This is a genomic window from Pseudomonas khorasanensis (assembly GCF_014268505.2).
Lineage (GTDB): Bacteria > Pseudomonadota > Gammaproteobacteria > Pseudomonadales > Pseudomonadaceae > Aquipseudomonas > Aquipseudomonas khorasanensis.
On sequence record NZ_JABWQP020000001.1, the window covers coordinates 165132 to 222802 of the forward strand.

Here is a 57671-nt window from a genome sequence, read left to right on the forward strand (position 1 = left end):
GTGGATGTTGCCGGGCAAGCTCGGTGACACCGGTCAGTTCTGCGACTTCGAGCATGCGCGAGTCGCTGATATAGCGCGCGCCCAACGTCAGGTTGTCACGCAGGCTGCCGGCGAGCAGGGGGAGGTCGTGGGCGACATAGCCGATCTGCTGGCGCAGGTCAGCGACGTCCAGTTGCCGCAGATCGAGACCGTCGAGCAGCAACTGGCCTTCCTCTGCTTCATAAAAGCCCATGACCAATCGCGCCAGCGTGCTTTTGCCTGAACCGCTGCGCCCGATGATCCCCACGCGCTCGCCGGCTTTCAGGCTGAACGTGACATCGCTCAGCGCCGGAGCATTCTGGCCGTTGTAATGGAAAGTCACGCCGCTGACATCCAGCGCACCTTGCAGTTGGGTGCGTTCCAATGGCCGCTGTTTGCCGTCACGTTCCTGCGGCAGGGCCATCAGCGCGTCGGTGCTTTTCATGGTCAGTTGCGCTTGCTGATAACGCGTGATCAGCCCGGCGATCTGCCCCAGCGGAGCGAGTACGCGGCTGCCAAGCATGTAGGTGGCGACCAGCGCGCCGACGCTGAGGTTGCCGGCGATGATGCTGTAGACGCCGGCGACAATCGTCGCCATTCCGGAAAACTGCTGGATGAACAAGGTGCCGTTGGTGGCCAGCGCCGACAGGTTGCGCGCGTGGCTGTCGAGGCGGGTGAGGGCGCCGTGGGTGCTTTCCCATTTGTGCTGGCGCTCGCTTTCGGCGCCGCACGCCTTGAGGGTTTCCAGGCCACCTAGGGTTTCGATCAGCACCGCCTGACGTTCGGCGCCCAGGCTCAGGCTCTTCTGCACGGTGTCGCGCAGGCGCACCTGAATCGCCATGGCAAAAATGATTGTGATCGGAAAGGCCAGCAACGGAATCACCACCAGCCAGCCGCCGAGCAGGCCGATCACCACCAGCATCAGCACCACGAAAGGCAAATCGATGAGGCTGGTCAGCGTCACGGCGGTGAGAAATTCGCGCAGGCCCTGGAAGTCATGAATGCTTTGGGCAAAACCGCCGATGGTCGCCGGGCGCGCTTTCATCGACATGCCGGTGATGCGCTCGAACAATGTGGCGGAAAGGATCACATCGGTTTTCTTGCCGGCGGTGTCGAGCAGGTGCGCCCGCACCAAGCGCAGCACCAGCTCGAAACCGGTGCCGATCAACAAGCCGATCGACAGCACCCACAGCGTTGATGTCGCCTGATTCGGTACGACGCGATCGTAAGTTTGCATCACGAACAGCGGCACCATCAGGCCCAGCAGGTTGATCAGAAAACTGGCGAGGATCGCATCGCTGTACAGCCATTTCGACAGCTTGAGGGTGTCGCGAAACCACGCATGCACCCGTGGTACCAGCGGCGAGCGCAGGTCTTCGAGTTCGTGGCGCGGACGGGCGAACAAGGCCTGACCGCTGTAGTGCTCGCTGAGCTCTTCACGGCTGACCCATTGCTCGCCGCCATCGGCCTCACTGGGCAACAGCAGGGCTTTTCCGTCATCGCCAAAACGCCGCAATACCGCCGTGCGGCCGTCGTTGAGCAGCAACAGGATCGGCAGGTTCAGCGGCGAAATGTCTTTCAGGTCACGACGCAACAGCCGCGCCTGCAACCCGGCCCGGGCCGCAGCACGGGGCAGCAGATCCAGGCTCAGGCGTTGTTTGTCCAGAGGCAGCCCGGCGCTCAGGCTGGCGCGACTGACCGTCGCGCCATGCAGCTTGCAGAGAATCAACAGACCGTCGAGTAACGGATCATCGAAGCTTGCGCGCGGATCGACTCCCGTCGCGCCGGGTTCCATGCTGGTCATATTGATTGCCTCTGTTCTGAACGGGCTCGGTTATCGGATCGTTCCCACGCTCCCGCGTGGGAATGCAGCCCGTGACGCTCCGCGTCACTGGACGCGGAGCGTCCCTAGAGACATTCCCACGCAGAGCGTGGGAACGATCAGGGCAAAGTCAGTTCCTGCACCGTTTATTTCAGCTCGGGGAGACGCGCCTGGCTCTTCACTTCCGTCGTGGCGATCGCATCAGCAGGCAGCACCACCCGTTGCTTGCTCAACAACTGGCCCATGTTCGCCAGCACGCGGTACATCGAGTATTCCTCGGTGTAACGGATTTCGGTGTAACGACGGTTGGCGTTGTAGAGCTCGTTTTCACTGTCGAGCAAGTCGAGCAGGGTGCGTTGGCCGAGGCCGAACTGGTCCTGATACGCGGCGCGTACGCGCTTGGTGGTTTCGGCGTATTCGCGGGCGGTCGGGGTCTGTTTCCTGGCGTTTTCCATGGCGTTCCACGCCAGACGGATGTTCTCGTTGAGCTGACGCAGGGCGTTGTTACGAATGTCCATCGCCTGGTTGATGTCGTGGGCATTGGCGGCCAGGCGCGCCTTGTCGCTGCCGCCACGGAACAGGTTGTAGTTCATCACCACACCGACACGCCATTCGTTGTCGTGGCCTTCATCGCCCTGCACGTTGTTGTTCGCGCCCACCGCCGCTTCAGCGTCGAAGCGCGGGTAAAACGGCGACTTCGCCACTTCGTACTGGCTCTCGGCGGATTGCACGTCGGCCTGAGCCGATTTCAGATACGGGTTGTTGTCGACCATGCTCTGCTGCGCTTCACGCAGATCCGGGGGCAACTCGCCGCGCGTCGAGGCCGGGGTTTCCAGTTCATCAGGCATGCGCCCGACCACGCTGTAGAAATTCGATTCGGCGTCGGCCAGGTCCACTTCGGCGGTGTCGAGGTTGTTTTGCGCCAGCGCTCGACGGGCAACCGACTGGTCAGAGTCCGCCGTGCTGCCGATGCCGCGCTCGGTGCGCAGGCCGATCTGATCGTTGACGCGCAAGTGCGCCTGCAGGTTGTTCTTGGCCAGCGTCACCAGTTCGCGGCGCTTGAGCACTTCGAGGTAGACCTCGATGGTGCGCAGGGCCAGATCCTGAGCGGTGCCTTGCGCGTAGTAGGCGCGCGAATTGGACACGCCTTTGGTGCGCTCGACCTCGTTGGCGGTGTTGAAGCCGTCAAAGATCATCTGCCGCATGCGCAGCTCGGATTGGGTGTAAGTAAGAATCTCGGTGTTGTGATTGCCGAAGGCGCGGGTGTTGGTGTTGTCGCTATAGCCGCGACCGTAAGCGGCATTCAGGTCGACGGAGGGGTAGAAACCGCCCTTGGCCACTTTGACTTGTTCATCGGCCGACAGCCGAGCGTCCACGCGCGAAGCCAGTTCCGGGTGAGTGGCGATAGTGCTTTGAATTGCCTCGGTGAGGTTCATGGCCTGGGCTTGGGAAGTGCAAGCCATGGCCAGCAAAACCGCGCTGCAGAGGGGGGTTAGAACGCGCATGGGTGCATCTCCCTGGATCTCAATGTTGTGTTACTGTCGCCAAATATTTGACGTAATTTTAGGGTGTAAGCGTTTCACTCTTGTAACAACAGAGCTAAGAACATCCTGAAGCGTAGCTAAGAAAAAATTTTCATAACGCTTATGCCAAAAAAAACTTATGCGGTTTGTAAAAAGCAGCACATTGTTCAGCTCGAAAGCCTTTGTTTTACGCGCTTTAGGGAGCTCAAAAAGGCTTGAGGAAAGTTCCATTCACTTTGCAACACGTTGCGAAGTACTGCTGAAGGGGAGGGACGCGTAACGGCTAGCAAGCGACAGATTTTTGTCACTTGGGTGATTCGCCACCGTTACGTAGCGCTAGCGGGTTGATGCATTGAACGGGATTGGCAAGTGCTTGATGGCACTGGCAATTCTCTTCAGGCCAGACCCGCGAAACGAACTGCCGAGGGTGCGAGCGTCGCCCACGGCAACCCGATTGAGCCATGGGCTACTTCGCGAACCAGTGCCGACGGTGGTCGGCAGCGGAGGATTTCACATGGCAACGCTCATCGGTACGGTCTCTAAAGTCATTGGTCAGGTGTTCGCACAGGCGGGCGATGGCATCAAGCGTCCCTTGTTCGAAGGCGACCGTTTGTATGCTGGCGATCAACTGATCACTGGCGCGGAAGGCGCGGTGGCGGTGAAGCTGCAAAATGGCCAGGAACTGACCCTCGGTCGCGGCAGCAGCATGACCATGACGGGGCAATTGCTGGCCGAACAGGCTGTCCCGGTGAACGTGGACGAAGCCCAGACCCCGAGCCAGGCGCAGCTGACTGACGTAGAGCAGATTCAGAAAGCCATCGCTGCCGGTGATGACCCCAGCAAATCCGCCGAAGCCACCGCCGCAGGCCCCAACGCGCCCACCGGCAATACGGGTGAACTGGGCGGCGGACACAGTTTTGTCCTGCTGACTGAAGTCGGCGGCCGGGTCGATCCGACCATTGGCTTCCCCACTGCCGGGTTCAATGGCATTCCCGAATTCCCTGAAGAACGCCGCGAAGCGGTGATCGACAACGGCGACGACACCCCGGCGCCAATCGTGGTGCCACCACCGGTTAACAATCCGGTCATCCTCAACGGTCTTGACGCGGCGGGCGGCGAGCTGAACCTCAATGAAGCGAATCTGCCTGACGGTTCGGCGGCCAATTCCGGTGCGCTGACGCAAAGCGGCAGTTTCACCGTGTCGGCCCCGGACGGCTTGAGCAGCCTGAGCATCGGCGGGATCAACGTGATCGTTGGCGGTGTGCCGATCGGTTTCCCGCAATCGATCACCACACAACTGGGCAACACCCTGACCATCACTGGCTACAACCCTACGACCGGCGCCGTGAGCTACAGCTACACGCTCAACGGCAACGAAACCCATGCGGCCGGCGACGGGGTAAACAACCTCAGCGAACAATTCACCGTGATCGCCGGCGACAGCAATGGCGACACCGCCACCGGCACCCTGGACGTGAATATCACCGATGACGTGCCCAAAGCCTTTGACGACGCGAACGGCACCGCCTCGGAAACCCTGCTGACCCTGACCGGCAACGTCCTGACCAACGATGTGCAAGGCGCCGACCGCGTCCCCACCGGCCCCGTCACGCCCGGCACATTCACCGGCACTTACGGCACGCTGGTGCTGAACGCCGACGGCACCTACACCTACACCCTCAACACCAGCGACGCCGATTTCAAAGCCTTGACCGGCGGCGGCAACGGCAGCGAAACCTTCGCCTACACGATCACCGATGCCGACGGCGATACCAGCACCGCCAACCTGGTCCTGCAGATTCACAACAACGACGATCCGGTGATCATCGACGGCCTCAACGTCAATGGCGGCGAACTCACCGTTTACGAAAAAAACCTCAGCGACGGCAGCGCGCCGGATGCTGGTGCGCTGACCCAAAACGGCACTTTCACCATCACCGCACTGGACGGCGTCACCACGCTGACCGTGGGCGGTATCGCCGTGGTCACCAACGGATTGACCGCAGGCTTCCCGCAGTCGATCACCACGCCACTGGGCAGCACGCTGACGATCACCGGTTTCAACGCCACCACCGGCGTGGTCAGTTACAGCTACACCCTGGCCGACAACGAAGCGCATCCAACCGCCAACGGCGCCAACAATCTACCTGAGCAATTCGCCGTCACGGTGGTGGACGATAACGGCACGACCGCCAACGGCACGCTGGACGTGAACATCGTCGACGACCTGCCGAAAGCCGTCGATGACAGCAACGGAACAGCGTCAGAAGCCCAACTCACGCTGACCGGCAACGTCCTGACCAACGATGTGCAAGGCGCTGACCGCGTGCCCGGCGGCCCGGTTACGCCCGGCACTTTCACCGGCACTTACGGCAGTCTGGTGCTGAATGCTGATGGCACCTACACCTACACCCTCAACACCAGCGACGCCGATTTCAAAGCCTTGACCGGCGGTGGCAACGGCACGGAAACCTTCGCCTACACGATCACCGATGCCGACGGCGACACCAGCACCGCCAACCTGGTCCTGCAGATTCACAACAACGACGATCCAGTGATCATCGACGGCCTCAACGTCAATGGCGGCGAACTCACCGTTTACGAAAAAAACCTCAGCGACGGCACCAGCCCCAACACGCCCGCGCTGACCCAGAGCGGCACTTTTACCGTCAGCGCCCTTGATGGTCTGCAGACTCTCACGGTCGGTGGTATCGCCGTGATCACTAACGGCGTGGCCGCAGGCTTTCCGCAATCTACGATCACACCGCTGGGCAGCACGTTGACCATTACCGGTTACGACGCGGCGACCGGTGTGGTCAGTTACAGCTACACCCTGGCCGACAACGAAGCCCACCCAACCGCCAACGGCGCCAACAGCCTCACCGAGAACTTCGATGTCGTCGCGACTGACACCGATGGCAGCACGGCCAGCGGCCAGATCAACGTCAACATCGTCGACGATTTGCCTACCGCGCACCCGGACGCCGCGTCAGTGGCGGAGGGCGGCACCGTCAGCGGCAACGTGTTGAACAACGACATCGGCGGCGCCGACGGCCCGGCGGTCACAGGCGCAGTGGTCGGCGTGCGCGCCGGTGCCGACACCTCCACGTCGGTGATCGGCGGGCTCAATACGCAGATCAATGGCACTTACGGCTACCTGACCCTGGATGCCAACGGCAACGCGGTCTATCAGAGCAATCCCAACGCCGTGAGCGGCCCGGGTGCAGTGGATGTGTTCACCTACACCGTGCGCGATGCCGACGGCGACGAAAGCACGACCACGATCACCATCGATGTCTACAACAGCGAACTGTGCGCAGTCAGCGACACTGACGTCACCGTGTACGAAAAAGCCCTCGACCTTAACAAGGACGGCCAGGACCTGGCGGCGGGCAGCGTGGTCGGCAGCGACCCGACCAGCACTGGCGAAACCGCTTCCGGCACATTGGTTGGTTCGGTCACCGGCGCGATCGGTGCAATCAGCTATGCGCTGGTCGGCAGCGCCACCGGCAACTACGGTCAGATCGTCCTCAATCCCAACGGCACTTACACCTACACCCTGACTTCGCCGGCCACTACCACGCCGCATGCCGACGACGGCGCCAATAGCCTGACCGAAACCTTCACCTATCAGGCCACCGATTCACTGGGCAACGTCGTCACCAGCAACATCGTTGTGAGCATTGTCGATGACGTGCCCAAAGCGCTGAACGACAGCAATGCCAACAACGCGACAGAGACGCAGCTGACCCTGACCGGCAACGTTCTCGACAACGACGTGCAAGGCGCCGACCGCGTCGCGAGCGGACCGGTGACCGCCGGCACGTTCACCGGCACATACGGCACGCTGGTGCTAAACGCCAACGGCACGTACACCTACACGCTGGACGCCAACGATGCCGACTTCAAAAATCTGCACGGCGGGGGCAATGGTACTGAAACGTTCGCCTATACAATCACTGACGCGGATGGCGATACCAGCACCGCCAACCTGGTGCTGAACATTCAAAACAACGATGACCCAGTGTGCCTTGAAGGCCTGAACGTGAAGGGCGGCGAACTCACCGTCCACGAGAAAAACCTCAGCGACGGCAGCAGCCCCGATACCTCGAAGCTGACCCAAAGCGGCAGCTTCACCGTCACCGCGCTCGATGGGCTGCAAACCCTCACGGTCGGCGGCATCGCCGTGGTCAGCAATGGCGTGGCCGCCGGCTTGCCACAATCCGTCGTCTCGCCGCTGGGCAGCACGTTCACCGTCACGGGTTACGACCCGGCCACCGGCGTGGTCAGTTACAGCTACACCCTGACTGACAACGAAGCCCATCCAACCGCCAACGGCGCCAACAGCCTCACCGAGAACTTCGATGTGGTGGCGACCGACACCGATGGCAGCACCGCCAGCGGACAGATCAACGTCAACATCGTCGACGATTTGCCGACCGCCTACGCCGACACCGGTTCGGTGGCCGAGGGTGGCACTGTCAACGTCAGCGTGCTCGGCAATGACAGCAGCGGTGCCGATGGCGCCGCCACGGTGGTCGGCGTGCGCGCCGGCAGCAACACCGCGACGCCGGCCAGCGGCGGTCTCAACAGCAACATCAATGGCAATTACGGCTACCTGACTCTCGACGCGGCCGGCAACGCCGTCTACCACAGCAACCCCAACTCGGTGAGCCCGCCGGGTGCCACCGATACGTTCACTTACACCCTGCGCGACAGTGATGGCGATGAAAGCACTACGACGATCACCATCAATGTTGCTGACAGCAAACTGCTCGCCTCGGTCGATCAGGATGTGACGGTCTATGAAAAAGCCCTCGACCTGACCCAGGGCGGCCAGGACCTTGCCCCCGGCACGGTCACCGGCAGCGAACCGGGCAACCCGGGCGAAACCGCAAGCGGCACGCTGGTCGGTTCGGTCAGCGGTGGCAGCGGCGCGATCACTTACACCCTGGTCGGCAGCGCCACTGGCAGCTATGGACAGATTCAGCTCAACGTTGACGGCACCTACACTTACACGTTGACCTCGGCGCCGAAAACCGCGCCAAGTGCCAACGACGGGCCGAACACTCTGAGCGAAAGTTTCACCTACAAAGCCACGGACTCGCTGGGCAACAGCACCACCAGCACGCTTGTGGTCAACATCGTCGATGACGTACCCAAAGCCGTGGCGTCCGATCGTTCGGTGACGGCGGTGGAGATCGATTCCAACCTGCTGATCGTCCTCGACGTCTCCGGCAGCATGGCCGACCCCTCCGGTGTGCCGGGCCTGTCGCGGCTGGCGCTGGCCAAGCAGGCGATCAGCGCGTTGCTCGACAAATACGACGACCTGGGCGATGTGAAAGTGCAACTCGTCACCTTCAGCAGCGGCGCCACTGATCGCACCGCAGTGTGGGTCGATGTGGCGACGGCCAAGACCATTCTGGCCGGCCTGACGGCGGGCGGCGGCACCAACTACGACGCAGCCGTGGCGGTGATGCAAACCGCGTTCAACACCTCGGGCAAACTCACCGGGGCGCAGAACGTCGGCTATTTCTTCTCTGACGGCAAGCCCAACGAAGGCGACATTGGCACCGCCGACGAAGCCGCGCTGAAAAACTTCCTCGATGCGAACAGCATCAAGAACTACGCGATCGGCCTGGGCAGCGGCGTGAGCAACGCCAACCTCGATCCGCTTGCATACGATGGCATCAATCACACCAACACCAACGCGGTGGTGGTCACCGATCTCAACCAGCTCAACTCGGTGCTGTCCGGCACCGTGCAGGGTGCGCCGGTCACCGGTTCGCTGCTGGGCGAGGGCGGTTCATTCGGCGCCGATGGCGGTTTCATCAAGTCCATCGTGGTTGACGGCACCACCTACACCTACGATCCCAAGGCCCTCAGTGGCCAGGGCTCGCTGACCGCAACGGGCGGCGCCAACCACGGCACGTTCAACACCGCGAACAACACCGTCAGCATCGCCACCAACAACAGCGGCACGTTGGTGGTCAACCTCGACACCGGCGAATACAGCTACACCTCGCAGAAAACCACCGCCGTGGTCATCACCGAAAACATCGGTTTCACCGTCAGCGACAACGACGGTGATCTGGCCAGTTCGACGCTGACCGTCAAAGTGATTCCCAACGCGCCGCCGGTGGCGATGGACGACCACGTCATCACCAACGTGCTGTCGGGCAACATCGTGGTGCCGGGCGAATTGTTGCTGGCAAACGACACCGACCCCAACGGCGACACGCTCAACGCCACGCCGACCAGTTTCAACACCGGGTGGATCTCTAAATCCGCGGACTTCACCGGTACCGGGGTGGTCACGTTCAACGGCCAGAATAACAATGCCGCCAACCAGTCTTTGGCCAACGTGCGCAGCGCCTTCAGCGCCAATGCCGCGACCATGACCGCAGTGCTGGTGGTCAGCGGTTACCTCGGCATGGTGAGCAACGGTAACGCCAATGATGAAGATCGCATCACCGTCCACCTGCGCCAAGGCGAAACCCTCAACCTGGATCACAACCTGGGCGGCGGTCGGATCAGCATGGAGTATTCGCTCAACGGCGGCGCCTACCTGCCGCTGACCGATGGGCAAACCCTCACCGCCTCGGCGGCTGGCATCTACCAGATCCACATCACCAACATTGGTAACGGCGGTGGCAACCCCAACGCGGCGGAAAACTACGAGCTGACCATGACCCTTAACTACGCCGGGGCCAATAACGTCGCTCCGGATTTCAACGGCACCTACACCGCCAACGACAACCACGGCGGCAGCGACACGGCCAACGTCAGCATCAGCTATCAGGACGGCCACACCCTCACCGGAACTGCCGGCGATGACATTCTGGTAGCGGGCGCAGGCAACAACATCATCAATGCTGGCGACGGCAATGACGTACTCACTGCAGGCTCCGGCAACAACGAAATGCACGGCGGCGCTGGCAACGATTTGCTCTACAGCGGCGCCGGCAATGACCTGCTCGATGGCGGCACCGGCAGCGACACCGCCAGCTATGCCCACGCGACCGCCGGGGTCACGGTCAACCTGGGCCTGCTCGCGGCACAAAATACCCTCGGCGCCGGTACCGACACATTGACGGGAATCGAAAACCTGATCGGCTCCAACTTCAACGACAGCCTCACTGGCGACGGCAACAGCAACGTGATCAACGGCGGCCTCGGCAATGACTTCCTTAACGGCGGCGGTGGCGACGACGTGTTGATCGGTGGCCCGGGCAACAACACGCTGACCGGCGGGGCAGGGGCCGACACCTTCCAGTGGCTCAAAGGCAATAGCGGCCATGACCTGATCACCGACTTCACCCCCGGCGCCGACAAGCTCGACCTGTCGCAACTGCTGCAAGGCGAAAACGGCAGCACCGCGTCGCTGGACGACTACCTGCACTTCACCGTCAGCGGCAGCGGCGCTTCGGTGATGACCAGCATCGACGTCAGCGCCATGGCCGGTGCCACGCCGAACCAGACCATCGACCTGGCCGGCGTCAACCTCGCCAGCCACTACGGCGTGACACCGGGCGCAGGCGGCATGATTGCCAGCGGGCATGACACGGCGACGATCATCAGCGGCATGCTCAATGATCACTCGCTGAAGGTGGATACGGTTTGATCTGAAGTCTGAAACGACAAAACCCGCCGCCCCGGTTGATTTAGGGACGGCGGGTTTTTCATGACTAAAACAGATATCCCTGGAGCTGCCGAAGGCTGCGATCTTTTGACTCGGATCGTTCCCACGCTCCGCGTGGGAATGCAGCCAGGGACGCTCCAGAGCTGGAAGGCGGAGCGTCCCTTGAGGCATTCCCACGCAGAGCGTGGGAACGATCATCACTTTTGACTCGGAGCGTGGGAACGAACAGCAAGGATGCGTAGCCTGGGAGGGGGGCTTGGAGACTGTTTTAACGCTTCTGTTTGAAGACAGCGAGTGATCAGGATTTGCGCAAAGTTTTCTGCCGCACGATATAAACCGTCACCAGCACCGCACTTATCAACATGAACCCCCGCGCCCACACTATCGGCACCAGATAGCACGAAAACACAATGCTCACCCACATCAGCCCGATCGCGTAGACCTTGCCCATGAGTGGAATGCCGCTGCCGTCGAGATAATCGCGGATCCATGGCCCCAGCCGTGGGTGCTCGACCAGCCATTGATAGAAACGTGGGGAACTGCGGGCGAAGCAAGCCGCCGCGAGTAACAGGAAGGGAGTGGTGGGCAGAACAGGCAAGAATATCCCGATCACCCCCAGCGTCACGCTGAGCCAGCCGATGATCAGCAGGACGTAGCGCAACATCAGGGGGCGGTTGCCTATGGGGTTGTCCATAGGCCGGGTCTTAGTGGTGGCGAGGCTTGAGGATCGCCGGTTTTTCGTCGGGTGCCTGGCACAGCAGGTACAGCGCGGTCAGGGCTTCGGGGATCTGGACGATCATATCGTCCATCAGGTTGGCGTCCTTGGCTATGTCTTCGAACTCAGGCTGCTCATCGAACAGGCCGGAACCGACCATGATCGGCAGGAGCATTTCGCTGACTTCTTCTTCGGCGGTCTCGAACCAGGCCGCTTCGCGCAGGAACACGCCTTCCATGAAACCGATGCACCAGCCACGCAGGTCGGAATCGTCCGGCTCTTCGCCCAGATCCAGTTCGCAGGGCAATTCGAATTCTTCATCCGAAGCCAGTTGACGCGCGATGTGCGCTTTAAGGCCGATCAACGTGGCTTCGATTTCGGCACGCTGGGCTTCGTCGCTGTAATGCGGCTCTTCAGCGAACAGGGCGTCGATCCACTCGCGCTCTGGCACGTCTTCGGAACAGATCGACAGCGCGGTCAGGTAACCGTGGGCGGCGACGTAATCCAGTGCCTCGTCGTGCAGCTCGTCGGCGTCGAGAAAGACTTGCAGGCGGGTCAGTTGCTCAGCGAAGGACATTACGGGGCTACCTTGGGAATAAACAATGCGGGAATTCTAGGCCTTCTTGCGCGCTCTAGCCAGCCGCCTGGCAGATTTGCCGTAATTGCCGGACTTCATGCAAACCCTGTGGCGGGTTTAGCAGTGTCTTATCAGCGGCACCCTGTGCAGGGAAGGCCTCGGGTATACTGCCGCGTTTTGCGATCCCTGCCCGCGTTGCGCTGGTCGTGCAATGTGTTCTTACGTTTTGTTTAAGCGGCCGTGGCTGCTCTGAACCAGCCTGAGCAGGGATGTATCGGTAGATTTTTGGAGTTTTTATGCTCGAACAGGCTCAACGCGTCCTCAAGGACATCTTCGGCTACGACAGTTTCCGTGGCCGTCAGGGTGCAATCATTGAGCGCGTGGCCAGCGGCGGTGATGCGCTGGTGCTGATGCCTACCGGTGGCGGCAAGTCCCTGTGCTTCCAGGTCCCGGCGCTGTTGCGCGAGGGGCTGGCCGTGGTGGTATCGCCGCTGATCGCCTTGATGGACGATCAGGTCGCCACCCTCGAAGAGCTGGGTGTCGCCGCCGCCGCATTGAACTCCACGCTGAGCGCCGAGCAGCAACGCGACCTCGCCGTGCGGATCAAGCGCGGCGAAGTGAAAATGCTTTATCTGGCGCCCGAGCGCCTGGTTCAGCCGCGCATGCTGGCGTTCCTGCAAAGTCTGGACATTGCCCTGTTCGCCATCGACGAAGCGCATTGCGTGTCGCAATGGGGCCACGACTTCCGCCGCGAATACTTGCAACTGGGCCAATTGGCCGAGCTTTTCCCCAACGTCCCGCGCATCGCCCTCACCGCGACCGCCGACAAGCGCACCCGCGAAGAGATCGTCGATCGCCTGCATCTTCATGATGCCGAGCGCTTCCTGTCGAGTTTCGACCGGCCGAACATTTTCTATCGCATCGTGCCCAAGGAGCAGCCGCGCAAGCAGTTGCTGGCGTTCCTTGCCGAGCGGCGCAGCGACGCCGGCATCGTCTATTGCCTGTCACGCAAAAAGGTTGATGAAGTGGCGGTGTTCCTCAGCGAACAGGGCTTCCCGGCGCTGCCGTACCATGCCGGCCTGCCCAACGAAACACGCGCGCTGCACCAGAAGCGCTTCCTCAACGAGGAAGGCCTGATCATGGTGGCCACGGTGGCGTTCGGCATGGGCATCGACAAGCCCAACGTGCGGTTTGTCGCGCACCTCGATCTGCCGAAATCCCTTGAAGCGTACTACCAGGAAACCGGGCGCGGCGGCCGTGACGGTCTGCCGGCGGATGCGTGGATGGCCTACGGTCTGCAAGACGTGGTGATGCTCAAGCAAATGCTGCAGAACTCCGAAGGCGACGAGCGGCACAAGCGTCTCGAGCAGCACAAGCTCGACGCGATGCTCTCGCTGTGTGAAGAGACCCGCTGCCGGCGTCAGGCGCTGCTGGCCTATTTCGACGAAGACATGCCCGAGCCGTGCGGCCATTGCGACAACTGTGTCGACGGTGTTCAGACCTGGGATGCGACTGAACCTGCGCGACAGGCCTTGTCGGCAATCTTCCGCACCGGTCAGCGTTATGGCGTCGGTCATCTGGTCGATGTGCTGCTGGGTAAGGACAACGAAAAAATCCGCAGTTTTGGCCATCAGCATCTGTCGGTATACGGCGTCGGCAAGGCGTTGAACGAGAGCGAATGGCGCTCGCTCTTCCGCCAGTTGGTCGCGCGCGGCCTGGCCGATGTAGATCATGAAGGTTATGGCGGCCTGCGGCTCAACGACAGTTGCCGCCCGCTGCTCAAAGGTGAAGTGACCCTTGAGCTTCGTCGCGATCTGAAACCGCAAGTCACGGCCAAAAGCGGCAGCAAGAGCCAGGCCAGCCAATTGGTGCGCGGTGAAGAGCGCGAGCAGTGGGAAGCCCTGCGCGCGCTGCGACGCAAGCTGGCAGAAGAACATGGCGTGCCGCCGTACGTTATTTTCCCCGACTCGACGTTGCTGGAAATGCTGCGCAGCCAACCGACCTCGCTGGCGGAAATGGCCCGCGTCAGCGGTGTCGGTGCGCGCAAGCTGGAACGTTACGGCGAGGCCTTCCTCGAAGTGCTCGGCGGCGAAGCCGAAGCGCCGAAAGTGGTGGCCGACGTGCGCCACGAACTGATCACTCTGGCCCGTGCCGGCATGACACCGATGCAGATTGCCGGGCAGTTGCAGTGCTCGGAAAAGAACGTCTACGCCATGCTCGCGGAAGCCATCGGCAAGCAGCAGTTGTCGCTGGAACAGGCACTGGACTTGCCCGAGGAGCTGATGGGCGAGGTGCAAGACGCGTTTCTCGACGGGGAGGGCGAACTGCCCTCGGTCGCCGAGATCGCCGAGCTGTTTGCCGGACGTGTGCCGGAGGGCGTGCTTTATTGCGTGCGGGCAGCGCTGCAATCGGAATTCGAAATGTGAAGCGATGGTTGTAACGATTCAGTACAGAGCCACCCTTGCCTATAACTGCCGCTCATGCTTAGCTGACTAATAATTAGAATTTCCGTATTTTCAGTCTAACCGTGAGTGTTTTATGCCGTTAACCGATCAACACCGCTTTGGTATGCAATTGGCCCAGATGTCCCGTGGCTGGCGTGCCGAACTGGATCGTCGCCTCGCCGGGCTGGGGCTGTCGCAGGCGCGCTGGCTGGTGCTGTTGCATCTGGCGCGCTTTGAAGAAGCGCCGACCCAACGTGAGTTGGCGCAGAGCGTCGGCGTCGAAGGACCGACCCTGGCGCGCTTGCTCGATAGTCTGGAAACCCAGGGCCTGGTGCAACGCCAGTCAGTGGTTGAAGACCGCCGGGCGAAAAAAATCGTTCTCTGCGCGCCAGCCCTGCCGTTGATCGAACAAATCGAAACCATTGCCACGCAACTGCGTCACGAATTGTTCGATGGCGTTGATGAGGCGGATTTGAAGGTGTGCATGCGTGTTCACGGGCACATTCTCGCCAACCTGGAAAAATCTTGAGGCACATCCCTTCGCTGATTTTTTGAGAGATCGCGCTGGGCCTACTATAAGAACTACTGGGCAATATCGTGTTCGTACCGGATGTGCGAACGCATAGAAACCGGTTTTGCTTATTTTAAGGGATGCTCATGCTCGCAAGTCGGCACGTGCTGCGTGGTCGCGCCAAAGGGCTGCTGGCCGCTGGCGTATTCAGCTATTCGACCTGGTCGATGGCGTTGGGGTTGGGCGACATCACGGTTCACTCAGCCCTCAATCAGCCGTTCAAGGCCGACATCGCGCTCGTCGATGTTGGCACTTTGACGCAAAACGATCTCTCGGCAAGCCTGGCCTCGGCGGATGAGTTCGGCCGGGCGGGCGTCGAGCGGGTGTTCTTCCTCAATGACCTCAAGTTCACCCCGATCCTGCGTGGCAATCGCCAGATGATCCGGGTGTCGTCCACCAAACCGGTCAACGAACCTTTTCTCAATTTCCTCGTGCAGCTTGAGCAGCCCAACGGTCGATTGTTGCGCGAATACATGGTGCTGATCGACCCGCCGGGCTCGCCCGGCATCGTGGCCTCAACCGACGAGCCGGATCCGCGCCCGCAGTCCTCTGAATTTCCCACCGTCGAACCCGTCAGTGCACCGCCCCAGGCAGCGCAGGGCAAGCGCAATGCCGCGCCCGTGCCTCCGCCGTCAGCGGCGCCAGCCAACGAGGCGCAGGCCGAGCAATTGGCCGCGAGCGTGCTGTTGACTCAGCAATTGCAGAAGACCCTCGACGAACGGAACGCAAGGCTGCAGGCGCAGGACGTCCTGATCGCCGACGGCAAGAAACAGATTGAAGACTTGCAGACCCGGTTGGCCGAATTGCAGCAAGCACCGCCACCACCGGTCGTTGCGCCTGCGCCGACACCCGTCGCAGCCCCGGTCGAGCCGGCCGGCGATGGCCTGAACTGGCCGCTGTTCGCCGGCCTGTTATTGCTGCTGGGTGCATTGGCCGCGTTGTTCGTTCGTCGTCGTCAGCAACGCTCGACAGCGGGCACAGCGATGCCCCTGTTGCCGGTTGATGCCGAGGACGACGTCGATAGGCCTGATACCCAGAATTCCGTCAGTGTACCTTCGGCCGCTGATCATCGCGACGAACCTGGCGCCGGCGATGTGATGGAGGCCGTGGGGATTTATCTGGCTTACGGACGGCTCGGCGAAGCAGTCGGCCTGTTACGCGATGCTTTGAAGAAGGAACCCGAGCGCACCGATCTCGGTTTGCAGCTTTTGGAAGTGCTGGGGCGGCAGGGTGACAACGACGCTTACCAACAGCAGGAAGATCATCTGCGTGCGCTCGGCGTTGATGCCTCCCAGCTGGCCGATGCCCGGGCTCGGCATCCGAAGCTGTCGGGCGTTGCACCGGCGCAATTCGCTGCGCCGGTCGCCCCCGTGTTGCCTGTCGTCACTGCGGCAGCTGTTGCAGCGCCGGTCGCGTCCACAGCCATCGCCCCCGAGGATGATTTCGAACTGAATCTGGGCGAACTGTCGATGGATTCAAACTGGGATCTGAACGACAGCCGCGCTGAATCCGCCGGGCCGCCGATCGATGATCCGGAGCTGGGCACAAGCCTGTCCGTGCTGCCCGCCGATTTCGAGCTGCCACAGGTTGCGTCTGGCGAAGAAGCCGAGCTTGTGTGGATTCCCGAACCCGATGCGCAACCGCTCGATGATGACTTTCTCAATGAGTTTGGCGATCCCGGGCCCTCGCTTGTGTTGGAGCCTCTGGATCTTCAATTACCGCAGTCCACCGAGACAGAGGCTGCCGGTAAGCTCGAACAGGCGCAGACCTGCATCGATGACGGCGACATTGACAGCGCGATTGCCTTGCTCAGTGAGCTGCTCAAAGAGGGGGATGAGCCGTTGAAGCAAACGGCAAGGACGTTATTGGCCGGGATTCGCTGAGCGCCGACAAATTATGGGTTCATCCGGGCCGCTTTCGCGAGCAGGCTCGCTCCCACAATGAAACGCGGTCTACCTTGTGGGAGCGAGCCTGCTCGCGAAGGCGTCAGACCGGTCAACACCTGTTTCAGGCTCGATCAGAACGTCTGCCCCAAATTCAGATACACCGCCTGCTCATCCGCATCATTCAAGCCGTAACTGAAATTCAACGGCCCCAGCGGCGTATCGAAGCCGATAAATACGCTCGCTGCGTTGATGTAGTCACTGTCGAACTCATTGTCGTTATTCCATGCCCGGCCTCGTTCCAGCGAGGCACCGGCGTACAGCGGAAAGTCCAGCGGCAGATACGAACGCGGCGTCAGACGCCGGTAATACACGGCGCGCATCAGGCTGACGTTCTGACCGGAAAGCGCATCTTCACGAAATCCCGACAACTGCCTTGCGCCGCCGAGCAGGAAGCTGGAGGTGACCACATTGGCATCGTCCAGCGTGCGCCCGTAGCGCCCGCCGAAGATCAGGGTGTCCGGCCCGTGGCTCATGGCCTTGTCGAACTTCAATTCCCACTGGCGATAGCGGGTGTCCGAACCCAGGCCGGGTTCAAACTGTGCGAATGTCAGGCTGACGTCCTTGCCCTCGTGCGGAAAGTACACGTTGTCCAGCGAGTCGTACGAATACTTCACCGTATAGAAGCCTTCGTTGAAGCTCTCGCTGGGCAGGTCCTGGTCGCCGATGCGCACGTCGGCCTCGCCCCACGCCTGACCGACGCCAAAACGCACTTCACCGTTGTTGCCGATCTGCCGACCGAGATTAAGGCCGAAACCGTATCGTTCGACGCGATACTGGGCGATCGGATCGTTATCGAGTACCGAATCAACATTCTGTGCCTCGAACGACGCATACGGCGCTACGAAGTAGCGCGAACCGACGTCCAGCGGTTGGTAGAACTCGCTGTACAGCTCCTGCTTGTCACCGATCTGGGCCCGTGTCAGCCATTCCGCGCCGAGACGGTTGATGCCATTGACGCGATAACTGGCGCCGAGATTGAAGGCACTGTCGCCGCGCATGTCGTCCGACAGATTGAGGCCAACCCGCAAGTAATCGGTGCCGCTGCGTTTGCCGCTGGCACTGATGACCAGCGTGTGGTCCTGGCCCTTGTGCACGACGCGATAGCGCACTTGGTCGAAGTAATCGAGGCCGTAAAGGGTGCCCATGTCCGAGTGCAACCGCCCCAGATCCAGCGGCTCGCCAATGGGCTGGCGGATGTAATAGCGGATCACGTCATCGTCGACCTTCGAATCGTTCTCGACGCGGATGCCCGTGATGATCGGCGTGCGCTGTCCCGGCTGGCGGGCGGCGTTGAGTTCGGCGTCCTGAGTCTGGTCGGGCTTGAGGCTCGCCAGCCGCGCATCGAGAATCTGCGTGGCGCGGTAACCGGCATCGATCATCTCCTGAGCCTTGCCGAAATCTGTCGCGCCGAAGGCTGCCAGCGCAGGCTGGATCAGGACGTCATCGGCATGCAGGGTCGCCAGTTGTTCTTCGGAGTTGCGCCGGGTCATCAGGGTGATCGATTGATTCAGTACGTCCACCACCGTGGTGAGTTGTTTGCGGTTGCGCAGCGGCGTGCCGATATCGACGACAATTGCCACGTCTACGCCCATTTCCCGCGCAACATCCAGCGGAATGTTGTCAGTCATGCCGCCGTCCACCAACAAGCGCCCGTTGAGTTCGACGGGGGCGAACACTGCCGGGATTGACATGCTAGCGCGGATCACTTGCGGTAAATGGCCTTTGCGGAACACCACTTTTTCGCCATTGGCGATGTCAGTGGTCACGGCGCGAAACGGAATCGGCAGTTTGTCGAAGTCGCGGGTATCGCTGGTGTGGGCCAGTAAACTTTCCAGCAGCAATGCCAGGTTCTGGCCTTGAATGACGCCCAGGGGCAGCCCGAGGCTACCGTCGTCGCGAAAGCTGAGTTTCTGCTTCACCAGAAAATCGCGGTCGTCCTGTTTGCGCCGGAACGGCACGTCTTCGCGCGGCGGGGCGTCGGACAGGGCAGCTTGCCAGTCAATGGTCAGCGCGAGTTTTTCCAGCTCGTCGATCTTGTAACCCGAGGCGTACAGGCCACCGACCACCGCGCCCATGCTGGTGCCGGCGATCGCATCGATCTTGATGCCTTGTTCTTCCAGAGCCTTGAGCACGCCGATGTGGGCCAGCCCGCGCGCGGCACCGCCCGACAGCACCAGACCGACTTTGGGTCGTGACGCTTCGCTGGCGTGTACAAGCAGGGGGAGTAAACCAAGCAGCAGGCAGAACAGCAGACGGCGCATTGTGATTCTCGGGGCAAGCGATAAAGCGGGCTATTATAGCGGCGCGCCCTTTGTCTCAGGAGTTTCAGCGAACATGACTGTCGCAAAAGCCGAAGTCGTCATTACGTATTGCACCCAATGCCAGTGGCTGTTGCGCGCGGCATGGCTGGCGCAGGAGTTGCTCAGCACCTTCGCCGAGGATTTGGGCAAAGTGTCATTGGTACCGGGTACCGGCGGGGTATTTCACATCACCTGCGCTGGCGTGCAGATCTGGGAACGAAAGGCCGACGGCGGCTTTCCCGAAGCCAAGGTGCTGAAACAACGGGTGCGCGATCAGATCGATCCTGACCGCGACCTTGGCCATAACGACCGGACTCAGTGAGAGGCGGCCTCGGCGGCGACGGTTTTTTTATCGCCTGCGCCTGACATCCGCGCCGACACCACGATGGCGATGATGATCAGCGCACCTCCGATCAACATGCGCAGCGTCGGGTTTTCATTGAACAACAGCCACGCCACGGTGATGCCGTAGACCGGCTCCATGGCGAACACCACCGCTGCCGTGCGCGCCTTGATCACCGCCAGACTTGCGACGAACAGGCTGTGAGCGACGCCGGTGCAGAACACGCCGAGCAGGGCAATCCACAGCCAGTCCAGCGGGCGGACTTCGCTCAGTTGCGGTGCCGCGAACGGCAGCAGACACAACGCCACCACAACGTTCTGACACAGCGCCGCCTGCACCGCCGGGATGCGTCCGGAGCTGGCCCTGTTGGTCAGTGACAGCAGGGAAAACAGCAGGCCGGACAGCACCGACCAGAGCAAACCGATGGTGTCGCCACTGCCCAGATCGAACGCCGGGGTCACCAGCACCAGCCCAATGCTCACCAGCACCACCAAAACGATTTCATTGGCACGGATGCGCTCGCGAAATACCAGCCCTTCGAGAATCACGGTGAACGCCGGAAAACTCGCAAAGCCCAACGTGGCAATCGCCACGCCGGCGATTTTCACGGAGACGAAAAAACTCACCCAGTGCCCGGCCAGCAGCACGCCGCTCAGCGCCAGTCGCCGCCAGTCCATGGCTTTGAGCGTTTGCCAGGGACTCTGGCTGGCGAAACGGGCGAAGAAGGCCAGAGCGAGCACGGCGAAAGCGGCGCGTCCGAAGACAATCACCGCCGGCGAAGCAGCGGCGAGTTTGCCGAACACGCCAGTCAGGCCGAACATTAAAGCGCCGATGTGCAGGGCGCCGAGGGCGGTACGCGGAGTCATTGCAATCCCTGGAAGACAGAATCAGTTGGCGCCAGTCTAAAGGGCTGTCCTCGTCGCGTCTGTCATCCGAATCCTCAATTTGTGAATGAGCGGCGCTGTCACGCGACTGACTCGCGCCTGTCATGGTCGATTAACCGGACGCGCGCAAGCTGGCGAAAACATAGCAGAGGGTTGCCCATGACCAGCGCCGAGCTCGCCAGACCCAGTCGCAAACAACGCGTGCGAACCCTGTGGATCTCCGACGTGCACTTGGGCACGCGCGATTGTCAGGCCGAGCATTTGTCGCGGTTCCTCAAGGGCTACCACGCCGACAAGGTCTATCTGGTCGGCGACATCATCGACGGCTGGAAACTGCGCGGCGGCATGTATTGGCCACAAGCGCACACCAATGTCATCCGCCGCCTGCTGACCATGAGCAAGCGCGGCACTGAAGTGATTTATGTCACCGGCAACCACGATGAATTCCTGCGGCGTTATTCAAAGCTGATTCTGGGCAATATCCAGTTGGTTGACGAAGCGGTGCATGTCACGGCGGACGGACGGCACTTGCTGGTGATTCACGGGGATCAGTTCGACGTGATCACCCGTTATCACCGCTGGCTCGCCTTTCTGGGTGACTCGGCCTACGAGTTCACGCTGACGCTCAATCGCTGGCTCAACCACTGGCGGGCGCGTTACGGTTACGGTTACTGGTCCCTGTCGGCCTATCTGAAGCACAAGGTGAAAACCGCGGTCAGCTTCATCAGCGATTTCGAAGAAGCCATCGCCCACGAATGCGTAAAGCGCGAACTGCACGGTGTGGTCTGCGGGCATATTCACCACGCCGAGATTCGTAAGGTGGGGGAGGTGGATTACCTCAATTGCGGGGATTGGGTGGAGTCGTGCACGGCATTGATTGAGCACTGGGATGGCACCATCGAGCTGTATCGGCTGGCGGACGCGCAGGCGCGGGAGGCCGAATTGAAGGCTGCCAAGGTTGCCGAGATTGCCTGAGCGAAAGAGCACCCTGTGGGAGCGAGCCTGCTCGCGAAGGCGTAGTGTCAGACGAAACTTTTGTGCCTGATGCAGCGCTTTCGCGAGCAGGCTCGCTCCCACATGTGTTCTCAGGCGGGGCTGTGTTCTTCCATCGCGGCCTTGTAAATGGAGTTCTTGGGCTGTGCAAACAGCCTCTCCATCATCGGCTCGAAGAAACTCAGCGGCAGCGTGTCATACGCCGGATCAAACGCCGCCGCGTCGTACTTGGCGCAGAATTCGGCAGTGGACTGAAACTGCGGATGCTCCTTGAATTGCTCGCGCAGGTGCCGGTCCATGCCCAAGTGATGAAAGAAGTAATAACCCTGGAAAATCCCGTGTTTTTCAACCATCCACAGATTCTCGGCGCTGACAAAAGGCTTGAGTATCGCCGCCGCAATGTCCGGATGGTTGTACGAACCCAGGGTGTCGCCAATGTCATGCAGCAACGCGCAGACCACGTATTCCTCGTCGCGCCCGTCCCGGTGGGCGCGGGTTGCGGTTTGCAACGAGTGGGTCAGGCGATCGACCGGGAAACCGCCAAAGTCACCTTCAAGCAGTTTCAGGTGCGCCAGGATGCGCGACGGCAATTGCTTGGCATAGGCACTGAAGTCGGCGGCGATGATGGCCCAATCCTCCTGGGTGCCATCCTTCATGTGAGTGAAGCGGGCATTGGCATTCATTGGCTGACCCTCGTTCAGAAAGCCACACGACCCAGAATCATGTCGCGGTACATGGCGAAATCGCCGAGCAGACTGTAGAACGGATGTTGAAAGGTCGCCGGTCGGTTCTTCTCGAAAAAGAAGTGCCCGATCCAGGCGAAGCTGTACCCGGCCAGCGGCAGGGCCAGCAAGAGCAGCCAGGCGCCTTTGGCGACGGTCAGGGCAAAAATGAAAATGACCAGTGACGTTCCGACGAAATGCAGACGCCGACAGGTGCTGTTGCTGTGTTCGGCGAGATAGTAGGGGTAGAACTCGGCGAAGCTGTTGAACCGCTTGATGTTTTCCACGACCGCGATCTCTGTGGTGATTGTTCTGGCGAGCAGTTTTTCGGCGGGTAGCTTATTTGAGTCTAGAGTGATCATTGGCGTGGGCCAGTGACTATCGGCGCCACTTTAGTATCCTTCGCAAATCGGGCCGCCCTCTGCAGGCCATCCTGTAAAAGAATAAAAATCATGAGCGAACGAACGACTTCTGCAAGCTGGGCGATGGGGATAGTCAAAGCATTGGAGATGGACGGCCTGGATTGCCGGGTTCTGTTCAAGCAACTGGGGCTCGATTACGCGGCCCTGGACGATCCGGATGCACGTTTCCCGCAGGATTCCATGACCCGGCTCTGGCAGCGGGCGGTCGAGGTCTCGGGCAATCAGTCGATTGGCCTGAACATGGGCAAAGTGGTGCGGCCGGCCTCGTTTCATGTCGCCGGCTATGCGTTGATGTCAAGCAACACCCTGGCTGAGGGTTTTCAACGATTGGTGCGCTATCAGCGCATCATTGCCGAAAGTGCCGACCTGAGTTTTCGCCTGCTCGATGAGGGGTACGCGCTGATCCTGACCGTGCACGGCGACCATTTGCCGCCCACCCGGCAAAGTGCCGAAGCGTCACTGGCGTGTGCGCTGGCCCTGTGCGGCTGGCTGACCGGGCGTCCCCTGCATCCGGTCAAAGTGTTGATGCAAGGCGATCAGCCTGAAAGTCTGCAACCTTATAAAGAAGCGTTCCACGCGCCCCTGGTGTTCGGCGCGCCCTACGATGCGCTGATCTTCGAACGCGCCGACATGGAAGCGCCGCTGCCCACCGCCAACGAGGCGATGGCGCTGCTGCATGACCGGTTTGCCGGGGAATATCTGGCGCGATTTTCCGAAAGCCGGGTAACCCACCGGGCGCGGCAGGTCCTCTGCCGTTTACTTCCCCAGGGTGAGCCCAAGCGCGATGCCGTGGCGCAGACGCTGCACCTGTCACAACGGACCTTGCAGCGCCGGTTGCAGGAGGAGGGCACCAGTTTCCAGCAGTTGCTCGATGACACCCGTCGGGAGTTGGCCGAGCAGTATCTGGCGCAACCGGGCATGACCTTGCTGGAAATTGCCTACCTGCTGGGGTTTGCCGACCCGAGCAATTTTTTCCGCGCCTTCCGCCGCTGGTTTGACACGACCCCCGGCGAATACCGCACGCGTCTGCTGCAAGTGCCGGACGCGGTCAATGACGCCAAAACGCCGGAATACACAGCACAAACACAGTAATGATTTCCAGTCGGCCGAGCAGCATGCCGAACGAAAGAATCCACTTGGCCGCGTCTGGCAGCGTGGCGAAGTTGCCCGCCGGGCCGATGGTTTCGCCCAGGCCCGGGCCGACGCCGGACACGGTGCTCGCAGCGCCGGTCAGCGCGGTCATCCAGTCGACGCCGAGCAGCGACAGCAGCAGGGCGATCACGCAGATGGTGATCGCGAAAAAGAACGAAAAGGTCAGAATCGAACGCACGATTTCTTCGTCGAGGCGGTGACCGTTGTACTTCTGCTTGATCACCGCACGCGGGTGAATCAGCTGATTAAGGTTGGCCTTGAGCAGGATGTACGCGACCTGGAAGCGGAAGATCTTGATCCCGCCCGCCGTCGAGCCGGAACAACCACCGATAAAGCCCAGATAAAAGAACAGCATCAGCGAGAAATTGCCCCACAGGCTGTAATCGCCGAGGGCGAAACCGGTGGTGGTGACGATCGAGGTCACGTTCAGCGCCACATGCCGCAGCGCCTCCAGCCAATGCAGTTGGGTCGTCCACCAATACCAGGTGCCGAGCACCAGCCAGGTCACCAGCAGCATCGCCAGCAGACCCTGCACTTGTTGATCCTTGATCAACGCCCGACGATTGCCGCGTAGCGTGGCCACGTACAGGGTGAACGGCAGGCTGCCGAGGATCATGATGACAATCGCGACCCAGTGCACCGCCGGTTGCGTCCACTTGGCCAGCGACTGATCCGACGTCGAAAAACCGCCCGTGGAAATCGCCGACATGGCGTGGTTTATCGCATCGAACGGGCTCATCCCCGCCCACCAGAACGCCAGGCTGCCGAGAATGGTGATGCCAACGTACGCCGCCACGATCAGCCGGGCCACCATGTGCGAGCGCGGCATGACCTTTTCCGAGCGGTCGGACGATTCGGTCTGGAACAGGCGCATGCCGCCAATGCGCAGCAGGGGCAGAATCGCCACCGCCATGCCGATAAAGCCGATGCCGCCGATCCAGTGCAGCAGCGAGCGCCACATCAGGATGCCGGGAGACATGTCGTCCAGATGATTGAGCACGGTCGAACCGGTGGCGGTGATGCCGGACATGCTTTCGAAAAAAGAGTCGGTGTAACTGATGTGCTGCGTCAGCAGAAACGGCAGCGCGGCAAAGATACACACCACCAGCCAACTGCTGACCGTCAGCAGGTACATGTCGCGCGGGCGCAGGTGAATGTGTTCCGGTCTGCCCGGTATCACCAGAGCGAGGCCGGCGACGAAAGTGATCATGCTCGCCCACAGGAACGACGGCAGGTCGCTGGTGCGCTCGAAAATCAGCAGCGTGGCCATCGGCACGACCATGGCGACCGCCAGTGTGATCAGGAAGATGCCGATGATAAAACCAATGATCCGTAAGGTCGGCAACGCCATGAAGTCCGCTCGGGCTGGTGGGAGAAGGGCGCCATTCTACCTGTGGGGCAGGGCATGTAAACCGGCAGGCTGTGTGCAGTTAAAGCTAGAATAGCCGCACATTTTTCTCAGGAGGTGGCCGATGCAGGCTCTCGACGCGTTGCTCAACCGTGTTTCCGTTCCCCGACTGGTCGAACCGGCCCCCACTGCCGAGCAGCGCGAAGCCCTGTTCGGAGCGGCGTTGCGTGCACCGGATCACGGTCATTTGCAACCGTATCGCTTTTTGACCGTCGAAGGCGCGGCGCGTGAGCAGATGGGCGAGTTGCTGGCCGAGGCTGCCCGCTTGCAGGCAGGCGAAGTCACTGAAGCCATGATCGACAAGGCCCGTAACGGTCCGCTGCGGGCGCCGCTGGTGGTTGTGGTGATCGCCAAACTGCAAGAGCACGTCAAGTATCCGAAGGCCGAGCAATTGCTCACGGCCGGGTGCGCAGCCCACGGGATTTTGCTGGCGGCCTATGCGCAGGGGATTGGCGCGGTGTGGCGTACGGGCGATCTGGCTTATTCGACGCACGTCGCCAAAGGCCTTGGGCTGGCGGACGGCGAGGAGGTTATCGCGTTTCTTTACCTCGGCACGCCCCAGAAAGAGCCGCGTGTAGCGGAGAAGGCAGATCTGGCGGAGTTCGTCGGCGCCTGGCCCGGTAAAGCCTGACCCCGATTTCAAAATGTGGGAGCGAGCCTGCTCGCGAAGACGGAGCGTCAGTTGTCATCTTGGTTGACTGACACACCGCTTTCGCGAGCAGGCTCGCTCCCATATTTCTTGCTTCAGGGCTGGACGATAATCCCCGGCACCAGCGGCAATTCCAGACTCGCCACAAACCCGCCCTGCGGATGATTGGCCAGCGTCAGCGTGCCGCCATGCCGTTCCGCTGCTCGCTTGGCAATCGCCAGTCCCAACCCGTGCCCGGCAGCCGTCTGCCCTGGTGCGCGATAAAAGGGTTCGCCCAACTGACTTAAATGTTCGGCCAAAACCCCTGGCCCATGGTCGCGCACGCTGATAACGATCCGCTCGCCCTGATGCGCCGCCTGCAGTTCGATCGGCTGGTCGGGCGGGTTGAAGCGCTGGGCATTACGCAGCAAGTTATCGACGGCGCGCTCAATCATCGTCGGCCAGCCCTTGAGATTCAGTTGGGGCTCGGCCTCCAGGTGCACGGTTTGCTCGGGCGAGGCCAGTTGTGCGTCCTTTTGCAGGGCGCCGAGTAGCGCATTCAAATCAACCTCTTCAGCGCTGGCGTTGTCGGCATCGACGCGCGCCAGCACCAGAATTTCACTGATCAGGGCCTCCAGCCGATCACATTCGCGGGTCAGCCGGGGCCAGAGTTTCTCGCGTTCTTCAGGATTGGCACGCTCAGCCAAGGCCAGGGCGATGCGCAGGCGGGCCAGCGGCGAGCGCAATTCATGGGAAACATCACGCAGTAGCTGACGTTGGCTGCCGATCAGGCTTTGCAGGCGCGCGCCCATGCGGTTGAAATCGGTGGCGAGCACGCCGAACTCGTCGCGGCGGTTGGCCAGTTTCGCCAGGCTGTTCTGCTGGTAAGTGGTCTGCCCCAGATCATGCACCGCGCCGCGCAAGCGACTGAGCGGGCGAGTGATGGAGAACGTCACCAGCAGACTGAACAGGGTCAGCACCACCAGTGCAATGCCCAGCGCACTCAGCGGCCAGAGCAGGCTTTCGCGGTGCCAGGCGTCGAGTTCCGGGTGCGGGATGCGGTAGATGAACAGGTAGGTGTCACCGGTTTTTTCACTGGTGATTTCATCGGTCAGGCGCCGCCATGGCAGGCGCCGGTCATCGTTGTTCTGCCGGGCTTCGAATGCCGCGGCGCGACGCGGGAAGGTGCCGCGTACCACCGGGTCGCCGGTTTCATTGAGTACTTGAACGTCGATGTGGTACTGGCGTTTGCGTTGTTCGAGGATGTCCTGCGCAGCTTCTTCGCCCTGGGCTTCGTAGGTTTGCGTCCATTCAGACGCGAGGGTATTGAGGCCGGGATGGCGGCTGAGTATCCACGCGTCCTGATTGAGCATGTGCCCGAGCAGAATCGACAGTCCGGCAACCAGAGCGATGGCCAGCCAGAAACTCGCGAGAATACGCCAGAACAGTGAACGCACAGAAACTCCTCAAACAAGCACACAGATCAAATGTGGGAGCGAGCTTGCTCGCGAAAGCGTAGTGTCAGTCAATCCATCTCTGGCTGATACACCGCTTTCGCGAGCAGGCTCGCTCCCACATCCGATTTGAATGAAACAGGCCCGACGAGGTGAGTCGTCGGGCCCATGGTTAATCCATTATTGCGCCTTTTGCGCCTGCTGCGCTTTCCAAGCCTTGAACTCGGCCCATTCAGCACGGCGTTCGGCGCGCTTCTTCTGGATCTCGTCGAACTGTTTCTGCTGCTCGGGTTTCAGCAACGCACGAACATCGGACTCGGCTTTCTTGTGGTTGGCCGCGATCTCGTCCTTCATGGCTTTCTGGTCGGCCGGGGAGAGTTTTTCCAGGTACTTGTCGACCACTTGCTTACGCTCGTGCATCTGCTCGCCCATGATCTTGCGGATCTGCTCGCGTTGCTCGCGGGTCAGGTCGAGCTGGCTGTACGGGCCCTTGCCGTGCATGCCGTGCATTTGACCGCCGTGGCGCGGACCGTCGAGCGGGCCACCCAGCGGGCCGCCATCCTGTGGCATGGCCATCGCGACGGTTGGCAGAGCGGTCGCGAACATCAGAGCGATAAGAGTCTTGCGCATGGTGTATCTCCTTGTCTCGTTCCCGGTACGTTCCGGATGAGTGCAGATTACGGAGATCAAGGTCAGCGGCGGTCAGCGCTGCGTAAAGCTTCGGTAAAGACGCTTCGTTATCAGCCTGACAATGGCATTTGTGGCGAGGGAGCTTGCTCCCGCTGGGCAGCGAAGCGGCCCTCGCTGCCCGCCGCAACAGCAGAGGGATTGCTGCGCAATCCAGCGGGAGCAAGCTCCCTCGCCACAGAGGCCCGAGTGTTTCTTAGAGGCTGTAGTAGTAACCGCGACTACGCAGGGCAACGATGCGTGGGCGGCCGTCGGGGTGCGGGCCGATCTTTTTGCGCAGGTTGCTGACGTGCATGTCGAGGCTGCGGTCATAGAGGGTCAGCTTGCGCCCGAGCGCGAGTTGCGCCAGTTCCTGTTTGTCCAGCGGCTCGCCCGGTTGCTTGAGCAGGGCTTCGAGCAGACGGCTTTCGGACACCGTCAGGGTCAGTTCTTTTTCGTCAATGCTGACCACGCCACGCACCGGGCTGAAACTCAGGTCGCCCAGCTCCAGTTGTGTCGACACGGCGGCCGGGTGGCTGCGACGCAACACGGCGCGCAGGCGGGCGGTCAGTTCGCGGGGGTCGCAGGGTTTGGCCAGGTAATCGTCGGCACCCAGTTCGAGGCCGAGGATGCGGTCCAATGGTTCGCCGCGCGCCGAAAGCATCAGCACCGGCAGGTCGGCGTGGTCGTTGCGCAATTGCTTGAGCAGTTCCAGACCGCTGCCGTCGGGCAGCATCACGTCCAGCACCACCGCCGCCGGCGCGGTTTCGGCCAGCGCCTTGCGGGCGCTCTGACCGTCGTGGCAGGCGCGCACCTGGAAGCCTTCCTGGCTTAACCAGGTACTCAGGAGTTCACACAACTCCTGGTCATCATCAATCAGTAACAGCTCGCTCATGACTCACTCAATTTAGCCATTGCCGACGTTTTCGGCTTGCACCACTGGCAAAGATACCGCAGAGCAGCGCCAATAGCGCTACCCCTGCGCCGGTGACGAACCACTGCTGCTGATCGGTCAACAGGCGCGGCAACGGGCTGGCCTGGGCTTCCTTGAGTTGCAGCTTGAGACGCTGGTTCTCCTGGCGCAACCGGGCAAGCTGGGCACTTTCACGCGCGTTGTCGGCATTTTGCAGTTGTTTGTTCAGGTCTTCCCGCTGCAGTTCACTGGCCTTGAGGCGCTGTTGCAGCTCGGTGATCTGGCTGCCGGCACTCAACGATAAGGGCGTGGAGCTGCCGCTTTCGGTGGATGGCTCGCCATGGGCAGGCGCCATGATCGACAACGTGACCAACATCAGACACAACGGACCCTTGCGCATCGCGACACCTGTTTCCAAATGGATATTGGGCAGGTTGTCGGCAGGCAAACGAGAATAATGAGCGATTGAGAGCGCGATGAACCGAGAAGGTTCATCGCCGCAAGTCATGCAGAGGGATGGCGCATGATGAAACTGTGGCGAGGGAGCTTGCTCCCTCGCCACAAAGGCTATTACGGCAGGACTTGCTTGAACGGCTTGACGATCACATTGGCGTAGACGCCAGCAGCGATGTACGGATCGGCGTCGGCCCAGGCTTGCGCGGCGCTGAGCGAATCGAACTCGGCAACGATCAGGCTGCCGGTGAAACCCGCTGCGCCCGGATCATTGCTGTCGACGGCCGGGTGCGGGCCGGCCAGTACGATGCGGCCTTCGCCCTTGAGCGCTTGCAGGCGTTCCAGATGCGCAGGGCGCGCGGCCAGGCGAGCTTCCAGGGAATTGGCGACGTCGGTGGCAATGATTGCGTAGAGCATGTCAGTCCTCGGTTTTTGGCGTTGTGGTATCGGTGTCATGCAGGTGGCGCGACAGGTAGATGCCCTGAGCCACCAGGAACAGCACGGTCATGCCCAGGCTGCCGAACACCTTGAAGTCGACCCAGATGCTCTGGAAGGTGAACGCGACGAACAGGTTGGCGGCGCCGCAAAAGATGAAAAAGCCGATCCAGGCGATATTCAGACGCGTCCAGACCGGATCCGGCAGCGTCAGCGCGTGGCCCATGATGCGCTTGATCAGCAGGCGATCGCCGATGAAGTGGCTGCCGATGAATGCCAGGGCGAACAGCCAGTTGACCACCGGTGCTTTCCACTTCAGGAAGGTTTCGCTGTGGAAGGCCAGGGTCAGGCTGCCGAATACCAGGCAGGCGATCAGGGTCAGCCACTGGCTCTTTTCCAGCTTGCGCTGCTGGATAAACAGCGCGCCGTACACCACCAGAGAGCTGATGATCAGTATCGCGGTGGCGCTGTAAATACCGCCTACCGTCAGCTCATGGCCGGCAATGTCGACAACCCGTGGATCAAGTTTGTAAACGATGAAGAACAGCAGAAGCGGGATGAAATCGATGAATTGTTTCACAGTGAGAGCCAGAAGCTGGATGTGGCGGCATAATAACAAACATATGGGCGCGCGATAGCGCCAGCTGATTTGAGGTTACAACTCCCCGTGAATGTTGATTTGCACTGCCATAGCACGGCCTCCGATGGCGCCCTGGCGCCTGCGGTTCTGGTTGCGCGTGCGTTCGAAAACGGCGTGCGAGTCCTGGCGTTGACCGACCATGACACCCTTGAAGGCCTCGCCGAAGCGCGCACGGCCGCCAATGAATTGGGCATGCAACTGGTCAATGGCGTCGAATTGTCCTGCACCTGGGGCGGGGCGACCATTCATGTGTTGGGCTATGGTTTTGACGTCCACGCCGCGCCGTTGGTCGAGGCCATCGCCAGATTGCACGATGGTCGCTGGCTGCGGTCGGAAGAAATAAGCCGCAAGCTCGCCCTCAAAGGCATGCCCGGTGCGCTCGATGGCGCCCGGCAGGTCCAGCAGGAACTGGGCGACAGCGGCAACGCGCCGGCCCGTCCGCATTTCGCCGACTGGATGGTGCGTGAAGGGTATGTAAAGGATCGCGCCGAGGCATTTCGCAAATGGCTCGGCGCCGGCAAGCTGGGTGACGTCAAGTTGCACTGGCCGACCCTTGAAGACACCGTCGGCACGCTTCGCGCCGCTGGCGCCTGGGTCAGCCTGGCGCATCCCTGGCACTACGATTTCACCCGTAGCAAACGCCGAAAGCTGATTGCCGACTATATTCAAGCAGGCGGGCATGCCATCGAAGTGGTCAACGGCCATCAGCCTGCGGAACAGGTGGGCAGCCTGGCGATCCTTGCCCGTGAGTTCGGTCTGCTGGTCAGCGCTGGCAGTGACTTCCATGGCCCTGGCGGCTGGTCCGAGATCGGCCAGTACCGGCCGGTTCCCGAGGACCTTCCACCCCTGTGGTGTCGGTTCAAACATGACACAGATATTGCCGCCGTCTGAACAGGTAGAGAACGTGAGTCAATTTTTCCAGATACATCCGGAAAACCCGCAAGCGCGCCTGATCAAACAGGCGGTCGAGATCATCCGCAAGGGCGGGGTGGTGATATATCCCACGGACTCCTCCTACGCAATCGGTTGTCAGATCGGCGACAAGAATGCGATCGAGCGCGTGCGACGCCTGCGTCAGCTCGATGAAAAGCACAACTTCGCGCTGATCTGCAGCGACCTGTCGCAGTTGGGCAACTACGCCAAGATCGACACCGGCACCTTCCGGATTCTCAAGGCGCACTTGCCTGGCCCATACACCTTTATCCTCAACGCCACCCGCGAAGTGCCACGGCTGCTCCTGCACCCGAAAAAACGCACCATCGGCCTGCGCGTACCCAGCCATCCGATCGCATTGGCGCTACTGGCCGAGCTCGGCGAGCCGCTGATGAGCGTGACGCTGATCATGCCCGGCGATGAAGATCCGCTCAGCGATCCGTACGAAATGCGTCAGTTGCTTGAGCATCAAGTGGAGTTGATCGTCGACGGCGGCTTCGGCGGCATCAAAGCTTCCACCGTGATCGACCTGACCGGCGACGACCCGGAAGTGGTGCGCGTCGGTTGCGGCGACCCTGCGCCGTTCATGGTCGAGGCCTGAATGTCCGCAGTAGAAACCGTGGTCGACCCTCAGGCCGGCGCTCAGCAAGAGCTGCCGTTTGCCATGGTCTACGGCCAGGCGGTCATGGAAATGCCGCTGGACCTGTACATTCCGCCGGATGCGCTGGAAGTCTTCCTTGAAGCGTTCGAAGGCCCGCTCGACCTGCTGCTGTACCTGATCCGCAAACAGAACATCAACATCCTCGACATTCCGGTGGCGGAAATCACTCGCCAGTACATGGGCTATGTCGAGCTGATGCAGTCGGTGCGTCTGGAGCTGGCTGCCGAATACCTGGTGATGGCGGCGATGCTGGCCGAGATCAAATCGCGGATGCTCCTGCCACGGGCCGAAACCGTCGAGGACGAAGAAGACGATCCGCGCGCCGAACTGATCCGCCGCTTGCAGGAATACGAACGCTTCAAGGCCGCCGCCGAAGGCATCGACGGTTTGAGTCGGGTCGGTCGCGATGTGATCGTGCCCAAACTCGACGCCCCGCAAGCGCGTGCGCGCAAGCTGTTGCCCGATGTTGCGCTCGAAGAAATCCTGATGTGCATGGCCGAAGTGCTGCGCCGTGGTGACATGTTTGAGAGCCACCAGGTCAGCCGTGAAGCGTTGTCCACCCGTGAGCGCATGAGCGATGTGCTGGAGCGGCTCAAGGGCGGCGGCTTCGTGCCGTTTGTCGAGCTGTTCACCGCTGAAGAGGGTCGTCTGGGTGTGGTGGTGACTTTTATGGCGATCCTTGAACTGGTCAAGGAATCCTTGGTCGAGCTGGTGCAGAATGAGCCGTTCGCCGCGATCCACGTGCGAGCCCGAGCCGAATAACGAGTCCAGATATGAACCTGACTGAACCCCGCGAGCTGGCGCCCCTGCTTGAAGCCTTTCTGTTGGCCTCGGGAAAGCCGCAATCCCTTGAGCGCCTGTTTGAACTGTTTGAAGAGGGCGAGCGGCCCGAGCCCGCCGTCTTCAAGAAAGCCCTGACGCTGCTGGGCAAATCCTGCGAGGGCCGTGCGTTCGAGCTCAGGGAAGTCTCATCGGGGTATCGTCTGCAGATTCGCGAGAAGTTCTCGCCCTGGGTCGGTCGGCTCTGGGAAGAACGCCCGCAGCGCTATTCCCGTGCGCTGCTGGAGACCATCGCGCTGATCGCCTATCGCCAACCCATCACCCGTGGCGAAATCGAAGACGTGCGTGGCGTGGCGGTCAACAGCAACATCGTCAAAACCCTGCTTGAGCGCGAGTGGATCCGCGTCGTCGGTTATCGCGACGTGCCGGGTAAACCGGCGATGTTCGCCACGACCAAGGCGTTTCTCGACCACTTCAACCTGAAAAACCTTGAAGACCTGCCGCCGCTGGCCGAGCTGCGCGAGATGGAAGCGGAGCCGGTGCTCGATTTTGACGACGCGCCCGTGCCGCAAAGTCTGCAGGAGCTTGCCGACGCCAGCGCCGAGCCTGAAGAAGAAAAGGAAGAGACCAGTTTCCACAGTCTGCTGCTGGAACTGGACAGCATGGAGGAGGGGATCAAAACCGACTTCGACGACTTGCTGCGCGATGCGGTGGATGGCGAAGCGCAGGTGATCGAATCTGAAGCCGGGGTCACCGAGCCCGCGAGTGCAGTTGAACCTGAAGCCGCGCCTGTCGCCGAACCGGAAGAAGACATTCTCGGTGTCGCCGAAGCTCGCGAGAAACTCCTGGCCGCCGTCGCCGCCCTCGAACAGCCGGAAGCGGAGCTGAGCGAAGAAGAAGCCGAAGCCCGCGCACTGGCCGAAGCCATCGAAGCCGAACGGCGCGAGTTCGAAGACTGATTACGAACAACTGTGGGAGCGAGCCTGCTCGCGAATGCGGTGTGTCAGACAACGATGACGTCGACTGACAGGGCCCTTTCGCGAGCAGGCTCGCTCCCACAGGAAACGGTGCATATTCGGAGTGAGTGATGAGTTCCACCAAGGACCCGTGCATCAGCCTCTGCAAATTCAACGACGACATCTGTCTCGGTTGCGGTCGCAGCAAGCGTGAAATCAAGGCCTGGAAGAAGCTCGACAAGGATGGCAAGAGCACGGTGCTGGCCGAAGCGGCTTTGCGCCTGATCAAACTCGGTAGTGCCGGTCGGCGGAAAAAGAAATAACCTTGCCTTGATCAGCTAGTCTCTGATGCGCGATGACGCGCATCCGCGTATGATTCGCGACCCTTCGCCGATCCCTTCGGCAAAGTACACAGATTCCAATGCTTCAGGCGCCGCCTGAACAGACCACACCGGGAGGTGCCCAGATGAGTGACATCATTCAGAAAGACGACCAGGAAATCGGACCTGCAGGCGAAAAGCTGCAGAAAGTCCTCGCCCGTATCGGCGTCGGCTCGCGCCGTGACGTCGAAGCCTGGATCAGCCAAGGCCGGATCAAGGTCAATGGCAAAGACGCCACCCTTGGTCTGCGCGTCGATATGCACGACGCCATCACCATTGATGGCAAGGTGATCAAGCGCGAAGAGGCCGCCGAAATGGTGCGCCGCGTGATCATGTACAACAAGCCCGATGGCGAAATCTGCACCCGTGACGATCCGGAAGGCCGTCCGACCGTGTTCGACAAGCTGCCGCGCCCGAAAGAAGGCCGCTGGATCAACATCGGTCGCCTCGACATCAACACCACCGGTTTGCTGATGTTTACCACCGACGGTGAACTGGCCAACCGCCTGATGCATCCGTCCTACGAAATGGACCGTGAATACGCCGTACGTGTACGCGGTGAAGTCGATGACGAAATGATCGAGCGCCTGAAGGCTGGCGTGGTGCTGGAAGACGGTCCGGCCAAGTTCACCGACATCAAGCAGGCGCCGGGTGGGGAAGGTTTCAACCACTGGTATCACTGCGTGGTGATGGAAGGTCGTAACCGTGAGGTTCGTCGTCTGTGGGAATCCCAGGGTCTGGTGGTCAGCCGTCTCAAGCGCGTGCGTTTCGGTCCGGTGTTCCTCAACTCCGACCTGCCGATGGGCCGCTGGCGCGAAATGAGCCAGTACGAAGTCGACATTCTCAGTGCTGAAGTGGGCCTGACGCCGGTAGCGATGCCGCAACTGAACGCCAAGAGCAAGGACAAGCTGGAACGCATGCAGCGCAAATCGTCGCGGCCGATGGCCAAGACCGAGCGCGTGCGCACCTTGCGTCCAGCCGCTGGCGCACCGACCGGGCCACGTCCGGGCCGTGAGCCGCAGATCGAAGGCGAGCGTCCAGGTCGCAAGCCAGTCGCCCGTGACGGCGAGCGCGCTCCGCGCCCGGCCAACGGTCGCACCGAGCGTGGCGAGCGTGGCGAGCGGGGCGAGCGGGGCGCACCTGCCGGTCGCGGCACGCCAGTGGCGGATCGTCCAGCGGACACCACCAACAAGCGCCCAGCGAAACCGGCACCGAAGCGTCCGGGGATCAAACTGGTAGGTGACGACAAGCCATCGGGCAAGCGTCGCGGCGCACCGGCCGGCTCAGGTCAGCGTCCGGGGTTTGGTCGCAAGAAGCCGGAGTGATCGGGTTTAGCGCCGAATGAAAAAACGCCAACCGTAGGGTTGGCGTTTTTTTTCGTCTGACGAAACTCATGCAGCCTCTGACAGGGTCCTTTCGCGAGCAGGCTAGCTCACACATTGGATCTGCGGCGTACACAAATCCCCTGTGGGAGCGAGCCTGCTCGCGAAGGCGTCAGTCGCTCAAAAGACAAATCTTCCGTCGAAGACCGGCTTGTCGTCCAGCGCCAGCACGCCGCCGGAGAAGATCAGGTCCAGATGATGGCTGCCCTTCGCACCACCACCCAACCCGAGGTGCAGCCCGCAATGCCGCTCTTCGAACCCGGCATTTCGCGCGTACAAGTCTTTCACCCCTTCATTGGTGCCAATCCCGAGTTCCTCGATGCGCCGGTTCGACGGGTTCGCGTCCAGGTATCGGTTGAAATCGTGTTCCAGCCCCGGCACATCGGTGGCGATGCGGCTGATGGTCGAGTTCTCGATCCACAGCTCCAGCGGTGATTCCAGTACGCCGTATTTGCGAGCGAACGGGATGGTGCTGAGGAAGGTGCCCTTGAACTTCACATGACCGTTGATGGCCTCGCTGTGCGTGGCGATCTCGCCCGGCGCGAGGTCGAAGTTGCCGACACCGTTGATGTCAGTCCACTTCTTGATGCTGCTCAGCGGCGTTTCAAAGCGTGAGCCGTGTTCGTCGGTAAAACTCAGTGTGGTGGCTTGCGACATGCGCTGTATCAAGTGGCTGTTAAGGCCCGCGATGCGTTGCGGGGCGATGCTGAAGGTGTCGTAGAAATAGTCGCCGTAATCCTTGAACAGCAGCGACTTCTTCCAGTTCTCCGCCATGACCGCTTGCAGCGCGCGGACGAACTCCGGGCCGTCGGGGCGCGGATTGGGCAGGGTGGAAGAGTCGTAGAAGAAAATGTACAGATCGCTGTTGGCAATGGCCGAGGTCAGCGCTGCGGTGCTTTCCAGATCCAGGCGACGGGCGCTGAACGTAAAGCGTGGATGCTCGCCGGCCTGCTCGGCGATGGCGCCGGTCAGCGCTTCGTAATCGGCCGTGTGGCCGAGCAGTACCTTCGCCGAGTCGAGACCGGCAAGGGCAGGGTGATGTTCGAGGTAGTAAAGGAAATGCGAGATGGCGCGTGGCTTATCCATGAATCCTCCCTGACTGACCGGGAAATGAAGCGGCAGGCACGACCGGCCGGACCGTGCCTGCCCGGGATGGGTTACAGAGGCCACATCGCCGTGCCGAACGGAACCACCGCGTCGGCTTGCATCATTTCCACGGCGGCTTCATGGGTTGGCGCTTCAAACCATTCGTCCAGTTGCAGTTCGGTATCCAAGTCTTTTTCGAGTGCTTGCATGGTCGATCTCCTAGATGGCTTTCACGGTGTTTTAGCTTCGCAGGCTCACGTTTGGGCACTGCGATGACTGACCGGTCAAGGTGGCCGGTGAGACGTGGAAAACCTAGTTCAGGCTTTTTTGTATTGCAAAATTTTATCCATTTAATTTTTAAATAGACTTTTTGTTCTGTTTTTCAGGAAGCGTTTTCTTATTTGAAAACAAAAAACTAGAGGGGAAAACCGATAGCAAGCTAGCTACCGTCAATATGCAGACGTCCTGCAGAAATTTCTGATTTGGAAAAACTTCGTTACGCCTTGTAAAGAAAACGTGACGAAACAAGCCCGTCGTTACACCGGTTCGTAGTCTCTCGTGCGGCTGTAAGGAAAAACTGCCGAAAGCTGCCGGAGCAGACGCCAGGCAAGGCTCTGGCGCGCTTGTTTCCGGCGCTCGGGCAAGGTGTGATGCTTCCCATGCCTGTCGTGCAGGTGAATAACAAGAAGGAGGCGCAATGAACGCCGCGACTGATTTCCACTTCTCCCCGTGGGACGGTTTTTTCCTCGTCCCCGTCGATGGCCTGCAAAGGCCTGACTCAATTTTTGCAGCCGCTCGCGCGTACCGAAGCGGACACAGGCAATCCCGGCAACCGACACGCTGATCAGGCGGGGTCTGGCAGCAGGGGGTTGGCGGTGTACAATGCGCCGCGTTTTAACTGTGACCCTCTGCGTAATCGCACACATCAAGGCCATCCGCCTTGTTCACTCCGTTGCGCCACAAGCGTGCCGGGTTCGATTTCGTCACAGATAAAAACAAACAGGTGACGCATGACCGTTGTAAAAAAGCTGAACTCCTGGTGCCTGCGCTGGGGTTTGATCGGGGCTGCCTGAAATCGCAACCTTGCAGCAACGTCTACTGAACATCATCAAACCTTGCGTGAGACCTTTTTCATGAGTGGACAACCCTCGCAGCCAGGTACGCTTAAACGCGGCCTGAAAAATCGCCATATTCAACTGATCGCCCTCGGTGGCGCGATCGGTACCGGATTGTTCCTCGGCTCGGCCGGGGTCCTGAAATCCGCCGGCCCGTCGATGATCCTCGGCTATGCCATCTGCGGCTTCATCGCCTTCATGATCATGCGCCAACTTGGTGAAATGATCGTCGAAGAGCCGGTGGCCGGTTCCTTCAGCCATTTCGCGCACAAGTACTGGGGCGGTTTCGCCGGGTTCCTTTCGGGCTGGAACTGCTGGATTCTGTACATCCTTGTGGGCATGTCCGAGCTGACGGCGGTCGGCAAATACATTCATTACTGGGCACCCCACATTCCGACCTGGGTTTCCGCTGCCGCATTTTTCGTGCTGATCAACGCGATCAACCTGGCCAACGTCAAGGTCTTCGGTGAGGCCGAATTCTGGTTTGCGATCATCAAGGTCGTGGCGATCGTCGGCATGATCGCGCTGGGCAGTTACCTGCTGGTCAGCGGCCATGGCGGCCCGCAGGCGTCGGTTAGCAACCTGTGGGCCCACGGTGGTTTCTTCCCGAACGGGGTGAGCGGTCTGGTGATGGCCATGGCGATCATCATGTTTTCTTTCGGTGGTCTGGAAATGCTCGGCTTCACTGCAGCCGAAGCCGACAAGCCGAAAACCGTGATTCCGAAAGCGATCAATCAGGTGATCTACCGTATCCTGATTTTCTACATCGGCGCGCTGGTGATCCTGCTGTCGCTGACCCCATGGGACAGCCTGCTGGAAACCCTCAACGCGTCCGGCGATTCCTACAGCGGCAGCCCGTTCGTGCAAGTGTTCTCGATGCTCGGCAGCGACACCGCCGCGCACATCCTCAACTTCGTCGTGCTGACGGCGGCGCTGTCGGTGTACAACAGCGGCACCTACTGCAACAGCCGCATGCTGCTGGGCATGGCTGAGCAGGGTGACGCGCCGAAAGGCCTGGCGAAGATCGACAAGCGCGGCGTGCCGGTGCGTTCGATTCTGGCTTCGGCCGCGGTGACGCTGGTTGCGGTGTTGCTCAACTACCTGATCCCGCAGCACGCGCTGGAACTGCTGATGTCGCTGGTGGTTGCGACGCTGGTGATCAACTGGGCGATGATCAGTTTTTCGCACTTCAAGTTCCGCCAGCACATGAACAAGACCCGGCAAACGCCGCTGTTCAAGGCGCTGTGGTATCCGTACGGCAACTATGTGTGCCTGGCGTTCGTGGTGTTCATCCTCGGTGTGATGCTGTTGATTCCGGGCATCCAGATCTCGGTGTATGCGATTCCGGTGTGGGTCGTGTTCATGTGGGTCTGCTACGTGATCAAGAACAAGCGCGAAGCGCGGCAGGCCTTGCCTGTGGCGGGTTCGGTCGCCAAATAAGCAAGACGCATAAACAACAAACCCGGCCAGAGTGCCGGGTTTGTTGTTTCTGCGCACAAATGTTCTCGTGTGGGAGCGAGCCTGCTCGCGAAAGCGTCGTCCCAGCTTGCATTAACTTCAGGTGGAAACCGCCTTCGCGAGCAGGCTCGCTCCCACAGGGGGTGAGTGAATCAAGTATCCTGCACGTTCAGATTACGGACGCTTTTCCATGCTGGTGATTTCCAACAATGTGCATCTGCCGGATGCCGAGATCGAATTGACGGCCATCCGCGCTCAAGGCGCCGGTGGGCAGAACGTCAACAAGGTATCGAGCGCCATGCACTTGCGCTTCGACATTCCCAATTCGTCGCTGCCGGAGTTTTACAAGGAGCGTCTGCTTGCGCTGCGCGACAGTCGTATCACCAGCGATGGCGTGTTGATCATCAAGGCTCAGCAGTACCGGACCCAGGAAGCCAACCGCGCCGATGCCCTGGAACGTCTGGTCGAGCTGATTCTCAGCGCCACCAAAGTCGAAAAGAAACGTCGCCCGACCAAGCCGACCCTCGGTTCGAAGAAGCGTCGGCTTGAGTCGAAAACCAAGCGCGGCAGCATCAAGGCCGGGCGCGGGAAGGTGGATTTTTAAGCCTCGCGGTATTTCGCCGTGTGCTTGTACAGATAGACGCTCAGGCCGAGCCCGCCCAGGGCTGCGAGCGCGGCGAACAGAAAGATCGAGGCGAAACCGAACCCTGCCGCTATCGCCCCGGCCAATGGCCCGGTGATCCCCAGCGACAAATCAATGAACAGTGAATAGGCACCGACCGCCGCACCACGGCTCGATGCCGGTACCAGATTCACCGCTTCCACGCCCAGCGCCGGGAACACCAGCGAGAAACCAAAACCGCTCAATGCCGCACCGGCCAAGGCCCAATGCGCATCCGGTGCGATCCACAACAGCAACAACCCCAAGGTCTCTACCGAGAGGCAAGCAATTGCCACGCGAAAGCCGCCCAAGCGGTTGATCAGGTTGCCGAACAGCAGCCGGGCGCCGATGAAGCTCGCGCCGAACAGGCTCAGGCACAGCACGGCGTTATCCCAATGTTGCGTCGCGTAATACAGGGTGATGAAAGTGGCGATGGTGCCGAAGCCGATCGAGCCCAGCGCAAGCCCGCAGCCGTGGGGGAACACTTTTCCCAGCACATGCATGAAGGGCAGGCGTTCACCGCTGACAATCGGCGCGGCAGTTTTCGGCCACGCCAGCGCCAGGCCGAGCAAGGCGAGGAGGATGATACTCACGCCCATGCTCCACAAGCCCAGCCGACTCACCAGCCAGACACCAAACGGCGCGCCGATCGCCAGCGCGCCATAACTGGCGATGCCGTTCCAGGAAATGACCTTGGCAGTGTTGGCCGCGCCAACGCGGCCGATACCCCAACCGATCGAACCTGAGCCGACGAGGCTTTCAGCGCTGCCCAGTACGAGGCGTCCGATCAGCAAACTGATCAGGCTGAGCAACGGCAGGTTCGGCGTCCACGCCGAAATCAGCATGAACACACCGCTCAAACCACAACCGGCCAGGCCAATCATTACCGCGCGTTTGCTGCCCTTGTTATCGATGATCTTGCCGGCATAAGGACGACTGAGCAGGGTGGCGAGGTATTGCACGCTGATCACCAGCCCGGCGATCACTGCGCCGAAACCGAGGTCGCTATGGACATAGCCCGGCAACACGGCAAGCGGAATGCCGATGTTCAGGTAACCAATAAAAGTGAAGAGGACGATGGAGACCACTTGCAGCGTGACCGCCAAGGGGCGCTGTGGCTCGGGTATAGAGGGCGACATGGGCAACGATCCACGGGAGCAGCAGATTAGATAGGCTGCTTATGATACCGGCGTGAATCGATCAGGGGCGGGGAAAAGTAAAACTATTTGCCGGGCGGCGGTTTCAGGATTTCGCCGGGGCGACCAGTTGTGTGGTGACCAGGGCGGCGAGGGCGTTCTCTTCGCTGCCGAAACGCTCGAGCAGGGCGGCCTGTTTTTCAGGCGAAAGGCGATTCCAGATCTCGATCATTTTCTCGGTGGCGCCGATCAGGACGGCAGCTTGGTTTTCAGAGAATTCATCGGTCATGGCGGGCTCCATTCAGGCAGTGTGGAAAGCGCATGTTAGCGCTTTCCACACGGTCTGTACGGCGGGTTTTACTCTTCGCTGTCGGCTTTGCGGCTGTCAGCGGCTTCTTGCGGCTCGGGCTTTTCAGCACTGGCGTGTTGCGGGGTCGTCTGCTCAGGTACGTGCAGGCTTGGGAAGGGGAGATTAGGAATCTCGTGCATGGTTGCGCTCCTCGCTAAGTCTGTTGATAGATCAGGTGCTCCGCGCTTTTACAAAGCCTGCGCAGGATACAGCAGGAAAAATGACAATCAGACTTTTAATTCAAATTAATGCGACAGATGGCCGCAGGGCAGGAGGCCCCCACAAAAATCAAATGTGGGAGCGAGTCTGCTCGCGAAAGCGGTGTTGCTCGTTCCCACGCGAAGTGTTGACGAGCAGTCGGCGGGAGTTATTTGCAGACGTCAGCGATGGCATCCGCCAGCAAGGCGAGACGTGTTGCATCGATGCCGGCGACATTCGCCCGGCCCGAGCTGACCATGTACACGCTGTGCCGCTCACGCAGATTTTTCACCTGCTCCGGCGAAAGACCCGTGTAGGAGAACATGCCACGCTGTACCCCAATGTGCGCAAAACGCTCGCGCAAACCGTGCGGTTCCAGTGCCTCGACCAGGCCGCTGCGTAGCTGCGCGATACGCAGGCGCATGGCTTCCACTTCATCGGCCCAGCGGGCTTTCAGTTCTGGATCAGCGAGGATGGTCGCGACCACTGCCGCGCCGTGATCCGGCGGCGTCGACCACAGGTTGCGGGCGAGGTTGGCCAGTTGGCTGCGGATGTCGATGAGCTTCTCCGCACTTTTTGCGCAGACGATCAGCGCACCGGTGCGGTCGCGGTACAGACCAAAATTCTTCGAGCACGAACTGGTGATCAGCACCTCAGGTACTTCGGCGGCGAACAGGCGAGTCGACCACGCGTCCTGCTCCAGACCATCGCCAAAACCCTGGTAGGCGAAGTCGATCAGCGGCAACAGATCACGGCTGCGTACGACATCCAGTACGCGCTTCCAGTCGTCATGGGTCAGATCGAAACCGGTCGGGTTGTGGCAGCACGCATGCAGCAGCACCACATCACCCTTTGGCACTTCCCTGAGCACAGCGAGCATTGCTTCGACGTCGAGACGGTTGTCACTGCCCACGTAAGGGTAATGACTGACCTTGACCCCGGCCGCCGCGAAAATGGTTTCGTGGATCGGCCAGGTCGGGTTGCTCAGCCACACGCCCTTGCCTGGCAGGCATTGGGCGATGAAGTCTGCAGCCAGACGCAGGGCGCCGGTACCGCCGGGCGTCTGGGTGGCGCCGGCGCGGTGTTCGGCAATCAGCTTCGAGTCGGCGCCCAGCACCAGTTCATTGATGACCTTGCCGAACAACGGATTGCCGTGGCCGCCGATGTAAGTCTTGGTGTCCTGGCTTTCAACCAGACGCGCTTCGGCGATTTTCACCGCTTCGGGGATCGGCGTCAGGCCCTGGGCGTCCTTGTAGACGCCAACGCCGAGGTCGAACTTGCGCGGATTGGCATCCTGCGCATAAGCCTCCATCAAACCGAGAATCGGGTCGCCGGGCACCCGGCCGATGGCGTCGAATTGCATTACTTGCGTCCTTCTGCGGTCTTTGCCACTTCGTCAGTGCGCGCGGCCATGATGAAGTCGTTGCGGTGCAGGCCTTTGATCGAGTGGCTCCACCAGGTCACGGTGACTTTGCCCCACTCGGTCAGCAGGCCCGGGTGGTGACCTTCGGCCTCGGAGATTTCGCCGACTGCGTTGGTGAACGCCAGCGCGTGTTTGAAGTTCTTGAACAGAAAGACCTTCTCCAACTGCATGATGCCGTCGCGTACTTCGATGTTCCAGTCAGGGATCTGCTTGATCAGGATCGGCAGTTCTTCATCGCTGACTTGTGGCGCATCGGCGCGGCAGGCTTCGCAGTGGGCTTGGTTCAAAGTGGACATGGCGTATTCCTGAAATCGAGTGTGTTTTTTATTAAAGCGTGTGAGCCTTTGATGCCGTCACGCTAAACCAAAGTGACGGCGACGCACAGGCGCAATTGTCAGTAAAAGTCGCGGTTCAGGCGGCTTTGGGTTTCGGCGGAAATTTCGGCGCGTGCAAGCCCAACTGCATGCCCTGGCGAACCATGGCCATGATGTCTTCATGGGCGACGTCGAACAGGCGCTTGAGGTTCGGCAGGACAAAGTACAGCGGCTGCAGGATGTCGATGCGATACGGCGTGCGCATGGCTTCCAGCGGATCGAAGGTCTGGTGTTCAGGCTCGTCTGACAGGCAATAGACGGTTTCTTTGGGCGAGGACAGAATCCCGCCACCGTAAATGCGCTTGCCTTGCGGGGTGTCGACCAGACCGAATTCGATGGTCATCCAGTAAAGCCGCGCCAGGTATACGCGCTCTTCTTTGGTCGCCTGCAGGCCTAGCTTGCCGTAGGTGTGGGTGAATTCGGCAAACCAGGGGTTGGTCAGCAGCGGGCAGTGGCCGAAAATCTCGTGGAAAATGTCCGGCTCTTGCAGGTAGTCCAGTTCTTCGCGGGTACGAATAAACGTCGCGACGGGAAACTGCTTGCTGGCGAGCAATTCGAAAAAGGTCTGAAAGGGGATCAGCGCCGGCACCCGGGCGACTTGCCAACCAGTGGTCTCGCCGAGCACTTTGTTGATCTCGGCCAGTTGCGGGATGCGGTCGTGGGGCAGACCGAGTTTTTCGATACCGTCCAGGTATTCCTGGCACGCGCGGCCTTCGATCACTTTCAACTGGCGAGTGATCAGCGTATTCCACACCGCGTGTTCTTCGGCGGGGTAGTCGATAAAACCTTGCGCATCGGGCTCACGAGCCACGTATTGCGTCTGCTTCATGCTGCTCTCCTGCTAGGGGAATTCGTTTTTGTTATGTCCAGCGATGACAAAGGAATACCTGAGGGCGGGACGGCGCGCAGCATGTTGAACCTTGTGGGCGTAGGAAAATTCTGCTGATTTCGTAAACTTATCGTTACGGTTTGTCGGGTAATGCGCATTTACGGCGATTCGCGGGTTTGAAAAGGGCAGAAGCTGTCACATAATCTTGACAACTATCTGTGTGCCTCGACAGAAAACAAGTTCGAGGTGCGCCGCGAAAACCTGTGGGAGCGAGCCTGCTCGCGAAAGCGGTCTGTCTGACGCATCAATATTGGATGTGCTGGCGCCTTCGCGAGCAGGCTCGCTCCCACAGGGGTTGTGTTCACTCCCTAAAATCTTGTCGGGCCTTATATATGCGCATCAAAGTCCACTGCCAGAACCGCATCGGCATCCTGCGCGACATTCTCAATCTGCTGGTGGCGTACGGCATCAACGTGGCGCGCGGCGAGGTTGGCGGTGAGCATGGCAACGCGATCTATCTGCATTGCCCGAACCTGATCAACATCCAGTTCCAGGCCCTGCGCCCAAAGTTCGAGGCAATTGCCGGGGTGTTCGGGGTCAAGCGGGTAGGGCTGATGCCCAGCGAGCGCCGGCACATGGAACTGAACGCGCTGCTCGGTGCGCTGGAGTTTCCGGTGCTGTCGATCGACATGGGCGGCTCGATCGTTGCGGCCAACCGTGCTGCGGCGCAGTTGCTCGGTGTGCGCGTCGATGAAGTGCCGGGGATTGCGCTGTCGCGCTATGCCGAGGATTTCGACCTGCCGGAACTGGTGCGCGCCAACAAATCGCGAATCAACGGCATGCGGGTCAAGATCAAGGGCGACATCTTTCTTGCCGACATCGCGCCGTTGCAATCGGAGCATGACGACAGCGAAGCGATGGCGGGTGCGGTACTGACACTGCACCGCGCCGACCGCGTCGGCGAACGTATTTACAATGTGCGCAAGCAAGAGTTGCGCGGCTTCGACAGTATCTTCCAGAGTTCCAAAGTCATGGCCGCCGTTGTCCGTGAAGCCCGGCGCATGGCGCCGCTGGATGCGCCGCTCCTGATCGAAGGTGAAACCGGTACCGGCAAGGAGTTGCTCGCGCGGGCCTGTCATCTGGCCAGCCCGCGCGGACAGTCGCCCTTGATGGCGCTCAACTGCGCAGGGCTGCCGGAGTCGATGGCCGAGACAGAGTTGTTCGGCTACGGTCCCGGTGCCTTCGAAGGCGCACGGGCCGAGGGCAAACTCGGCCTGCTGGAGCTGACTGCCGGCGGTACGCTGTTTCTCGACGGCGTCGATGAGATGAGCCCGCGCTTGCAGGTCAAACTGCTGCGCTTTTTGCAGGACGGCTGCTTCCGTCGCGTCGGCAGTGACGAAGAGGTTTATCTGGATGTGCGGGTGATCTGTGCGACCCAGGTGGACTTGTCGGAGCTGTGCGCGCGCGGCGAGTTTCGTCAGGATTTGTACCACCGCCTGAACGTGTTGTCGTTGCACATACCGCCGCTTCGCGAATGCCTTGATGGGCTGGCGCCTCTGGTCGAACATTTCCTCGATCAGGCCAGCCGGCAGATCGGCTGCCCGCTGCCGAAACTGGCGCCAGCGGCGATGGACCGGCTCAGTCATTACCATTGGCCGGGTAACGTGCGGCAGCTGGAAAACGTGCTGTTTCAGGCGGTGTCGCTGTGTGATGGCGGCACCGTCAAAGCCGACCATATTCGTCTGCCGGATTACGGCGTGCGTCAGCCGCTTGGCGATTTTTCGCTGGAGGGTGGGCTGGACGAGATTGTCGGGCGCTTCGAGAAAGCGGTGCTTGAGCGGCTGTATTCCGAGCACCCGAGCAGCCGGCAATTGGGCAAGCGGCTGGGGGTTTCGCACACGACGATTGCCAACAAGCTGCGTGAGTATGAGGTCGGCAAAACCGAATCCTGACCGGAAGTTGCATTGGCTGAGCTATTCGCGAGCAGGCTCGCTCCCACAGGGATGTGCATTTCAGTGTGGGAGCGAGCCTGCTCGCGAAAGCGGTCGTTCAGGCAATCGCTGTGTCAGGCGTTGCCACCAACCGGCATGACACCGCCGGTTTTTCGTCTTTGCCACTTTCCCTGATTCCCCTGCAAACCCCTCAAGTCCTTTGTTTACCGGGCCTTTTGCCGCCTGAACAAAGTTGGTCTGCAAATTGCTTATGGCTCAGCAGTAGAGCGGTGGGCGGCAAACGTCCGGCATGCAGAGGATTGAGTGTGGACAAGTACCTTTATGTGGCAATGACCGGCGCCAGCCAGAACGCACTGGCGCAGCGGGCGCATGCCAACAACCTGGCGAACATCTCCACCAACGGTTTTCAGCGCGACCTCGAGCAGGCGCGTTCGATGCCGGTGTTTGGTGACAGCTTTCCGGCGCGCGCGTATGCCCTGAGCGAACGTCCCGCCACCGACTTCACCCCGGGTTCGCTGGTGCAGACCGGTCGCGAACTCGATGTCGCGGTGTCCGGCAACGGCTTTATTGCCGTGCAGAACCCCAGCGGCGGCGAAAGCTACGTGCGCACCGGCAGCCTCAACATCGACGCCCTCGGCGTTCTGCGCGCCGGCAACGGCATGCCAGTGATCGGTAATGGCGGGCCGATTGCCGTGCCGCCCGAGCAGCAGGTCGAAGTCGGTGAAGACGGCACCATCAGCATTCGGGCGATGGGTGAAGGCCCGCGCGTGATGGCCGAGGTGGACCGCATCAAGCTGGTCAATCCGGACATCAAGAACATGAACAAAGGCCTCGACGGTTCGATTTACACCAAGGACGGCCAGCCTGCGCCGATCGACGCCAACGTAAAACTGGTGTCGGGTTTCCTCGAGTCGAGCAACGTCAATGCCGTGGAAGAAATGACGTCGGTGCTGGCCCTGGCCAAGCAGTTCGAGTTGCACGTCAAGATGATGAACACCGCCAAAGACGATGACCAGGCCATGGCTCGGGTCTTGCAGATCACCTAATTATCAGAACGTCGCGCCGTAAAACAGGCGCACGAGGAGAATCGAATGCTTCCGGCTCTATGGGTTGCCAAAACCGGTCTGTCCGCCCAGGACACCAACCTGACCACCATTTCCAACAACCTGGCGAACGTCTCGACCACGGGTTTCAAACGTGACCGTGCCGAGTTCCAGGACCTGCTCTATCAGATCAAGCGTCAGCCAGGCGCCCAGTCGACCCAGGACAGCGAACTGCCGTCGGGTCTGCAAGTGGGTACCGGTGTGCGCATCGTCGGCACCCAGAAAAACTTCACTGCCGGCAGCCTGCAAACCACCGAGCAGCCGCTGGACATGGCCATCGACGGTCGCGGTTTCTTCCAGATCCTGCAGCCGGACGGCACCACGTCGTACACCCGTGACGGTACTTTCCACCTCGACTCCAATGGCCAGATTGTCAACGCCAGCGGTTTCGCCCTGGAACCGGCGATCATCATTCCGAACGACGCGCAGACCTTCACCGTTGGCCGTGACGGCACCGTGTCCATCTCGGTCGCCGGCAACCCTGCCGCGCAAGTGATCGGCAACCTGCAAACTGCAGACTTCATTAACCCGGCCGGTCTGCAGGCCGTGGGCAACAACCTGTTCCTGGAAACCGCTGCTTCCGGCGCGCCGCAAATCGGCACCCCGGGTCTGAACGGTTTCGGTACCACGCTGCAGAACACCCTGGAAACGTCCAACGTCAGCACCGTTGAAGAGATGGTCAACATGATCACCACTCAGCGCGCCTACGAGATGAACTCCAAGGTGATCTCCACCGCCGACCAGATGCTCTCGTTCGTAACGCAGAATCTGTAATCAAGTCTTTGGGGCGGCCATGAGGTCGCCAGCAACACCGTGAGGTAGGGTCATGAATCGCTTTGTATCTGTTCTGGCATTGAGTGGGGTCGTCTCGCTCGCGGGCTGCGTCGCCCCGACACCCAAGCCCAATGACCCTTACTACGCCCCGGTGTTGCCGCGCACGCCGTTGCCGGCGGCAGCCAACAATGGCTCGATCTACCAGGCCGGTTTCGAGCAAAACCTGTACAGCGACCGCAAGGCGTTCCGGGTCGGTGACATCATCACCATCACCCTGAACGAGCGCACCCAGGCGAGCAAGAACGCGAACTCGCAGATGGACAAGAACAGCGACAACTCGATCGGCCTGACCTCGTTGTTCGGGTCGAGCCTGACCACCAACAACCCGATTGGTGGCGGGGACCTGAGCCTGAACGCCGGCTACAGCGCCGACCGCTCGACCAAAGGTGACGCCAAGTCCGGCCAGAGCAACAGCCTGACCGGTTCGATCACCGTGACCGTGGCCGACGTGCTGCCCAACGGCATCATTGCCGTACGCGGCGAGAAGTGGCTGACCTTGAACACCGGTGACGAACTGGTGCGCATCGCCGGCATGGTTCGCGCCGATGACATCGCCACCGACAACACCGTGTCCTCGACCCGTGTTGCCGATGCACGCATCACCTACTCGGGTACTGGCGCGTTTGCCGATACGAGTCAGCCCGGCTGGTTCGACCGTTTCTTCCTCAGCCCGCTGTTCCCTTTCTAGGTGGCTACGTTGAATTTCAAGAGCCTCATGCTGGCCGCCGTTATGTTGTCGGTGACCTTCAATGCCCAAGCCGAGCGGCTGAAAGACATCGCCAGCATTTCCGGCGTGCGGTCCAACCAGTTGATCGGTTACGGCCTGGTGGTCGGGCTTAACGGCACCGGTGACCAGACGACGCAGACTCCGTTCACCTTGCAGACCTTCAACAACATGCTCTCGCAGTTCGGCATCAAGGTGCCGCCGGGATCGGGCAACGTGCAGTTGAAGAACGTCGCGGCGGTATCGATCAGTGCTGATTTGCCGGCGTTCGCCAAACCGGGTCAGCAGGTCGATATCACCGTTTCCTCGATCGGTAACTCCAAGAGCCTGCGCGGCGGCACCTTGTTGCTGACGCCGCTCAAGGGTATCGACGGAAACGTCTACGCCATCGCCCAGGGCAACCTGGTGGTCGGCGGTTTTGACGCCGAAGGTCGTGACGGTTCGAAGATCACGGTCAACGTGCCGTCGGCCGGTCGCATCCCCGGTGGTGCATCGGTTGAGCGTTCGGTGCCGAGCGGTTTCAACCAGGGCAACAGCCTGACGCTGAACCTCAACCGTTCTGACTTCACCACCGCCAAGCGCATCGTCGACAAGATCAACGACATGCTCGGCCCTGGCGTCGCTCAGGCGATTGACGGCGGTTCGATCCGCGTGACGGCACCGCTCGATCCGAGCCAGCGTGTCGACTATCTGTCGATCCTGGAAAACCTCGAAGTCGACCCAGGTCAGGCCGTGGCGAAAGTCATCATCAACTCGCGTACCGGCACCATCGTCATCGGCCAGAACGTGAAGGTTTCGCCGGCCGCCGTGACCCACGGCAGCCTGACCGTGACCATCACCGAAGATCCGATTGTCAGTCAGCCGGGCCCGCTGTCCAACGGTCAGACTGCCGTGGTGCCGCGCTCCCGTGTGAATGCCGAGCAGGAAGCCAAGCCGATGTTCAAGTTCGGCCCGGGCACCACCCTAGACGAAATCGTCCGTGCGGTGAACCAGGTCGGCGCAGCGCCGGGTGACCTGATGGCCATTCTCGAAGCTTTGAAACAGGCCGGCGCGTTGCAAGCCGACTTGATCGTGATCTGAGGCCAGCCACCATGGATATGCGCAAAAGCGGTCTGGTCAGTAGCAGCGATTCGGGTTCCTACTCGGACCTCAATCGCCTGAATCAGCTCAAGGTCGGCGACAAGAACAGCGACGAGAACATGCGCAAAGTGGCGCAGGAATTCGAATCGCTGTTCCTTGGCGAGATGCTCAAGTCGATGCGCTCGGCAACTGACGCGCTGGGCCAGGACAACCCGCTGAACACGCCGGCGGCCAAGCAATATCAGGAAATGTACGACCAGCAACTGGCCGTTTCCATGTCCCGCGAGGGCGGTGGTATCGGTCTGGCCGACGTGCTGATCTGGCAGATGTCGAAGAACAAACCCATGGCGCCGGGCGAGGCTGCGGCCGCGTCCGCTGCCAAGCAGCAAGAAGCGCTGGCCAAGGCCGCCGCGGTGCCGACACCGATTGCCGCCGGCACTGTCGCCACCAACGGCCCGTTGTCGCGCCTCAATGGCGAGCGTCCGCTGTGGGCGTCGCGTTCGGTGCATGCGCCGAGCACCGATATTTCCCATCGCAACGACATGGCGCTGATCAATCAGCGGCGTCTGGCGCTGCCGCCGAAACTGGCCGATCGCTTGCTCGCCGGTCTGGTGCCGTCGGCACCGGTGACTACCACAGCGGCAGCAACCAATGCCTTGCCGCAACGTGCCGCGACGCCTGCGGTCAGCGGTTCCGGCGCGCTGTACAACGGAGATTGGCTGGCCCGTGCCGAAGAACAGAAAGCCGCTGGCGGGCAGATGCAGGTCTACGGCCGCGCGATGGCGCAGATTCCGTTGGCGCCCGCGAAAAAAGCCTTCAGTTCCGCCGACGAATTCGTCAATACGATGCTGCCGATGGCCAAGGAAGCCGCCGACCGCATCGGCGTCGATCCGCGTTACCTGGTGGCGCAAGCGGCACTGGAAACCGGTTGGGGCAAATCGGTCATGCGCGCCCAGGATGGCAGCAGCAGCCACAACCTGTTCGGCATCAAGGCGAGCAGCAACTGGAAGGGCGATTCGGCCCGCGCCATCACCAGCGAGTTCCGCAATGGCGCGATGGTCAAGGAGACGGCCGAGTTCCGTTCCTATGCCTCGTACAAGGACAGCTTCCACGATCTGGTGACGTTGCTGCAGAGCAACAATCGCTATCAAGAAGTGCTCAAGTCGGCCGATAACCCAGAACAGTTTGTACGCGAGTTGCAGAAGGCCGGTTATGCCACCGACCCGAACTACGCGACGAAGATTTCGCAAATTGCCAAGCAGATGAACAGTTTTGAAAACTACGCTGCGGCGGGTGTCTCCACCACGCCTTTATAAGGCACCAGGTAATAAGGTCTGAACCATGAGTTTGCTCAATATCGGGATGTCGGGACTGTCGGCCAGCCAGTCCTCTTTGGCTACGACAGGCAACAACATTGCCAACGTCGACACCGCCGGTTATTCACGTCAGCAAACCGTGCAGGGCACCAAGTCCTCGCAGCAGTACGGCAGCGTTTTCATCGGCACGGGCACGACCCTGGCCGACGTGCGCCGCGTGTACAACTCGTACCTGGAAACGCAGCTGCACACGGCGACTTCGCTGGACAGCGAATCGGCCGCGTTCCTCAAGCAGGCGACGCCGCTGGACGCCATGCTGTCGGACACCAACACCGGCCTGACCGGTGTGCTGCAGAAATTCTTTACCTCGATGCAGGGCGTATCGACTTCGGCCACTGACGACACATCGCGTCAGTCGGTACTGACCGGCGCCCAGGCGTTGACCAGCCGCTTCAACACCCTCGCCAAACAGCTCAACGATCAGAACACCACGATCAACGGCAGCCTTGGCGACATGACCGCCCAGGTGAACAAACTCGCGACGGCGATTGCCAATCTCAACCAGAAGATCGGCGAAATCTCCACCAGCGGCGGTGCGCCGAACGACCTGCTCGACAGCCGTAACGAAGCGGTACGTCAGCTGTCTGAACTGACCGGTGCCCAGGTCGTCGAGCGCGGCACCAGCTTCGACGTTTATGTCGGCAGCGGTCAGCCGCTGGTTATCGGCAACACCACCAACAGCCTGAGCATGGTCGCGAGCAAGACCGATCCGTCGCGCATGTCGATTCAGATGGATCGCGGTTCGAGCACCATCGACATCACGTCGGTGATCAGCGGCGGCGAAATCGGCGGTCTGCTGACCTATCGCAAGGAAGTCCTCGATCCGTCGCTCAACGAGCTCGGTCGCGTGGCGTTGGTGATTGCCGATCAGATCAACAGCCAGCAAGCCCAGGGCATCGACAAGAACGGTGACTTCGGCGCAGCCATTTTCAACAACATCAACAGTGCCGCGCTGATCAGTCAGCGCAGCATTGCGAAGGATGGCAACAGCGCAGGTTCGGGCAACCTTGATGTCACCATCAAGGACACCGGCAAGCTGACCACCAGCGATTATCAGGTGACGTTCACCAGCGCAACCGATTACACCGTCAAGCGTTCCGACGGCACCGATCTGGGCGCGTTCAGCACCAACACCACGCCAACGCCCGTGATTGACGGTTTCACCCTGGCCCTCAAGGGCGGTGCCCTGAGCGCCGGTGATTCGTTCAAGGTAACGCCGACCCGCAACGCGGCGGCGAGCATTCAGACGGTCCTCAGCGATCCGAAGAAAATCGCTGCGGCAGGGCCGCTGACCGGCGTCGCCAGCGCCAACGGTCTGGGCACTTACACCCAGCCGACGCTCAGCGACAAGATCGATATTTACAACCCGACCGCCCAGGCTGACATGCAGGCAGCGTTGAAGAATTCGACGCCGGTCAAACTGGTATTCGGCGCCGCCAGTGGCGGCAGCCAGTCGTACACGCTGGTGGATGCCAAGGGCGGGACGCTGGGCACCGGCACGATCGTGCCCGGCCAGTCGAACACGCTGAACCTGAAAGTCGGCATCGTCGACGCGAGCGGCAATCCGGTAATGGATACCACTGTCACGCCGAACGTGCAGAAAACCTTCACCGTGCAGACCACTGTGGGCGGTACGCCGAAGTCCGGCGAAACCTTCACCATGAACCTGACCGGCGCGGCGTCCTCGGACAACCGCAACGCCCAGGCACTGGTCGGCCTGCAAACCAAACAGACGGTCGATACGGGGTCGGCAAGCAAGGGCATCAGCCTGACCGACGCCTATAACACCCTGGTGACCAACGTCGGTACCAAGACCGCCCAAGGCAAGTCCGACAGCGCGGCGACCACGGCGATTCTCGATAACGCCAAGGGTGCGCGTGATTCGCTGTCCGGGGTCAACCTGGATGAAGAAACCGGCAACCTGGTCAAGTATCAGCAGTACTACACAGCGTCTTCGCAGATCATCAAAGCTGCGCAGGAAACTTTCGCCACGCTGATCAACAGCCTTTAAGGAGTCGTAATTCATGCGCATTTCCACCGCCCAGTATTACGGAACGCAAGCTTCGGATTATCAGCGTAACTTCAACAAGGCCGTCGCCACCGCGAGCGAGGCGAGCAGCCTGCAGCGCATCAACACGGCCGCCGATGATCCGGTCGGCGCCGGGCGTTTGCTGCAGCTGGGCCAACAGGCGGCGATGCTGGATCAGTACAAGACCAACGTCGACACCACTAAAAGCGCGTTGAATGTGCAGGAGTCCACGCTGGACTCGATCACCACCGCATTGGCGCGAGCCAAGGAGCTGGCGCTGGCCGCCAACAACGGCACGATCACCGACAAGGATCGCCAGGCGTACGCATCGGAACTCGGCGAGATCCAGCAACAAGTGCTGGGCCTGATGAATGCCAAGGATGCCAACGGCAACTACCTGTTTTCCGGTTCGAAAACCGACACCGCGCCGTATTCGAAGAACTCTGACGGCACGTTCAGCTACAGCGGCGACCAGACCACCATCGATCTTGGCATCGGCGATGGCATGACGGTGGGTACCAACACCACCGGTTGGGACGCGTTCCAGCAAACCATCAACACCGGGCGTACCAATACGAAAATGACTGCGCCAGCTGTGGATGATGGCCGTGTCGTGCTGTCCAACGGCACCGTGGGCACAGCCGCTACCTACGATGCCAAGTTCACGGCGGGGCAGCCGTATACCATCGATTTTGTCAGCAGCACCCAGCTTAAAATCACCGATGCCTTGGGCAACGATGTGACCGCCGAGGCCAGCCAGAACGGCCTGCTCAGCAACAGCAGCGGCGCCAACCAGACCGTCAGTTTCCGTGGTGTCGATCTGAAGCTGAACATCAACCTGAAGGCTGGCGACACTAACCCTGACGCGGTCATTGCCGGGCACAGTTTTCAGCTGTCGGTGTCGCCTGACACGTTCACCACCACACGTAGCCCCGGCAATCCGTCGACGGCGGTGATCACCGGCTCCACCATCACCGATCAGGCCGCTTATACCGCAGCCTTCCCGCAGGGCGGTGCAGTCCTCAAGTTCACCAGCGCCACGGCTTTTGATCTGTATGCGGCGCCGGTGACGGCTGACAGCAAACCGGTTTCCTCAGGCACTGTCGCGGGCGGTAATGCGACCGCTGCCGGTGTGACTTTCGCGTTGGGCAATACGCCGGCCGCGGGTGATCAATTCTCGATTCAGCCGAACAATCACCAGACCCAGAACGTGCTCGACACGTTGGGCCAGATGATCACGGCGCTGAATACGCCAGTCGATGGCGATCCCGTTGCCAAGCAGAAGCTGCAAGGCGCAATGGAGGCGGGTCTCGGCAACATCGACGCGGCGGCTAATCAGATTGGCACGGCGGTCACCACCATCGGTGCGCGCGGCCAGGCGCTGGATATGCAGACCACCACCAACTCGAGTCTGAGCACGGCGAACAGCATGACCCAGGGTTCGATTCGTGACTCGGATCCGGCTGAAGTCATGACCCGTCTGACGCTACAGCAAACCATGTTGCAAGCCGCGCAGTTGGCGTTCAGCAAGATCAGCCAATTGGGTCTGTTCAACAAGATCTGACGGTTATCGGGCGCGAGAGCGCCCGTTGGCCTGGTCCCCTCAGTTAATGTTTTTTCGCGGTATCCAGGGCTCGCTTTTCCGAGCGGGCTCGTACCGCCTGTGAGCCCGCCGTGAATTCACTTCCCCTCGTCAGCATTGCCATTCCCGCGTTCAATCCGCGCTTTTTCGAGCGGACGCTGAACAGTGCCGTCAGCCAGACTTACGGTAATCTTGAGATTATCGTGTGCGATGACAGTCGTGGCGACGACATCAAGCGTATCGTCAGCTCGGTCGTGGAGCAGACGGGTGTGGCGGTGCGTTACGTGCGCAATTCACAGACGCTGGGGCTGGTGGGCAATCTGAAGGCCTGCCTCGAACAGGCTCGCGGCGAGTTCATCAAATTCCTGTGTGACGATGACTTGCTCTACTCGGCCTGTATCGAGCAACAAGCCCATGAGTTGCAACGCGAAGAAGTCAGTCTGGTAGTGGCGCAGCGACTGCTGTGGGATGCCAACGACATCATCCTGCCGGCACGTCTGGAAAACAGTTCGTTATCACCGGTCAGCGGCTTACTCAAAGGTGATGATGTCCTTAGCATCTTTGAAAAATTCCCCGTCAATGTGCTCGGTGGCTTTAGCAGTGCGCTGTTCCGTCGGGCCGACGTTGCCGAACTGTTGCCAGCCCTCACCGAGGAAGGCGCGTGCTTCGTTGCGACGTTGGATTTTGCCTTGTACGTTTGCTTGCTGCGGCGCGGCAATCTGGTGACATCGAACAGTGTGCTGAGCGCCGAGCGTCTGTATCCGGAACGCCTGAGCGCACAGCAACCGATGAAGGACGCAGCGGAGGCCGAGCGCGAGTGGATCTCGCAAATGCTTAAGGTCCGCAGCGGCGAGTCGGCACCCGCGCAGGGCTGGGTTCGTTATGTACAGCTGACCAAAGCCGACGAGTCGCCACGCGTATGGGAAGAGCTGCCGCTGAGTCGCACACTGGGTTCGAAGCAGAGCCGCCAGGAACTGGGTGTGGGTGTCGACAGCTTCAGTTTTGGAGAGTTGTATGCGCAGTGGCTGGCCTGCCGGGTGCTCACCGAGGCCCAGCGCACACGGCTGCCGGAAACCCTCGCAGGCTGGTCGCACCAACCCCGGATCGTGCCGATTATCGTCGACGCGAAGGGCAGTCGCGACGCTCTTGACCGTACTCTTGAAGCGCTTGCTGCACAGGATTACCCGCCGGAACTGGTGCTGGTGCTGTCCTCAGCCTGTACCGAAGCGCAGTTGCACGATCGGGTATTCCGGATGCCGTTGCACAATGATGGTCTGGAGCAGATCAATACGCTGCTGCCGCAACTGGAAGGTGCCGACTGGTTCTACCTGCTGCAACCCGGTGACTGCCCTGTAGCACCGGCTTTGCTGGTCATGGCCGATCGCATTGCGCACTCGCAGCCGCTGACGTGTCTGTACAGCGACGAAGGCAGTTTGCGCGATGGCGAGTCGGCCGAGCCGGCATTCAAACCGGACTTTAACCTTGACCTCATGCGCAGCTATCCGTATGTCGGCCGTGCGCTGGCGTTCCAGCGCGAACGCTTTCTGGCACTCGGCGGTTTCGCGCCGACGTTCGCCGAACTGGCGCCCCACGACATGCTCTGGCGTATGGTCGAGAGCGATGGCCTGCAGGTCGTCGGACACGTCGCTGAGGTGTTGCTGGAATCGAAATTCGACCTGTCGCAGTGGCTGACGGATCCGGGTGTCGTCGAGCAAAGCCCACGCATTCTCGAAGCGCATCTGCAACGCCTGGGGATCGCTCACGAGATCCGACGCGGCAGCCGTGAACTGCTCAATCGTGTCGATTACCACCACACCCGGCGCCCTTTGGTTTCGGTGATTATTGTCACCCAGGACCAGACGGCAGCCTTGCAGCGTTGTGTCGAGACGCTGCTGGAAAAAACGGCTTACAGCGAGTACGAATTGCTTCTGGTCGATAACGGCAGCGAAAGTGCCGAAGCGCTGGCCTGGCTGGACGGTATGGCGCAATTGGGCAGTGAGCGGATTCGCGTGCTCAAGTATTCGCAAAAGGGTAACGCTGCTGCCCTGCACAACTTCGCCGTGCATCAGGCGCGTGGCGAGTACGTGCTGATGCTCAACGCCTTCGCCGTGATTACTCAGGCCGACTGGCTCGACGAATTGCTCAATCATGCGCAGCGGCCGGAAGTCGGCGTGGTTGGCGCCAAGCTGTTCAACCCGGACGGCGGCGTGCTGCACGCTGGCCTGATTCTCGGTTTGAATGGGCCGGTCGGGCTGCCGTTCTATGGGCAGCCAATGCAGTCGGAAGGTTATATGTACCGCTTGCAGGCGGTGCATGACCTGAGTGCTGTCGGCGGTGACTGCCTGATGATTCGCAAGTCGGTCTTCGACACGGTTGGCGGTCTTGATGAGCAGGATCTCAAGCAAACGCTCAATGTCGTGGACCTGTGTCTGCGCGTCGGCCGCGACGGTTATCTGGTGGTGATGAACCCGAACGCTGTGGTGGCGGTGGGCGCGCGGCCAAGCACGGCGGCGACGGCGGAAGAGGAAGCCCGGCACGCCGAGGAAAAGGACACGTTTTATCAGCGCTGGTTACCGCTGGTTGCGCGTGATCCGGCCTA

At 60.8% G+C, this 57671-nt stretch carries 48 protein-coding genes (2 of these 48 cut by a window edge); 25 read left to right on the plus strand and 23 right to left on the minus strand.

Features of this window, described 5'->3' with window-relative positions; all coding sequences use genetic code 11:
- On the minus strand, window positions 1-1822 hold the 5' portion of the coding sequence (locus tag HU727_RS00855; RefSeq protein ID WP_186532118.1) for a type I secretion system permease/ATPase. It extends 338 nt beyond the left edge of the window; 1822 of the gene's 2160 nt are visible here — the first part of the coding sequence; its start codon is at window positions 1820-1822; its stop codon lies off the left edge, out of view.
- Between the two features lie 164 nt (window positions 1823-1986).
- Entirely contained in the window at window positions 1987-3345 is a 1359-nt protein-coding gene (locus tag HU727_RS00860) for a TolC family outer membrane protein (protein ID WP_186532117.1), read from the minus strand.
- Between the two features lie 532 nt (window positions 3346-3877).
- On the opposite strand from HU727_RS00860, the gene HU727_RS00865 reads away from it, so the two are divergent.
- On the plus strand, window positions 3878-10987 hold the full coding sequence (locus tag HU727_RS00865; RefSeq protein ID WP_186532116.1) for a retention module-containing protein: 7110 nt from the start codon (window positions 3878-3880) through the stop codon (window positions 10985-10987).
- Between the two features lie 316 nt (window positions 10988-11303).
- Here the strand turns inward: HU727_RS00865 and HU727_RS00870 are convergent, their stop codons facing one another.
- On the minus strand, window positions 11304-11699 hold the full coding sequence (locus HU727_RS00870) for a YbaN family protein (RefSeq protein ID WP_186532115.1): 396 nt from the start codon (window positions 11697-11699) through the stop codon (window positions 11304-11306).
- A gap of 10 nt (window positions 11700-11709) precedes the next feature.
- Window positions 11710-12297, minus strand: a complete 588-nt coding sequence (locus HU727_RS00875; protein WP_186532114.1) for a UPF0149 family protein — start codon at window positions 12295-12297, stop codon at window positions 11710-11712.
- Window positions 12298-12593: 296 nt separating this feature from the next.
- Here HU727_RS00875 and recQ point away from each other — a divergent pair, with 296 nt between their 5' ends.
- From recQ to HU727_RS00890, 3 genes are all read left to right on the plus strand, one after another.
- Complete coding sequence (gene recQ, locus HU727_RS00880) at window positions 12594-14723, plus strand: DNA helicase RecQ (protein ID WP_186532113.1); 2130 nt, start codon at window positions 12594-12596, stop codon at window positions 14721-14723.
- Window positions 14724-14835: 112 nt separating this feature from the next.
- Entirely contained in the window at window positions 14836-15270 is a 435-nt protein-coding gene (locus tag HU727_RS00885; RefSeq protein ID WP_186532112.1) for a MarR family transcriptional regulator, read from the plus strand.
- Between the two features lie 128 nt (window positions 15271-15398).
- Window positions 15399-17195, plus strand: a complete 1797-nt coding sequence (locus HU727_RS00890) for a motility hub landmark protein FimV (protein WP_186532111.1) — start codon at window positions 15399-15401, stop codon at window positions 17193-17195.
- A 134-nt stretch (window positions 17196-17329) separates the two neighbouring features.
- Here the strand turns inward: HU727_RS00890 and HU727_RS00895 are convergent, their stop codons facing one another.
- Window positions 17330-19519, minus strand: coding sequence for a patatin-like phospholipase family protein (locus HU727_RS00895; protein ID WP_186532110.1), 2190 nt, complete (start codon window positions 19517-19519; stop codon window positions 17330-17332).
- Window positions 19520-19592: 73 nt separating this feature from the next.
- On the opposite strand from HU727_RS00895, the gene HU727_RS00900 reads away from it, so the two are divergent.
- On the plus strand, window positions 19593-19880 hold the full coding sequence (locus HU727_RS00900; protein WP_186532109.1) for an Rdx family protein: 288 nt from the start codon (window positions 19593-19595) through the stop codon (window positions 19878-19880).
- On the opposite strand, the gene HU727_RS00905 is transcribed toward HU727_RS00900, so the two are convergent.
- On the minus strand, window positions 19874-20767 hold the full coding sequence (locus HU727_RS00905; RefSeq protein ID WP_186532108.1) for a DMT family transporter: 894 nt from the start codon (window positions 20765-20767) through the stop codon (window positions 19874-19876). The genes HU727_RS00900 and HU727_RS00905 overlap by 7 nt on opposite strands.
- Before the next feature lie 177 nt (window positions 20768-20944).
- On the opposite strand from HU727_RS00905, the gene HU727_RS00910 reads away from it, so the two are divergent.
- Complete coding sequence (locus HU727_RS00910; protein WP_186532107.1) at window positions 20945-21760, plus strand: UDP-2,3-diacylglucosamine diphosphatase; 816 nt, start codon at window positions 20945-20947, stop codon at window positions 21758-21760.
- Between the two features lie 110 nt (window positions 21761-21870).
- Here HU727_RS00910 and HU727_RS00915 read toward each other — a convergent pair whose 3' ends face one another.
- Both HU727_RS00915 and HU727_RS00920 read right to left on the minus strand, forming a co-directional pair.
- A complete protein-coding gene (locus HU727_RS00915; protein WP_186532106.1) occupies window positions 21871-22461 on the minus strand; it encodes an HD domain-containing protein in 591 nt (196 codons plus the stop codon).
- A gap of 14 nt (window positions 22462-22475) precedes the next feature.
- On the minus strand, window positions 22476-22787 hold the full coding sequence (locus tag HU727_RS00920) for an Mpo1-like protein (protein WP_186532280.1): 312 nt from the start codon (window positions 22785-22787) through the stop codon (window positions 22476-22478).
- Window positions 22788-22952: 165 nt separating this feature from the next.
- Here HU727_RS00920 and HU727_RS00925 point away from each other — a divergent pair, with 165 nt between their 5' ends.
- Window positions 22953-24014: an AraC family transcriptional regulator gene (locus tag HU727_RS00925; protein WP_202883533.1), complete on the plus strand. Its 1062-nt coding sequence runs from the start codon at window positions 22953-22955 to the stop codon at window positions 24012-24014.
- Here the strand turns inward: HU727_RS00925 and HU727_RS00930 are convergent.
- Entirely contained in the window at window positions 23971-25425 is a 1455-nt protein-coding gene (locus HU727_RS00930) for a TrkH family potassium uptake protein (protein WP_186532105.1), read from the minus strand. The two genes, HU727_RS00925 and HU727_RS00930, sit on opposite strands and share 44 nt — an antisense overlap.
- Before the next feature lie 121 nt (window positions 25426-25546).
- Here HU727_RS00930 and HU727_RS00935 point away from each other — a divergent pair, with 121 nt between their 5' ends.
- Complete coding sequence (locus HU727_RS00935; protein ID WP_186532104.1) at window positions 25547-26113, plus strand: nitroreductase family protein; 567 nt, start codon at window positions 25547-25549, stop codon at window positions 26111-26113.
- A 113-nt stretch (window positions 26114-26226) separates the two neighbouring features.
- Here HU727_RS00935 and HU727_RS00940 read toward each other — a convergent pair whose 3' ends face one another.
- The 6 genes from HU727_RS00940 to HU727_RS00965 all read right to left on the minus strand — a co-directional run bounded on the left by HU727_RS00940 (window position 26227) and on the right by HU727_RS00965 (window position 30611).
- The gene (locus HU727_RS00940) at window positions 26227-27567 is read right to left on the minus strand and encodes a sensor histidine kinase (protein WP_186532103.1); all 1341 of its coding nucleotides are present in this window, start codon (window positions 27565-27567) and stop codon (window positions 26227-26229) included.
- Between the two features lie 177 nt (window positions 27568-27744).
- A complete protein-coding gene (locus tag HU727_RS00945; RefSeq protein WP_186532102.1) occupies window positions 27745-28194 on the minus strand; it encodes a Spy/CpxP family protein refolding chaperone in 450 nt (149 codons plus the stop codon).
- A gap of 253 nt (window positions 28195-28447) precedes the next feature.
- Window positions 28448-29125 (minus strand): response regulator transcription factor, encoded by a 678-nt coding sequence (locus HU727_RS00950; RefSeq protein WP_186532100.1) that lies wholly within the window; start codon window positions 29123-29125, stop codon window positions 28448-28450.
- 7 nt (window positions 29126-29132) lie between these two features.
- Window positions 29133-29543, minus strand: a complete 411-nt coding sequence (locus tag HU727_RS00955; RefSeq protein ID WP_186532098.1) for an SH3 domain-containing protein — start codon at window positions 29541-29543, stop codon at window positions 29133-29135.
- 170 nt (window positions 29544-29713) lie between these two features.
- A complete protein-coding gene (locus tag HU727_RS00960; protein ID WP_016987935.1) occupies window positions 29714-30013 on the minus strand; it encodes a YciI family protein in 300 nt (99 codons plus the stop codon).
- A 1-nt stretch (window position 30014) separates the two neighbouring features.
- Window positions 30015-30611, minus strand: coding sequence for a septation protein A (locus HU727_RS00965; RefSeq protein WP_186532097.1), 597 nt, complete (start codon window positions 30609-30611; stop codon window positions 30015-30017).
- Window positions 30612-30698: 87 nt separating this feature from the next.
- Between HU727_RS00965 and HU727_RS00970 the strand changes: the two genes are divergently transcribed.
- The 6 genes from HU727_RS00970 (at window position 30699) to rluB (ending at window position 35706) form a co-directional block, all read left to right on the plus strand.
- On the plus strand, window positions 30699-31562 hold the full coding sequence (locus HU727_RS00970) for a PHP domain-containing protein (RefSeq protein ID WP_186532095.1): 864 nt from the start codon (window positions 30699-30701) through the stop codon (window positions 31560-31562).
- A 13-nt stretch (window positions 31563-31575) separates the two neighbouring features.
- Window positions 31576-32205 (plus strand): L-threonylcarbamoyladenylate synthase, encoded by a 630-nt coding sequence (locus HU727_RS00975; RefSeq protein ID WP_186532094.1) that lies wholly within the window; start codon window positions 31576-31578, stop codon window positions 32203-32205.
- Window positions 32206-33027: a segregation and condensation protein A gene (locus HU727_RS00980; RefSeq protein ID WP_095187819.1), complete on the plus strand. Its 822-nt coding sequence runs from the start codon at window positions 32206-32208 to the stop codon at window positions 33025-33027.
- 11 nt (window positions 33028-33038) lie between these two features.
- The gene (scpB, locus tag HU727_RS00985; protein ID WP_186532093.1) at window positions 33039-34004 is read left to right on the plus strand and encodes an SMC-Scp complex subunit ScpB; all 966 of its coding nucleotides are present in this window, start codon (window positions 33039-33041) and stop codon (window positions 34002-34004) included.
- 128 nt (window positions 34005-34132) lie between these two features.
- Window positions 34133-34324, plus strand: coding sequence for a DUF1289 domain-containing protein (locus tag HU727_RS00990; protein WP_186532092.1), 192 nt, complete (start codon window positions 34133-34135; stop codon window positions 34322-34324).
- A 143-nt stretch (window positions 34325-34467) separates the two neighbouring features.
- The gene (gene rluB / locus HU727_RS00995; protein WP_186532091.1) at window positions 34468-35706 is read left to right on the plus strand and encodes a 23S rRNA pseudouridine(2605) synthase RluB; all 1239 of its coding nucleotides are present in this window, start codon (window positions 34468-34470) and stop codon (window positions 35704-35706) included.
- Window positions 35707-35883: 177 nt separating this feature from the next.
- Here the strand turns inward: rluB and HU727_RS01000 are convergent, their stop codons facing one another.
- Both HU727_RS01000 and HU727_RS01005 read right to left on the minus strand, forming a co-directional pair.
- Window positions 35884-36849, minus strand: coding sequence for a M29 family metallopeptidase (locus tag HU727_RS01000; protein ID WP_186532090.1), 966 nt, complete (start codon window positions 36847-36849; stop codon window positions 35884-35886).
- A gap of 71 nt (window positions 36850-36920) precedes the next feature.
- Entirely contained in the window at window positions 36921-37058 is a 138-nt protein-coding gene (locus HU727_RS01005; protein WP_003222780.1) for a hypothetical protein, read from the minus strand.
- A 924-nt stretch (window positions 37059-37982) separates the two neighbouring features.
- On the opposite strand from HU727_RS01005, the gene HU727_RS01010 reads away from it, so the two are divergent.
- Window positions 37983-39404, plus strand: coding sequence for an amino acid permease (locus tag HU727_RS01010; protein WP_186532088.1), 1422 nt, complete (start codon window positions 37983-37985; stop codon window positions 39402-39404).
- Between the two features lie 208 nt (window positions 39405-39612).
- Window positions 39613-40026, plus strand: a complete 414-nt coding sequence (gene arfB / locus HU727_RS01015) for an alternative ribosome rescue aminoacyl-tRNA hydrolase ArfB (protein ID WP_016771119.1) — start codon at window positions 39613-39615, stop codon at window positions 40024-40026.
- Here the strand turns inward: arfB and HU727_RS01020 are convergent.
- The 6 genes from HU727_RS01020 to phhA all read right to left on the minus strand — a co-directional run bounded on the left by HU727_RS01020 (window position 40023) and on the right by phhA (window position 44392).
- A complete protein-coding gene (locus HU727_RS01020; protein ID WP_186532087.1) occupies window positions 40023-41222 on the minus strand; it encodes an MFS transporter in 1200 nt (399 codons plus the stop codon). The genes arfB and HU727_RS01020 overlap by 4 nt on opposite strands.
- A 103-nt stretch (window positions 41223-41325) precedes the next feature.
- The gene (locus HU727_RS01025) at window positions 41326-41508 is read right to left on the minus strand and encodes a hypothetical protein (protein WP_186532086.1); all 183 of its coding nucleotides are present in this window, start codon (window positions 41506-41508) and stop codon (window positions 41326-41328) included.
- A gap of 68 nt (window positions 41509-41576) precedes the next feature.
- Complete coding sequence (locus tag HU727_RS25835) at window positions 41577-41708, minus strand: hypothetical protein (RefSeq protein WP_264081965.1); 132 nt, start codon at window positions 41706-41708, stop codon at window positions 41577-41579.
- A 227-nt stretch (window positions 41709-41935) separates the two neighbouring features.
- Entirely contained in the window at window positions 41936-43129 is a 1194-nt protein-coding gene (locus tag HU727_RS01030; RefSeq protein WP_186532085.1) for an amino acid aminotransferase, read from the minus strand.
- The gene (locus HU727_RS01035) at window positions 43129-43485 is read right to left on the minus strand and encodes a 4a-hydroxytetrahydrobiopterin dehydratase (RefSeq protein WP_016771115.1); all 357 of its coding nucleotides are present in this window, start codon (window positions 43483-43485) and stop codon (window positions 43129-43131) included. Before HU727_RS01035 ends, HU727_RS01030 begins: the two co-directional genes overlap by 1 nt.
- A 115-nt stretch (window positions 43486-43600) precedes the next feature.
- A complete protein-coding gene (gene phhA / locus HU727_RS01040) occupies window positions 43601-44392 on the minus strand; it encodes a phenylalanine 4-monooxygenase (protein ID WP_186532084.1) in 792 nt (263 codons plus the stop codon).
- Window positions 44393-44784: 392 nt separating this feature from the next.
- On the opposite strand from phhA, the gene HU727_RS01045 reads away from it, so the two are divergent.
- From HU727_RS01045 to HU727_RS01085, 9 genes are all read left to right on the plus strand, one after another.
- The gene (locus HU727_RS01045) at window positions 44785-46344 is read left to right on the plus strand and encodes a sigma-54-dependent transcriptional regulator (protein ID WP_186532083.1); all 1560 of its coding nucleotides are present in this window, start codon (window positions 44785-44787) and stop codon (window positions 46342-46344) included.
- Between the two features lie 305 nt (window positions 46345-46649).
- Window positions 46650-47390: a flagellar basal body rod protein FlgF gene (locus tag HU727_RS01050; protein ID WP_186532081.1), complete on the plus strand. Its 741-nt coding sequence runs from the start codon at window positions 46650-46652 to the stop codon at window positions 47388-47390.
- A 45-nt stretch (window positions 47391-47435) separates the two neighbouring features.
- On the plus strand, window positions 47436-48221 hold the full coding sequence (gene flgG / locus HU727_RS01055) for a flagellar basal-body rod protein FlgG (protein ID WP_186532079.1): 786 nt from the start codon (window positions 47436-47438) through the stop codon (window positions 48219-48221).
- A 52-nt stretch (window positions 48222-48273) separates the two neighbouring features.
- Window positions 48274-48969, plus strand: coding sequence for a flagellar basal body L-ring protein FlgH (gene flgH, locus HU727_RS01060; RefSeq protein ID WP_042558188.1), 696 nt, complete (start codon window positions 48274-48276; stop codon window positions 48967-48969).
- A 27-nt stretch (window positions 48970-48996) separates the two neighbouring features.
- Complete coding sequence (locus HU727_RS01065) at window positions 48997-50085, plus strand: flagellar basal body P-ring protein FlgI (RefSeq protein WP_186532077.1); 1089 nt, start codon at window positions 48997-48999, stop codon at window positions 50083-50085.
- A gap of 11 nt (window positions 50086-50096) precedes the next feature.
- The gene (flgJ, locus tag HU727_RS01070; protein WP_186532075.1) at window positions 50097-51401 is read left to right on the plus strand and encodes a flagellar assembly peptidoglycan hydrolase FlgJ; all 1305 of its coding nucleotides are present in this window, start codon (window positions 50097-50099) and stop codon (window positions 51399-51401) included.
- Window positions 51402-51426: 25 nt separating this feature from the next.
- On the plus strand, window positions 51427-53472 hold the full coding sequence (gene flgK, locus HU727_RS01075; protein WP_186532074.1) for a flagellar hook-associated protein FlgK: 2046 nt from the start codon (window positions 51427-51429) through the stop codon (window positions 53470-53472).
- Between the two features lie 13 nt (window positions 53473-53485).
- The gene (locus HU727_RS01080) at window positions 53486-55054 is read left to right on the plus strand and encodes a flagellar hook-associated protein 3 (RefSeq protein WP_186532073.1); all 1569 of its coding nucleotides are present in this window, start codon (window positions 53486-53488) and stop codon (window positions 55052-55054) included.
- 110 nt (window positions 55055-55164) lie between these two features.
- Window positions 55165-57671, plus strand: the 5' portion of a protein-coding gene (locus HU727_RS01085) for a glycosyltransferase (RefSeq protein ID WP_186532072.1). Its footprint extends 1087 nt past the window's final position; only the first 2507 of its 3594 coding nucleotides appear in the window; it begins with the start codon at window positions 55165-55167; its stop codon lies beyond the right edge, outside the window.

What these genes read in the sequence shown, in the direction of transcription:
- HU727_RS00950 (WP_186532100.1), bottom strand. Translation starts at nt 29,125, where the DNA reads ATGAGCGAGCTGTTACTGATTGATGATGACCAGGAGTTGTGTGAACTC.
- HU727_RS00860 (WP_186532117.1), bottom strand. Translation starts at nt 3,345, where the DNA reads ATGCGCGTTCTAACCCCCCTCTGCAGCGCGGTTTTGCTGGCCATGGCT.
- flgH (WP_042558188.1), top strand. Translation starts at nt 48,274, where the DNA reads ATGAATCGCTTTGTATCTGTTCTGGCATTGAGTGGGGTCGTCTCGCTC.
- HU727_RS00865 (WP_186532116.1), top strand. Translation starts at nt 3,878, where the DNA reads ATGGCAACGCTCATCGGTACGGTCTCTAAAGTCATTGGTCAGGTGTTC.
- HU727_RS01030 (WP_186532085.1), bottom strand. Translation starts at nt 43,129, where the DNA reads ATGCAATTCGACGCCATCGGCCGGGTGCCCGGCGACCCGATTCTCGGT.
- HU727_RS01005 (WP_003222780.1), bottom strand. Translation starts at nt 37,058, where the DNA reads ATGCAAGCACTCGAAAAAGACTTGGATACCGAACTGCAACTGGACGAA.
- HU727_RS00930 (WP_186532105.1), bottom strand. Translation starts at nt 25,425, where the DNA reads ATGGCGTTGCCGACCTTACGGATCATTGGTTTTATCATCGGCATCTTC.
- flgK (WP_186532074.1), top strand. Translation starts at nt 51,427, where the DNA reads ATGAGTTTGCTCAATATCGGGATGTCGGGACTGTCGGCCAGCCAGTCC.
- HU727_RS00990 (WP_186532092.1), top strand. Translation starts at nt 34,133, where the DNA reads ATGAGTTCCACCAAGGACCCGTGCATCAGCCTCTGCAAATTCAACGAC.
- HU727_RS01020 (WP_186532087.1), bottom strand. Translation starts at nt 41,222, where the DNA reads ATGTCGCCCTCTATACCCGAGCCACAGCGCCCCTTGGCGGTCACGCTG.
- HU727_RS00945 (WP_186532102.1), bottom strand. Translation starts at nt 28,194, where the DNA reads ATGCGCAAGACTCTTATCGCTCTGATGTTCGCGACCGCTCTGCCAACC.
- HU727_RS25835 (WP_264081965.1), bottom strand. Translation starts at nt 41,708, where the DNA reads ATGCACGAGATTCCTAATCTCCCCTTCCCAAGCCTGCACGTACCTGAG.
- HU727_RS01025 (WP_186532086.1), bottom strand. Translation starts at nt 41,508, where the DNA reads ATGACCGATGAATTCTCTGAAAACCAAGCTGCCGTCCTGATCGGCGCC.
- recQ (WP_186532113.1), top strand. Translation starts at nt 12,594, where the DNA reads ATGCTCGAACAGGCTCAACGCGTCCTCAAGGACATCTTCGGCTACGAC.
- HU727_RS01000 (WP_186532090.1), bottom strand. Translation starts at nt 36,849, where the DNA reads ATGGATAAGCCACGCGCCATCTCGCATTTCCTTTACTACCTCGAACAT.
- HU727_RS01045 (WP_186532083.1), top strand. Translation starts at nt 44,785, where the DNA reads ATGCGCATCAAAGTCCACTGCCAGAACCGCATCGGCATCCTGCGCGAC.
- HU727_RS00955 (WP_186532098.1), bottom strand. Translation starts at nt 29,543, where the DNA reads ATGCGCAAGGGTCCGTTGTGTCTGATGTTGGTCACGTTGTCGATCATG.
- HU727_RS01080 (WP_186532073.1), top strand. Translation starts at nt 53,486, where the DNA reads ATGCGCATTTCCACCGCCCAGTATTACGGAACGCAAGCTTCGGATTAT.
- rluB (WP_186532091.1), top strand. Translation starts at nt 34,468, where the DNA reads ATGAGTGACATCATTCAGAAAGACGACCAGGAAATCGGACCTGCAGGC.
- HU727_RS00905 (WP_186532108.1), bottom strand. Translation starts at nt 20,767, where the DNA reads ATGACTCCGCGTACCGCCCTCGGCGCCCTGCACATCGGCGCTTTAATG.
- HU727_RS00910 (WP_186532107.1), top strand. Translation starts at nt 20,945, where the DNA reads ATGACCAGCGCCGAGCTCGCCAGACCCAGTCGCAAACAACGCGTGCGA.
- phhA (WP_186532084.1), bottom strand. Translation starts at nt 44,392, where the DNA reads ATGAAGCAGACGCAATACGTGGCTCGTGAGCCCGATGCGCAAGGTTTT.
- HU727_RS00885 (WP_186532112.1), top strand. Translation starts at nt 14,836, where the DNA reads ATGCCGTTAACCGATCAACACCGCTTTGGTATGCAATTGGCCCAGATG.
- HU727_RS01035 (WP_016771115.1), bottom strand. Translation starts at nt 43,485, where the DNA reads ATGTCCACTTTGAACCAAGCCCACTGCGAAGCCTGCCGCGCCGATGCG.
- HU727_RS00900 (WP_186532109.1), top strand. Translation starts at nt 19,593, where the DNA reads ATGACTGTCGCAAAAGCCGAAGTCGTCATTACGTATTGCACCCAATGC.
- HU727_RS01065 (WP_186532077.1), top strand. Translation starts at nt 48,997, where the DNA reads ATGCTGGCCGCCGTTATGTTGTCGGTGACCTTCAATGCCCAAGCCGAG.
- HU727_RS00915 (WP_186532106.1), bottom strand. Translation starts at nt 22,461, where the DNA reads ATGAATGCCAATGCCCGCTTCACTCACATGAAGGATGGCACCCAGGAG.
- HU727_RS01010 (WP_186532088.1), top strand. Translation starts at nt 37,983, where the DNA reads ATGAGTGGACAACCCTCGCAGCCAGGTACGCTTAAACGCGGCCTGAAA.
- HU727_RS00980 (WP_095187819.1), top strand. Translation starts at nt 32,206, where the DNA reads ATGTCCGCAGTAGAAACCGTGGTCGACCCTCAGGCCGGCGCTCAGCAA.
- HU727_RS00895 (WP_186532110.1), bottom strand. Translation starts at nt 19,519, where the DNA reads ATGCGCCGTCTGCTGTTCTGCCTGCTGCTTGGTTTACTCCCCCTGCTT.
- arfB (WP_016771119.1), top strand. Translation starts at nt 39,613, where the DNA reads ATGCTGGTGATTTCCAACAATGTGCATCTGCCGGATGCCGAGATCGAA.
- HU727_RS00935 (WP_186532104.1), top strand. Translation starts at nt 25,547, where the DNA reads ATGCAGGCTCTCGACGCGTTGCTCAACCGTGTTTCCGTTCCCCGACTG.
- HU727_RS00875 (WP_186532114.1), bottom strand. Translation starts at nt 12,297, where the DNA reads ATGTCCTTCGCTGAGCAACTGACCCGCCTGCAAGTCTTTCTCGACGCC.
- HU727_RS00870 (WP_186532115.1), bottom strand. Translation starts at nt 11,699, where the DNA reads ATGGACAACCCCATAGGCAACCGCCCCCTGATGTTGCGCTACGTCCTG.
- HU727_RS00960 (WP_016987935.1), bottom strand. Translation starts at nt 30,013, where the DNA reads ATGCTCTACGCAATCATTGCCACCGACGTCGCCAATTCCCTGGAAGCT.
- flgG (WP_186532079.1), top strand. Translation starts at nt 47,436, where the DNA reads ATGCTTCCGGCTCTATGGGTTGCCAAAACCGGTCTGTCCGCCCAGGAC.
- HU727_RS00890 (WP_186532111.1), top strand. Translation starts at nt 15,399, where the DNA reads ATGCTCGCAAGTCGGCACGTGCTGCGTGGTCGCGCCAAAGGGCTGCTG.
- HU727_RS00925 (WP_202883533.1), top strand. Translation starts at nt 22,953, where the DNA reads ATGAGCGAACGAACGACTTCTGCAAGCTGGGCGATGGGGATAGTCAAA.
- flgJ (WP_186532075.1), top strand. Translation starts at nt 50,097, where the DNA reads ATGGATATGCGCAAAAGCGGTCTGGTCAGTAGCAGCGATTCGGGTTCC.
- scpB (WP_186532093.1), top strand. Translation starts at nt 33,039, where the DNA reads ATGAACCTGACTGAACCCCGCGAGCTGGCGCCCCTGCTTGAAGCCTTT.